This is a genomic window from Candidatus Woesearchaeota archaeon (assembly GCA_016214075.1).
Lineage (GTDB): Archaea > Nanobdellota > Nanobdellia > Woesearchaeales > DSVV01 > JACRPI01.
In genome coordinates, this window is the sequence record JACRPI010000003.1 from 1 (window position 1) to 57,671 (window position 57,671).

Genomic DNA, 57,671 nt, shown 5'->3' on the forward strand with positions numbered 1-57,671 from the left:
ATACAATAATTCTAGTTTCAAGAGACGCTTCGGAGACTACGTCCGAAGCGTCTCTTTCAGAGCGCAACACTCTGAAGTCGCTGCAAGAGTTATCCTTCACAACTTGAAAGCAATATTGTTAGAGATTTTCACCGGAGCCCCAACGACGGAAAGATTTATATAGAAACATTCTCAGAAAAGGAGAAGAAGAGAAAGTAAAATACTGATAAAAATATGAGAAGAAAAATAAAAAGAAGAACAAATCCAAAAAGAGGTGTTTGTCATCGTCAGCTTTGAAGGTCTTGGAAAAAATGTCGCGTCACTGATTTCTGCGGAAGCCGCACGCTTAGGGGAATCAGAAGAAAAATTGCAAGCACTTCGCGGTGATTCTGAGCGAGTAGAACATTTGATTCACGGACTAGAAGAACAACTTCATTTTCTCGCACGCATGGAAGCATACATGAATGGAAAAACACTCAACATTATCGGAGAGTTGAATAGGATCCAGGGTCTTTTAACCGCAAAAGAAGTCAACCTTCAAACCGCGCACAAAAATTTCAAAATGCAAGACAGAACAACAAGCGACGCTGAAGCGCACAAAAAGATGGAAGCAGAAATGCGAAAGACTGGAGAAATGATTCGCAGACTTGACGCGATCATCACTGAGATTAAAGCTGTCGAGAAACGAATAGTTAACGACGCGCAACGCGACATGAGCACACTCCGCATGATAGCAACAGAAGCAGAACGAGGAGTATAGAGGTGACACAGATGCAAAGATTGTTTTTTTCAAAGAAAGGATTTATTGGATTATGGGCAGATGTTTTCAAAGGATTTATCACGGGATTAATCTTTGGAATTATTCTCATGATATTGCTTGTTTTAGAAGTGATTCCTTTCCCGATTAGCTTTTGTGGGTAGGGATTCGTTCGCTATTTTTTTTCTTCCTTCTTTGTTATTTTTTCTCTCTTGACATATGAGTTTATTCTAAAACAATACCTCATTGCTGCGGCAATGGGTCCCCCTGACAATTGTTTATGCGGGTGCGTGTATTTTTTTTAGTGGCTATTTTTTATTGAGGAGAATAGTTCATTGAGAAAAACAAAAGAGAATAAAAATGAATAAAAAATTAAAAAAGAAAAAATCAAAAAAAATTACAACGCATTTCGCAATTGTTCTGCTTTGTCCAGAGAAAGACCGATCATCGTATCAATGTCTTCAACAGTCAACGCAGCATCGCCGCCTTTCTGCAACGAACAAATTGTTCCATCCGCAGTTGTCGTCACTGTTAGTCTCGCATCAACACACGCCATCTCTTCCTGCAATGGGTCAACAATATAATATTTTCCCACTTTCAGAACAGTGAACGGAATTGGCGTTTTACTCAACGGCAATTTTTCTCCTGTCTTTTCCTTGTAATTCACTTCAATGCCATCATAGCTTGGGAACACTGTATCTTGCAACGCCGCAATAGCCGCAAGACCTGCCGCGTCGAGCAAATTTCCTGCATCATTAATGGTACAAATGTCCATGGAGACTCCCCAGACTTTTTCTCCTTTTTTCAAGCAGAGTTTTTTGACATCCAACGCTTTACTTTCGCGCAATCCTCTGTCCACAACACGAGCAAGCTCAATCGCTTCAATGCTTGGCGGACCAGACTCAAAGCGCGGACTTGACAATGGAAGCAATTCTGCGTTGACCATGATAATCCCTTCATCTGGCGTGTCTGGAAATGGTTTTTCCACAGAAAGTTTTACTCCCGCAACAACCTGCGTCTCTCCAATTTTTACTGACGCAGAACCTTCCGCTGTATTGGAAATGCCGTAGGTGACTTCAACAGTTCGAATTTCGTCTGCTTTTCTGCCATCTAAACGGATTCCTGCATCTAACATCTTTAAGAGATGATCGCGTACTGGGTTTTTCTTATTCATTGCCTTCACCACTCACACTGTATTTTTCTTTCAACGCTCTTTTTTGAATTTCAATGATTTCTTTGCACGCTTCTTGCCCAATCTTTAAGGCTTCAACAAGCATGTCTTTTGTGATCTCTCCATCCATCTGGAGCAAAGAGATTTCCTGTGTTGAAGGAATATACGCGATTGGAATATCCGCAACTCCTTGCTCACATTCATACGCTTCTTCCAAATAATCAAGATCAACGACAGTTGTGCCATCAACAGTTCCGACAGAAACCGCGGAAACAAGATCCTTCATTGGAATGCCCGCGTCCGCAAGCGCAATAGACGCAGCACAAATTCCCGCGCAACGACTTCCTGCGTCTGTCTGTGGCAATTCAATGAAAACGTCAACGACCGCGTTTGGAAAGTCTTTGAGATCCACCACTGGAAGCAATGCTTTCTCTGTGACCATGGAAATTTCTTTCGCTCGTCTGTTTTGTCCTGGCTTTACTCTATTGCCCATTCCTGAGAATGGCATCATGTTGTAATTGCATCGCAAGATACCTGTACTTGGATCCTGCAAAAATTTTGGATGCAATTCTCGTGGACCATACACTGCTGCGTACGCAATTGTATTTCCAATCTTGAAATATCCAGAACCATCCGCGTTCTTAATCACACCTGCTTTTGCGACAATCGGTCGAATTTCCTTCAGACCGCGTCCATCTAATCGTTTTGTATATGCCATTATTTCACCTTGTAATTTGTATTGTTTTTAATTTGTTCTCACTCATTTTTTTTATTGTTGTTGCTCTTCGTCCATTGGACCTTCTGCATCCATTTGTTGTTCTCCTTCAAATGGTTGCTGTTCCTGCTGCGGGAATTTTCCGCATGTTTTTTCGAGGAACTCTGTAATTCTGTCAGTCAATCCAGAAACGTGCGATTCTTCTTCGATCTTTTTAATTGTTTCAATCGCAATCACTTCTTGCGCTGGTTCTCCTGAAATCCAAATGACTCCATTCTGTCCAACGATGATTTTACATCCTGTCGCGTTTTTGATCAAGCTGACCATGGAACCCTGCTTGCCAATAATTCTTGGCACTTTATTGCAGTTCACATAGATTAATCGTCCTCCGTAGAGTTTTCTTAATCCTGGTCCTTTTGTACTCAAATCCACGAGTTTTTGCGACGTGACATTCACAATCTTCGCAACAACGATGTCTCCAAGATTAAAGAATTGCGTCAAGTCCGCTCCTCTCGCGATAAAGTCGCTTGTCGCGTCTTTCATCGAAAGCATCGCGCTATACGCGCAATTGATTTCCATGCGCCAGCCACTCATCATCACGTCAATAACTTTTCCAATAATAACGTCATTGCGCTTTGGCGCGTATCTGCCACTTAATGAAATTATTTTTACTGCTCTTCCATCTACTGTCAACAAGCCAAGTCGGCCCGCAAGAATCATATCATCTTTCCTATACGCGCCTTGCGCAGGAAGATAATCCATTCCTTCTGCGATCTGTTCTCCTGGAACAACAACCGCTCGTTCTTCTACTAACAATTTTCCCATTGTGTATTCATCTCCGTATATTCCTTCTTTTTTTGAGTGTTATTCACAAAACAATTTATTTTCAAAATAATATTATCCCCAAAACAACTTATTTTCAAAAAACAACAACACAGGCGGCTGACGGCCATTTTGTTTCACAAAATGTCCTACGCGACACCCCGAGGGGCCATCCCCCGTCGCGTCAGCGCCATTGTTGTTTTTTGACGTTGTGTTGTTTTATGCTTATTTTGACTTTGCTTTCCTCTACGCTTTCTCGATCTTCAGTGTTTCCGCTTCCACTGATCCATGCGTCATGCTGTTGAGCTGGTCAAAAAGCTCTGTCTGCATGCCTGCTGGAATTTCTATTGTTGCTTTCCAACTGCCATCATTCATCCACTCTTCTTTTAGGATGTGCGACATTCCTTTGATCACGCTGTATGTTTTTCCCGCATACTGCCCTGGAATTCTCACAGACATTTCTTTTCTCTCGAACTTAATTGGCAAGATTGGCTGCAATTTTTTGACAATCTCATGAATCTGCTCCATCACTGGCTTGTGCTCGTCGATGTGAATTTTTGCTTCTGCAAACGCAAGCTCAATTCGCTGCGGCGGATGTGGCAAATGTGTTTTTGGATCAACACCATTTCTGTGCACATACGCAAGAATTTGTTTTCTCTTATCATCAATCTCATGCTGCTTATGCTCCGCAGTAACCTGTACTTCTCCTTTCTTGAGAATGATTTTCGCGATTTCCGCTGTGTCTTCTGTCCCGAAAATTTCCATCATGCGATGCTGCGACGCGACAATGCCTCGCTTTGCTTCTGTAAATATTTTCTGCGACGCAAGAACATCATTCATATCAACATTTTTTCCACTTTTGAACGCAAGCGCGCTATCGCAATCAACAAGGATTTCATATCTGTCTCCATGTGTTTTCAACCGCGCAATTACCGCTTTATCAACGTCAACCATTTTTTCACCTTCTTATTTCTTTTTTCCGTCTTTGAGTTCGCCAAACGCCTGACTTATTTTTTGTTTTGGCACTCGCGTAAACTGTTTTTTTGGACTTTTTATCATGACACAATCCACTCGATCAATACTGAAATTTTCTTTCAATACTGCCTGAAGTGTTTTTATCGCAAGTTTTAATCCTTGATCCACAGTCATATCGTCTTTGTATTCTTTGTGAAGAATTTCTTCTCCTTCCTGCTCTCCTTCGCCAATGACTGTTGCCTTGTATTCAAAGAAAATTCCTGTCGGATCTGTTTCATACAAATGCGCACCATCAATGTCAATTCCTCCAATGAGAAGAGAAACACCAAACGGTCTTAGACCGCCACTTTGCGTGCAGATTTGCTTGAGATCACAAACGTCTTTCACAATACTTTGTGTGTCAATAGGACTGTCAAATGTAACTTTGTGCTGCTGCGCTTTGAGCTGTGAACGTTCAATGAGGACACGCGCATCAGAAATAATTCCTGCCGCTGTCGCGCCAATATGCTCGTCAATCTGGAATATTTTCTGAACACTGTCCGCGACAACTAATGGATCGACGATACGCTTGTCCGTGACGAACAAGACGCCATCTGTGCAGATCATTCCAATTGCTGTTGAACCCTGCTTGACTGTTTTTTTCGCGTATTCAACTTGAAGGAGTCGTCCATCTGGGCTAAACATCGTGATTGCCCTATCGTATCCCATCATCTGATGATTCATTTGCTGTTGTTGTTGCATTTTGGCACCTCAATTTTTTTCTTTATTTTATGCTTTCTCGTTTAATTATTTGAATTATTTTGCCTTTATATTTTCATAAAGGATGAATTGTGTATGTGGTCTTTGCTTGTGCGTGTTTTGTGTTTATGCTTAGCGATTCTTTTTTATTTTTTTTCTTTACGCAATGTAGTCATTCGCTTTGTTCAGCATTCCTGACGCGCCAATACTTTTGACGATTACTTTTTGACTATCAATGTTTTTTATAAATATCAACGCCGCGCGAACTTTGTTCAACGATGTGTGGCTCACTCGCAAAATTCCTTTATTGCCATTATTCTTGACAAACAAAAGACCTGCGTCACTTATTCCATTAACACCGACATATTCCTTCATCGCGTCAAAGACCGCTTTCTTTATCATTGCCCATTGAAGCTCTTTTTCTGACAAGACTTCAAATGCAAGATACCGTTTGCGTTCTCGCAATGTTGGCAACAATGGTTTTATTCGTGCCATCACTTGTTTTGCCGTTTGGATACTCCAAGGCAACCTCATAATACAACATTCATTTGTTGAGAAAGAACATCTGTTCTTATTCGTTTTTCTCTCTCGCAATAGAAAAGATGCTAGAGAGATATATAAAGGTTTTGGTTGGAAATTTGGGGTTGAGAAATGATTGAAATGAGGAAGAAAGAAAGAAAAAATTAAAAAATTATTCTCCCCAAATATAGGTGGTGTCTAAGTATCCTTCGAAGTCGTAGTTGCTGGTGCATGACGGATCACTGTGACCAAGATAAAGGTCTTTTGTCGTGGTTACTAATGAACCACTTGTTGTTATGGAAGTACCTACCTCTGCACCATCAACAAATAGATAAAGCGTATTGTCTCTATAGACGGCAACGACCTCCTGCCATGTATCTGCTGTTACTGTACCACCTTTCACATATTTCATTGTTCCACCAACATTGATGTTAATCTTATACTTCCCTCCAGATGCACTCACAGAATATTGCGGAGAATAACAGGTACTTGTTGGTAATGTTACAATACTATGCTCTCCAGTTGTATCAGAAGTTGATGGCTTCACGAGTGTTTTAATGACAAACCAACTACCAACATCTGTTGGAAGTGTTGCTGCATCAAAGTAGACATAGTCTTTGCTTGATGTATCTGTCAAATCAATTATATAATTCTCACCATCAGAAGTATATGCTACATTTCCTACTGCATACGCTCCTGAACTCGTACTTCCATAATAATTTGTATATCCATCACTATCTGAATCTTTGGCAACCCAATCATGACTGTCAATGTCAAAATTAAGAATTTCATAACTGCTTAGCTCATTTGTAGTTGGATCGAATCCTATAGTTATCTCAACATAATTACTTAGTCCATCTTCATCATCGTCATCTGCATTTGCAAGACAAATTCCTGTATCTACATAACAGGACTCGCCTGTCCCACAATCGCTATCTGAAGAACAGCTAGATATACATGCACCTGCATCGCAGGTCATGCCGTAATACGCACAATCAGCATCATCATAGTCCACTGCATCTCCAATACAATAATACTCCCTCACGAAATAATCAGAGATACAATATTCTGTATAATATGTTGTTCCTGAAGATTTATCAATTGTTTGTCCATATGTGTAGTAATCTTTTTCACCATCAGTATTACTACAAAGAGGGTAATCAGTACTATCTGTTGGATCAGTACCAGCTTCTACTTCTACATCATCAGAAATCATGTCTCCATCAGTATCTGCATCTGTTGGATCTGTTCCTGCAGTATATTCTTCTACATTCGTGAGACCATCACTATCGTCATCATCTCCACTATCATCTGTTGTGTAATCTAAACCAAAATATCGTTCCCAAGCATCCGGCATTCCATCACTATCATCGTCTCTTGGTGAAGGAATACTCGTTGCATCCATAGGATCTGAACCTGCAGTTCCTTCTAAAACATCTGAATACCCATCTCCATCATCATCGAGATCTTCACTATCAACTGTATAATCACCATCTGTATCTGTTTCACAAACACTTGCTGATGAACATGCTTCTCCACTTGCACAATCTGCATATGTACTACATCCACCACTCAACGCAGCAAGCGCATCAGTCACTTGTTCGCTTACCAAAAGTAAGAGATCTTCCGCAACGGATAATTCAGTCTCCGCATCAGTTACTAACGCATCAAGAGCAGTTGTATCTTCTCCCGCAGCTGCCGCATCTACAACATCTGCTGTCACATCATCAAGGACACTACTAATATCTGCCAATGTTGTTCTTATATCACTCAACTCTGCGCGGATTCTGACAAGCGCTCTGCCATCAGCATCTGCTTCCGCAGCTCTTCCTTCCATTTTGAGATCTTGTAAATCATCAATAGTATCTTCAAGATCGGAGGAAAGTGAAATCAATATTCGCGCGAGGGATTCTTCATCAAATTCTTCTACTGCGCCACAATAATCCACATCATATTCTGACGCTCTGCTCACATAATATCCTGTGCCATACGCCGCGAGACCGCATTCATACGCTTCTGTATCGTCGCAAACAATGTCTCCGTCTCCAACACAGTCTGTTGCGAGTCCAGTAGATGTCGAAGGAATTGAACAAGTCTGCGCTGTTAAGAAAAATATTGCTAAAATAGATAGAATTGTTATTGTTATTTTATTACTCATGAAAAAACCACCTCAATGCTGGTTTTTCTGCACAGAGAAGTATATAAAGATTGCGAAAAGAAATTACCTCACTCTGCCGCTTTCGCAAGATGCGTGGAAGTCAGCGCAGCAGCAGGTGATAAAAGATCCGCGACATTCACTTTTACTCCATCATGCCCGCTATCTGCATAATAAGTGCTTCCATCTTCCGCAATATAGAACATCATAAACGCATTTACTTTTTGACTGCTCGTTATATCTGGTATCGCAACAGTAATTGTCGAAACATCTGTTGTTATTGTGAGTGTATCTGCACTAGAAAATCCATTCCACGCGACATTTCCAGCACCAAAAAGCAACGGACTTTCCGCAGTAGGATTATTGTTATTCCTATCGCTAAAACCAGTGCCTGGTATGTAAAAGCCCATACTTGAGAAACAACCACTCACCACTTTTTCATAATTCCAAAACTGCGGTCTTGTGGTGAGTGTTGTCGTGTATGATACAGTTGTCACATCTTTAACTTCATAGGGATCTGGATTAGGGAAACTCGTTGCATCTAATGAATCTGTTCCTTCTGCAGCTTCTTCCGCATCTGTATATCCATCATCGTCGTCGTCATCATCGCAGCCATTCGGCGTTCCATCGCCATCTGTATCTGTTGCGTCATCATACCCTGCGCAAACATCATCATCATCAATAACGCCATCTCCATCACTATCTGCTTCACATGCATCTGGAACAGTATCACTATCCGCATCTTCTGCATCATCAGAACCTTCACAAAGATCACAGCCATCTGGAACTAAATCAGAGTCGCTGTCTGCATTATCATCATATCCGCTACACACATCACAGCTGTCTGGAACAAGATCACTGTCTGCGTCGGAAGTATCATCTCCGCTACAGACATCGCAACTATCTGGAACAGTATCACTGTCCGCATCTACCATATCGTCATACCCTTCACAGACATCGCAACCATCCGGAATTGTGTCGCTATCTGCATCGTCAGCATCATTAGAACCTTCGCATACATCGCATCCATCAGGAATTAAATCAGTGTCGCTATCTGTGTTGTCGTCATATCCTTCACAGAGATCATCTTCGTCTGCAACACCATCACCATCGGTGTCTATTATTTTTTCCTCAACTTCTTCTATATCTTCTTCTAAACAATCAGCAACACCGCTTTCTCCTGCAACATCAACCGCATCATCCTCTCCCTCACAAAGATCACAGCCATCTGGAACTGTATCGCTGTCCGCGTCTTCCGCATCGTCATATCCTTCACAAACATCATCTTCATCGGCAACCCCATCGTCATCTTCGTCTGCAATTTCTTCTTCTGTTTCTTCTTCTGCGCCACAATCCGAAACATCGTACTCTGATGCGCGGCTGGTGTAAAATCCTGAAGCGGAAAGACCGCATTCATACGCTTTTGTGTCGTCACAAACAATATCTCCTTCATTTTCACATTCAGCTCCAAGAGCTGTCGTGGTACAAGTCTGCGCTGTTAAGAAAATGATTGCAAGAATGGAAAGTAAGAATATTATTGTTTTTTTCATAATGATTTTTTAGAGATTATACTATTTAAACATTGCGAAAAAGAAAAAATGAAAAAAGAATAAAAAATTATGGTGCAGCTTGCGCGAGATGATCCGCAGTTATTGCTTCTTCTGAAGTTAATATATCTGCTGGTGAATCAAGACCATCATGCTCTGCATCCGCATAATACGTGCTTCCATCATCTGCAATATAGAAGAGCATGTATGTGTCAACACGTGCAGAACTTGATAGTGTTGGAAGATACACATCGATAGTACTCACATCTGTTGTTATAGAAACTACATTCCCTGCAGTTCCTGCCCACAAAGTATTTGAACCAATTAACAGTGGCGTTGCTGAAGTTGGATTATTAGAGTTCATGTCCGTAAACGCTCCTGTTGATTCGGTAATAAAGCCCATTGCCTTAAACATCGTAGTCGCATCTCTGTATACAAACAATCTTGTGGAAGAGACTGTGTCTATTGATGCATCTGTTACATCTGTTGCTTCGTATGATGTATGCGACACTTCCGCTGTTGTTTCACAGTACATTTGATCTCCTGAAGCATCTTCTACAACGAGAACAACAGTATATGTACCGCCTGCACTATAACTATGCGTTGTGGTTATTTCTGAAACATCTGTAACGATAGATGTTGGTCCTTCTGTTGTTCCATCACCAAAGTCCCACTCATACGCAGTAATATCACCAGTACTTGCAGAGCCATCAAATGTAATGGTATCACCAACTGCACCAGCATATGTTCCTCCACAATCCGCTGCGAGTGTTGCTGCTGGTTCTTCTACTGTAATATCAATCGTACAGTCATCCGTGTTTCCTTCATCATCAGTAACAGTTAATATTACTGTATAGGATCCTGCATTAATATACCCATATGCAGTATCAGGAACAGTTGTTCCCATAGTACCATCACCAAAATCCCATGTATAGCTGACAATAGTCCCATCATCAGTACTTGAAGAACCATAAAAGTAAATGTTTTCCATTTCTTCAACTGTTGTCGCATCTGAACTGCACACTGCTTCCAGAGCTCCCGTTGTTGCACTTGTACAAACATTACTCACACAACTATATCCATCTTCACATTCAGTACCATCAGTACATTCTGTATAACACGCTGCTGCTGGTTCATCACAGAGATATGCTCCGCAATCTGAAGTACATCGTGTTGCTGGAACGCTTGCACTATCATCTGGATCTGAACCTGCTCGTAGTTCTATTCTATCTGTATATCCATCATCGTCATCGTCAGTATCACAACCATCAGGCGTGCCATCAGCATCATTATCTTCAGTATCGTTGTACCCTTCGCATACGTCATCGCTATCATACACACCATCACCATCTGTATCGGTGGTATCTACTGCACCGCAATATTCTGCATCGTTATCTGATGATCTGCTGACATAATATCCCGTGCCATACGCCGCAAGACCGCATTCATACGCTTCTGTATCATCGCAAACGATGTCTCCTTCTCCAACACAGTCTGCTGCTAATCCTGTAGATGTCCCAAAATTACAAGACTGCGCCGTCAAAAAAAATATTGCTAAAATAGATAGAATCGCTATTGTTATTTTATTACTCATGAAAAAACCACCTCAATGCTGTTTTTTGTAGGAAGGCGCATATATAAAGGCTACGGAATTTGCGTTTATTCATTTCGAATTAATTTTAGCCAGATTTATATATCTTTCTTATTTTATCGAAAGATATATAAATAACTGAGGTTATCCAATGAAAGATGAATAAAACAGAGCTTGTTTATAGAGAACTCCTGTATTGGAGTCTTGAAAAACAAACAAACGAGTTTACACAGGCAGCACTTGCAAAAAAACTTCATATTTCACTCAGTACTGTTAACAGCGCAGTTACGCTTCTCGAATCGATGGGCGCGCTTGAAATAAAGCAGAGGTCGTTCCATCTTCTTGACAGAAAAAAGATTCTTTATTACTGGGCAAGTATCCGAAATTTACAAAAAGACATCATTTATACTACTCGTGTCGAAAAATCAGTTATTGCAATAGAAAAGGCAATGCCTAATGACATCATATTTGGCGCATATACCGCATACAAATTTTTATACCACGATGTTCCTGCGGATTATTCTGAAGTATACGTTTATGGTGATGAATATCTGAAAAAACGCTTTCCTTTACAAAAAGGGGTTCCTAACTTGTTTGTCCTAAAAAAAGATCCTTTCATGGAATCCCATGGAAAAACGACAACAGTTGCACAGACGTTCGTTGATCTTTGGAATCTTAGAGACTGGTATGCAAAGGAATTTATAGTTGCAATGGAGAAACGACTTCATGGAATTTTGGAATAGTCTTCTTACAGAGAAAAGCTGGAAAATTCTTCAAGGAATGAAGAAAGAACCATACTCATTTATAGTCATTGGCGGGTGGGCTGCATATCTTTGGACCAAACAACATAAATCAAAAGACATAGACATTATCCTTCCAAACATTAAAGATCTTGATTTTCTCAAACAAAACTATGACCTTAAAAAAAATGATCATTTAAAAAAGTATGAAATTCAATTTGAGGAAATAGATTTGGACATTTATGTCCCTTATTATTCTCAGCTTACCCTTCCTGTCGAAGACATAAAAAGAGAGATAATAACCATTGAAGGAATACCTGTTGTTGCCGCTGAAATTCTCCTGATCCTTAAACAAGGAGCTGAAATTGACAGAAAAGACAGCATCAAAGGCCAAAAAGATAGGATTGATATTGTCACCCTTCTTTGTTTTGCTCCAATTGATTTTAAGAAATATATTTTTCTCTTAAAAAAATATAATCTTGAAGAATACCGAATCAGAGTCAAGCATATCCTTACTGGCTTTTCTGATATAAAATATCTCTCTCTTACCCATCAAGAGTTTGTAAAAATAAAAAAAGAACTGTTGAAGAAGCTATAGAGAATTTTGAAAAAATCACTTTCTGAGATACAGCATGTGATTTTTTCTCAAAATTCTCAATAGAACCGCTTTGAATTCGCACAAAAATTGAATTATTCAAAGCTCTCTATAATATTTTCCCCATTCAAATACTCAACACGGATCTTTATTCTGCTGCTTTTGCAAAAAATTGTTTAACCTTGCGAAAGAAAAACTTATTCTCCGTAAATATAGATGTTATCAATATATCCATGATATTGGTAATTATCACAAGCAGTATCATACCCAAGCACAAGAGAACCCGCTGTTGCAGAAGAACTTATTTCTCCTGAAACTGATTCCGACTCCTCTAATACTCCATCAATATACAACTGAACTTCATCTCCTGTATACACACCACGAACTTCCTGCCATGCACTTGTTACCTCTGAATCTGAACTGAGCGTATACTCTGTGCCTTCAATCATAATGCTAAACACATATTTTGAATCATAGGTCAAAATAGCATATAGTGGTTTTCCACAGGTGTCAGTTGTTTTTGTAAGCATATATGCATGTCTATCTCCAAAAGAGACCGCATTGATCTTTCCTTCAACCTGTACTATAAGCCAAGAACTTGGCTTCAAATAACTTGCATCTGTAAATATTACATCCCGCGGGTCAGAACTGCCAGAATAAAAGTCTAAATAATAGCCTGCGTCTTTCCCCGCATCATAACTATTCACGAGTTTTGTATTTTTTATCGCCCTAGAATCTCTTTCTCTGGAGCTTTCTTCTGTAATTGCTGTGATAGGGAAGATAGCATCTGCTGTTGCTGAAGAAGTATAATGCGTCATATCCTCTAATTTGAAAAGCTGAAGATCTTCAATTTCTTCATCTGTTTCTTTTACAGTGAGAATAAGATTACATACATCTGTATTTCCATTTGTGTCTGTTATTGTCAATGCTGGGAGGTATACTCCTTCAGAACGATACTCGTGCGTTTCTACTTCAACAGCACCCACTTCTAACATACTTGTGTCAGCAGTTCCATCATCCCAATCCCACTCATAAAAATCAATATCACCATTACTCGCAGAACCGTCAAATGTTGCATCAATTCCCACATAAACTTCTGCCGTAGTCACACCACAATCTACTTCAAGTCCTGCAACTGTTGGATCTGTCCCTGCTTCATACTCTTCCAAATTTGTTAAACCATCGCTGTCATAATCTCCTGAATCTGTTCCTGTATGATTTGGATTGAAACTATATGTTACTTCCCATCCATCCGGCAATCCATCGCCGTCTGTATCATCATCTAGAGGATCCGTACTATATGTTACTGCTTCATCATAATCAGAAAGCCCATCCCCATCGGTGTCTGTATTGGTTTCATCAGTTCCTAAATTTGCTTCTTGAGAATCTGTTAAACCATCACCATCTGTATCTGTTGTCGCAAACATCGGGAATGTCCTAAACTCTGTCACTCTCGGTATAGCAGACATCACTACTGGATAGTCAGCAGCATTTCTTGGATTTGTCTCATACACATTTATTTCATCATAATCGCTGTACGTATCTCCGTCGGTATCTCCTGTTGTTGGATCTGTTTCATACAAATATTCCTCGTAATTGGAGAGACCATCACCATCATAATCTTCGCTTGCGTCAGTCGCATCCAATGGATCAAAGCCAAACGCAATCTCAAAGAAATCAGGCATGCCATCTGCATCTCGATCTCTTGCTCCAGGAACATCTGTTGCGTTCAATGGATCAGAACCCGCACGGACTTCAAATCCGTCATCATATCCATCACCATCTGTATCTGCAAGGTTTGGATCTGTTCCTGCACCTACTTCCACACTATCAGAGAGATGATCATCGTCAGAATCTGCATCGTCTGGATCTGTGCCATATGTAATCTCTTCAAGATCTGTTAAACCATCACTGTCACCATCAGAACTTAATGAGCTTGAGCTATGTGTTGGCAAACCTGTCATGCTGCTTGGAGTATCTGTCGCATCCAACGCATCATAGTCTGCAACCACTTCTTCTCCATCTAATGCACCATCGCCATCTGTGTCTCTATCATAAGGATCGGTGCCATACGTATTTACTTCATCATAATCGGTTAGTCCATCTTCGTCAGTATCTGTTGTTGTGTCTGTTGCGCCGCAATATTCTATATCATACTCTGACGCTCTGCTGACGTAATAGCCATACCCTGAATATCCACACTCGTATGCTTCTGTGTCATCACACAAAATATCTCCGACGCTCGTACATTCCGCAGCTAACCCTGTTGTACACGTTTGCGCTGTTAAGAATATCACTGCTAAAACTGAAAGCATTGCAATAATTATTTTTTTGTTCATTGTAACCCTGTTCTTTTTTTGAAACTCGCGAGTATATAATAATTACGAAAACTAACTTGTAATGATCACATCTGCTTCACACATATCACTGTCTGAATCACTCTCTACAGAGAGCTGCATTTTATATGTTGAAGCACTCGTAAAGCTGTGCGTGTTCACTGAAGATGCACCATATTCTTCTGTTCCGTCCCCAAAACTCCATGTATATAGGGTAATATCTCCAGTACTCGCAGAACCATCAAATATTATTTCTTCACCCACTACTCCACCATACACTGTTGCACCACAATCAGCATAGACATATGTAAAAAAAGCACCAGGTGTTACTGCTGTTATTCCTGAAATGAATATAGATGGACTTTTTTTATAACTTGTTGATCCACCTAAGGAACTTGCTAATGCACTTGTCATCATACTCTGCGCAGTTATTCCTAAAGCACTCATTGTTCTTGCTCCCGATGATGCATCTACTACTTCTAAGACAGCCCTTCCACTTTTAGCCAGATCAGCACTTGCGACTAATGCCTCTCTCGACTCTAACTCCACCATAGTATGCGCTCCTAACTCTACTCCCGATATTATTGCTGTTTCACACACTCCTAAAGAAGGATTACAAAATTCATCTGTATCACACGCAATTCTTTCCGCCGCGACATATCCACTCTCATGACAATAATATTCAATAACACTTTCTCTGTCTGGCGCACAACGATCTGGCCAATCTGTAATATCAGTAAAATCATAATCAGATGCTCCGCTAATTGTTCCTGCTGTGTATGGATCATTTGCTTCATCTGTATCCACGCACCCTGTTGCTGGCGCTTCTTGACATGTATCAGTATACGGAGCGCACACTTCATCATCAGTGCAATCATCAGCAGACATGCATCGCGTTCCTTCTGTTTCTTGACAGATTCCTTCGCTACAAATCATCCCATCATCACACGCAACAAATTCCGCAGTAATGTAATCACTTTCTTCATCACAATAAAATTCCCACGAACCTGTTCCATCATCTGCACAAATGTCTTCTTCACCTTCTGCTTCTTCGCCATCTGCAAACGAAAGACCATAAATTTTACCGAGCACTGTTGGATCATTTGACACATCTGTATCTGCGCATGATGCTGTTGGCTCTGTATAACAGATATTGTACTCTGGGAGGCAAACTTCATCTTCTGCACACTCTGCGTTTGAAGAACAAGTGGTGACCGTAATCTCTTCTACGCATGTTCCTGCAATACAATATCCTTCTGAGCAATCGTCCTGTGATGCACATATCTGTTCTGCATTGCATTCCGAAGAATCAAACGCTGTTGCGCGAGTGACATAATATCCTACCCCATACGACGCGAGCTGACATTGGTATGCTTTGTCTTCATCACACACAATGTCTTCTTCACCAACACAGTCTGCTGCTAAACCTGTTGAAACTCCACCGTATGAACACGTTTGCGCTGTTAAGAAAAAAACAGTGAGTATTGAGAGGAGTACAATTATTACTTTATTCATTTTTCACCTATGAAACTGTTATAGTTACAGTTTCTGTATCTGTCACGCCATCATTATCCGTGACTGTTAATATGACCGTGTAACTTCCTGCTGAACTGTACGAATGTGTTGGTCCGGAACTTGTACTGCTATAACTATCGCCAAAGTCCCACGAATAACTGCTAATACTTCCGTCGCTATCTGTACTTCCTGTGCCACTAAAGGTGACTGTTTCATTCACAGAAACACTCGCATTCGAAGGGCTTACTGTAATATTTGCAACAGGCGCGGTATTTGTCACATAATCTTCTCTGTCAAATGTGATGTTGAAATATTCTTCATTATTATCTTCATCGCTTTCATTAATCACATCATCAACATCCACTTCCACAAGGAAAAGGACAAGATATGTTTGCGCTGCACTGTTTGCATTAAAATAATCTTCCGGATTGTACTCAATTTCTATTTCTACTTCTACTTCTCCTTCATCGTCTGGCTCAAGACCATCGCTGAACGTTGCCTTGACATCATCTACCTTTGTACTGTTATCTGTTTCATAACTACTGAGTTTTACCCTAAACGAATCGTTTGCAGTTATGTTTCCTTCATCATCATTCTTGAATGTAATAGTGAATGTCGCGTCATTGCCATCAATGCTCTCAAAGTCAAGATCTTCTACTGTCAAATCAGGACTTGTCGCTGGCTCAAGATCATTAATCGCTTCTTCTATCGCTTCAACTTCTGTTGTCTGCTCTTCGATGTATGCTTCAATTTCTGTTTTTGCCGCGTCAACAGTCAATCCGATATTCGCGATTTCCGCATTTGTTTCTACCGCATCAAGATCGTCTTCATACCCCGCAAGCGTGTCTTTATATGATTCTAACTCTGTCACGACATCGTCTAACGCATCAATGTCTTCCTGGATTGCGGCAATATCTTCATCACTCGCGTCTGCCACGTCCAAACTTGTTTGCAACGCGTCAATTTGATCGAGGAGTGTTTCGATTTGTGTGTTCAAGTCATCAATGGTGTCTTGAATTTCTTGCGTTGCAGAAGTATCAATCTCTTCTTCCTCTTCTGTACATGCATTCTCTGCGCAGACATACCCGTCTGGACAATGACTATCTTCTGTACAATCTACTGGTTTGCACGCGCTGTCTTCACACACTTCTTTTTCTGCGCAATCCGCGTCTGTTGAACAAGTTTCACAATCTTCTGGACAGACACCCCCTTCTTCTGATGGCTGACAAACAGTGTCCCCACAGATATCTTTCTTGAGTTCCAAATCTTTTTCTTTCATATCACAATCATCCAAACAATATGCTTTATCATCTTCCACTAACATACATTCTTTGAAGCATGCTCGCTTTTCTTCGAGATCATCAGCATTATCTCCGCCATTCTTACAGCTGGAGAGGAAAAGCAATGCCACAAGCATTACTGAAAATAAAAAGACATATTGTTTTTTCATGATTTCACCTTATACGCATGCACCATTATTGCATGCTGTTCCTGAGGGACAATTATAATTCTTTGATGTTGCAGTACCACCTGATGTGCACGTCCATTCTAACAAAGTCACATCATCACAATTACTTGTTCCAGTACCATCTTCCTCATAACAGTACACTGGCCATGAAGAAGTTGATGTTTCACATTCATCTGAGTTTTGTGTTCCAGTATTTGGTGCACTTGAAGAATATGAAAAAACTGTTCCTTGTGTACTGAGATCAATACTACCATCATCATCATAACATTCTGTATAATCGCTACTATCTGTTGGATCTGTCTGCGTATAATATTCAAATAAATCTCTATATCCATCACCATCAGTATCTGCTTTCAAATAACTTGTTTTGTACCCCAACGAACTATCTGTTTCATAGCCGTTCTTTATACCATCACTATCTGAGTCTGTTGTTTTACTGATTGATGCGATCTTCGAGAAGGTATCGCTTTTGATACTACTTGATCTTGCGGAAATTGCTTCACCTGAAACATCATCTACTGGAGCGGATATTCCACTCGCGATAAGCGTTAGAATACCAAGCACTGCAACAACACCGACAATTGCAACCAATAAGAGTTTTAGTTTTTCGTCTTCCATTTTTTCACCTTAACTTGATTCATCATCGTCATCATATCCACTGCAACTTGTATCTGTATAAGAAGAATCACCACTATAATCCCAACTTCCATCCCCATCATTGTCTTCACCATCAGAACATGCTGCGACATAACAACTATACGCACCAAATGTGGCATTGCACAACTCATACGCACTGCTGTCACAATAATCATCATTCAAACATTCAGGAGAATCTGCATCTAACGGATCACTGCCATAAGTAATAATCTCTTCATAGTCTGTGGAAAGATCTCCTTCTGTATCACTATCTTCAGGGTTTGTATCATTCTCATGCTCATCCGCATCACTGAGACCGTCATCATCAGAATCATCATCCAATGGATCAGAAGTATAAAGAACACCATACGATGTTTCTAAACCCATAACTTCTTCATAATCAGATAATCCATCATCATCTGTATCCACATCATTAGGATCTGTTCCGTATGTTATTTCTTCATCATCAGTTAATCCATCTCCATCTGTATCTGTAGTTGTATCTTCTTCTGTTTCCAAACAATCTGCGATGTCATTCGCATCATCATCAACAGTGTCATCTTCTTCATCACAAAGATCGCAGCCATCAGGAACTGTATCGCTGTCCGCATCTGCTGTATCATCATAATCTTCACAAACATCATCTCCGTCTGCAACGCCATCAGCATCCGCGTCGGCAACTTCCTCTTCTACAGTCACTTCGATTGTACACTCATCTGTATTTCCGTCCTCATCAGTAATTGTTAATATTGCATCGTAGGTTCCTGCTGTGTCATAAGAATAATCATAGGTGACAGAACCTGTATCCTCACTTCCATCACCATCTACATCCCAAGAATAGGTTAATGTTCCTGAACCACTGCTTGCTGAACCATCAAAAGAAATTTCATCCCCAAGCGTTGCAGTGTATGTTGTATCACCACAATCTGCTGTCGCAGTTGTCGCTTCTGACTCAGAGTCGCTGCACTCATCACAATATTGACCACCACAATCAACATCAGTTTCATCTCTGTCCATAATGCCATCTTCACAATAATCTCCTGTGTAGGAAACAGTAAATCCACTGGAACAACTCTGCAAGAAAAGAACTACTAATACTAGAATTGAAATAAAATATTTTGTTTTCACTGAAGCCACCTCATTTTGAAAATGATCACTATTTACGAATATCTCCCTCGTTCTGAAGAAAATAGTATATAAACATTACGAAAATAGCTTTTTTGTCCTTACAATGGCCTTCTTGTTAGATTAATTTTGCTGTTAAGAGAATAAATACAAATTCCTAAAAATTCGCTATCCCAATCGCAGCAGAGCTGCGGGGCACTAAAAAATGAATTTTTTGTGCATGAAAACTTCGTTTTCACAGTATTAGCGAATTTTCTTAACGGAATTTGTGTTATTACGCTCATGGGTATCGAATCCGTAGCAAGCTACGGGGTATTATTTCGAGCTATGCTCGTAATACTACGAACCTTCGGTTCGAAGTAAACCCATTCGGTAATAAAAAGGTTTGGGGATTCTCAAGCGCTGCAAGGCGATTAATGAGAATGGGTGAGCAAGAAAAGATTTTGTTTAGGATAATTGAAAATATTCCTTAAATGAAGTTTTATGCTCTACTTCAAAGCATGCGTTTATCTTTTCAACAGGATCTTTGCCAAAGATTTTAAGTGTACTAGATATTCTTTCTTCATACTCTTGCAGCGTTATTTCTTTTTTGTCATACTTCATTTTTGTTTCAAGCAAGTTCTTTTCAACAGCAAAGTATTTTGTTTTTGTTTCCACAGAAAGAAGATCGGACAACAGATATCCTCGCTCAGGCATTTCTATGTTCAATATATTATACGCTTCTTTGAGGAATGCATTCTTTATTTTATTTCGAATTTCTTTGCATATTTGTTTTTCTTTTTCCAGTTGTTCATCTGACGCTTCTTTTCCTAAAGGTTTTGCAACGACTTCCATGTATATTTTCGTTTTTGGCTCTGTTCCCGAAGGACGCACAGTGATTTTCATGGATTCTACATTTTCTACTGGATCTAATTCAAATACGAGAACGTTTCTTGACGCTGTGTCTGTCTCTGACAAATGTTTTCCGCCGTCCCATTTGTCAGTAAAACCTTTCACAAAAAATTCTCCAATTTTTTTTGGCTTTTTTGCTCTGAATTCATTTTGAATCATTGTAATCTTTTCAATCCCTGCTGCTCCCTGCATAATTAATGATGCCAAATAATTCTCCGCATACCCATACTCTTTGTAGATGTCATCAAGAAATTTGACGATTGTTTTGTTTTGCGGTTTTAGTTTTTCTGCAAGCTCCGCAAGCACTAACGCTGCTGCTGCTGCGTCTTTATCTCTGCAATATGTTCCCACAAGATACCCATGACTTTCTTCAAGCCCAAGTAGGAAGTTTTTTTCTTTTTCTTGTTTTTCTAATTGCGCAATTTCATTTCCCACATATTTGAACCCAACCAGAAGATCATTGATTATGCTGATTTCGTTTTTTTCGCACATTTTTGTGAGCAGTGAAGAAGTGACTGCTGTTTTCGCGACAATTTTATCTGCCGCGTTTTGTTCTTTTGCAACAAGCGCCGCAAGCAGAATTATTCCTATTTCATTTCCGTTGAGGTATTTCCATTTGCCATTGTGTTTTGCAGCGACGCCCAAACGATCCGCGTCAGGATCTGACGCGAAAATAATATCGCACAATGCCGCTTCTGGATTTGTATAGCACGTTTCAAAGGATTCCGGAACTTCTGGATTTGGAATGTTAAATTTGACATTTGTAAAAAAACCATCTGGTGTTTTTGTCGCATTGTCTTCAATGACACTAAACCCTGCTTCTGTTAGCGCTTTGAAAATACTTGTCGAACCGACGCCATGCAATGGGGTATACAAGATTTTGATACTCTTGTTGTTGATTTGTTTTGTTATTTGCGCCGCATTTCTGACTGCCGCAATATACGCGTCATCTATTTCTTTTCCTATCTTTCTTATCAGATTTGCATTTGCTTCGCGATTGATTGTTTCCACTGCGTTGACTGTCTCCGCAACAACCTGATCTTCAGGAGGAATTAATTGCGATCCGTCAGCGCCGTAGATTTTTTTTCCATTGTCTTCTTTAGGATTGTGGCTTGCGCTGATGACAATTCCCGCGACTGCGTTGAGATGAGGAACCGCAAACGACAGTTCTGGTGTTGTGCGAATATCTTCGAAGATATAAACAAGAAGTTCATTTGCAGTGTAGACTGCCGCCGCTGCTTCTGCAAAATCTTTTGAAGTCATTCCTTTAACTGGATTCGGGAGGTTTGGATTGTAGACAGTTGTTTCTGGATATTTTCTACAGTCATACGCAATAACAACGCCTCGCTCTTTTGCATCTGGATATTTTTTGAGAAGATAATTACTATGCCCTTGCGCAGATGCTTGGAGGGTCCACGTGTTTATTCTGTTTGTCCCAATTCCTACTGGTCCACGTCTTCCTCCTGTTCCAAAAGGGATCACTTGATAAAAACTGTCGAGGAGGAGTTCGAATTTTTTATTTTCTATTAAATAGAGAATTTGTTCTTTGTAGTCTTTGAATTCTTCTTTTGTCAGCCAGCGTTGGATATTTTTTATTGCCGCGATTTTGTAGAAATTAGAAACTTGGAGATGAGAAAATCCTTCTTCAATCTTTTGTAAAATATTCACTTCTTGCATATTCGCTCAACTGCTTTTGAATCGCCTTATCGCTTCTGAATCTCTAATCCTTTTTTTATTTTAATAATAAATATTTGAAGATACTTTTTCTTTATTAGTGCGTGTTCAGTGTGTTGGTGCGCGTTTTTTCTAAATAGATCAAATAATATCGTTCCACTTTGCCATCGCGTCTTCATAGCGCTCAAGAGTTCCCGTATCAAACCACTGTCCTGAAAATGGAAATCCAAACAGTTTTCCATCTGTCGCAATCTTCGGAAACACTTCTCTTTCAATTGAACTCGCGCCTTTTGGGACAAGATCCAACACAGATGGTTCAAGAATATATAATCCCGCGTTAATCAGATTGGACGGCGCAGTTCCCGCCGCAGGCTTTTCAATAAATTCCTGAATTTTACTGCCCATCAATTTCGCAACGCCATACTGACTCGGATCCGCGACTGTCGTCAACGCGAGTGTTGCCGCCGCGCCATTCTCTTTATGGAACAAATACATTTCATTGAGATCAATATTTTTTAATTCATCTGCATTGCACATCACGAACGTGTCTGTGAGATACTCTCGCGCGAGATTGAGCGGACCTGCTGTTCCGAGTGGATCTGTTTCTTCGACGTAGGTGATGTTCACACCAAATCGCTTTCCATTACCGAAATATTCCTTTATTTTTTCTCCTTTATATCCAATGGAAATAATAATGTCCGTAATTCCATGCTTCTTGAACAAATCTAATGTGTGCTGAAGGATGGGTTTGTCGTGAAGCGGAACAAGCGGTTTTGGAATTTCATTGGTGATTGGCTTTAATCGTGTCCCTTTTCCACCCGCAAGAATAAACGCTTTCTTTGGTCTTGTTTGATCCATTGCTTTCATTAATAATAATTCTACTGCGTGCGATCTGTTCTTTATTTTGAATCCATCGACTTGTTTGTCGACGCTTTCGAGAATACTTTGTTCTACTGTTAATGTTACTCGCTCTTTCATTGTATGCAAGAATTATGAAGGGTATATAAAAGTTATGAAAAAGTATGAGGATGTGTGATAATTGTGCTTATCCAAACAACGCATCCAATGTATCGGTGACTTTTGCCATCTGCGCTTCGACATACGGCCTCGCTAATTTACCAATGTTGATACTTTTTTCCGTATGACCTGTGAGAGTAAAGAAAGCGAGATACGACGCATCTGCGTCAACCTTGATGTCCATAGTCACATTTTTTCCCGCTACAATGAGCACCATTGTTTCCTGATCTGGAACCCACTCAATCTCATCATTTAATGAAAACGTTGCTGTTTCTCCCGCAGGGATTTTAATTGTTTCAATAGTTCCTTCCAAAACAGTTTCTTCTTTTATTGTTCCAACATAACGAATTTCTTTGATTGTGACGGGAATTGCACTTGGATTGGAAAGGACGCCTTCTCCTTCGATTGTGAACTGGAGATTTCTATTCATACCCACTTCTGTTATTTCAAAGTCCTGCATTTCGACGGAGTTTAACGCGTAGAGTTGGTAGATGGGGAAGAGAAGGACAAGAAATATGACGCTTGCAATAAGAATTATTTTTTTCATTGAAGAAATAAAATGTTATCAGAATAAAAATGTTTGTGATTTAAGTAAACGGTGAAGCACACAAAAACAACAACAATGGCACAGACGGTCTTGTCGCTTCGCTCCAAGCCCTACTTCGCAAACCACAACCCCTCACTTTGTAAGGGAACGTGGTTTGCTTCGTCTGGCCATGTTGTTTTTGTGTGAAACGCACAAGGTCGAACGTTCCTGTGAGACCTTGTGCGTTAAGACGCGAGCATTTGTCGAGCGTCTCTTTTTTTATAAGAAATATTCTTAACAAGGTATATTAAAAATATGATCCACTATCAGAAATAATTTCTCATAAAAAACTGTATGATGATCAGAACGATAAAGACGGTCACCAGACCAATCAAGCCAAGCCACAGCAATGGTTTATAGCCGACAGAAAGTTTTGGGATCGCGAATTTATTCACAATACCTTGCAAAATTAACATGAACGCAACAAGAATAAATAATGCGCTTAATCCGAAATTCACCAGAAGCGCGACATAAAGATTGGATAGAAGAATGTAATTGGTGTGTATCGTCGCATATTCTGGCACAATTTCTCCACGCGCAAGCTCCGCGCGCTCTAACCCGCTGAGTTGATCAGACGCAGTTTGTGTAAATTGGATATGCGACGCAGCAAAAAGATTACTGAGATACACTGTCGCAATAATCAAAAAAATTCCCAGTGTTATTTGTGTGACTCCAATGATTCTTCGTAAATCCGCCATGTTCCCCTCTTTTGTCATTGCATTAGGATAAAACCACTATAAATACGTTTGGATTTGTCGTGTCGAAAACTATATAAGCATCTTTTTGTTACATCACAAACAAGGTCATATATATGCAATACAACAGAACAGGATTGCCCCGTTTTGAAAAAGTACCAGAAGAACCGCCGCATTATTCTATGTATTTCTGGATGGCACTTGTTGCAATTCTTTTTGCACTATGGTTTTTTGCTTGAGAATTATTTTCTTAATAATGCCGCGATATCTGATCCATAGTGTGTTGCAATCTCCTCTTGCGTACAATCACCCAATTCATGCGGAAAGACAAGCCATTGATCTGTTTTATGAATAAAATGATCGGGTTTTCTCTTGGATTTATTTCTCTCTGGTTTGTAATACACTGTCGCAACACGAATATTGTCAGGGAATTGATCACCAGTTGCTCCTTCAAACATCAGAAAAAATTGATCTATACTTCTTCCCGAATCCCAAACATCATCAACAACTAAGACATTGTCGTCTTTTCTTGTCACTCCTGCAAGCGAATCAAGTCCTTGCACTGCAACACGAGCACGAGGCTTATCAGCGCCATCTTTATATCCTCTTGTAATAACAGGAATATAATCCGCACGAACACCAAGCACTTTCAGCGCTTCATGAACATACAATCCAATAGGAGATCCACCACGCCACAATCCAATAATTCGGTTTGGCTGATAGCCCGCATCATATAATTGCCGCGCAACTGCAACAGCATCTCTACGTAAAGAATCAGGAGTAATAAAGAGTTTTTGTACTTCTTCTGCCATACATAAGGAAGGAGATTTGCCTATTTATTGTTTTCGCTAATTTTTTTAATAAAACATTTAAAGCGCGCAAAAACCACTTTTTAAAGGGATAACTGATGCGACTGTACGAAAAACTGGGCTACGACAATGACGCGATTCGCGAGATTCTTTTAACACTCGCAGAAGGCGCACAACACGTAAGCGCGCTCTTTCATCCTGAAAACAGAAAATACGCAGGCACTATAAACAGTACCGGCGACCTTCAAGTGCAGATGGATGTTGCTGCTGATAATTTATTCTTTGATCTGTTCAAACAAAAAAACAATGTGCGCAGTTTTGCGTCAGAAGAACGCGAAGAAATCACGCGTTTGAATGAACACGCGCCGTACTCTATCAGCATTGACCCGCTTGATGGCTCTTCTCTTGTTGATGTCAATCTTTCTGTCGGCACTATTCTTGGTATTTGGGAAGGAGAACTCCTTACTGGGAAACTTGTCGCAGCAGCATACATTGTTTACGGACCAACGACACTTTTAGTTTATAGCACTGGAAACGGCGTCCATGAATTTATGCTCCAAGGAAATGAGTTTATGCTTGTGCAGGAACATCTTCGCATGAAAGAAAAAGGAACTCTTTATAGTGTCGGTGGCTTGCGAACACAATGGCTTCCTGCGCACCGCGCGTATATTGAATCTCTTGAACAAGAAGGCTACAAATTGCGTTACAGCGGTGGATTAGTTCCTGATTTTCATCAAATCCTTCTCAAAAAAGGAGGCGTGTTTACGTACCCTGCACTCGTTGACAGCCCAGGCGGAAAACTTCGTGTGCTCTTTGAACTTTATCCTTTCGCATTTATCGCAGAACAAGCAGGAGGAAGCGCGACCAATGGGCTTCAACGCATTTTAGAAATTCCCGTTACTAAAGTTCATCAAAAAGATGGCATTTACATTGGCAGCACCCTTGAAGTGGAAAAAGCCGCGCGATTTTTGCGTGGCGTCCATACAGCGCAAGGACATTCATCACTAAAAACTGGGAAAACTACTGATCAGCATTGCGAGGGGAAAACTATGACAACTGAATGCACAGAGAAGAAATGTTCTGATCGAAAAGTATACGTTCCCGCAGATGTTCCTGCTGGAATGGTGCAACGATACATCGATAACTATTTGACTATTACTAAAAATACAGGACGATTATTTTTGTTTGCTGGTGATCAGAAAATAGAACATCTTAACGATGATTTTTTTGGGCCCTTCGAAGAAGGAACTATTCCTCTCGATGACGCTGATCCTGAACATCTTTTTAGAATTGCTTCTTCTGCAAAAAAACACATCGGTGTTTTTGCCAGCCAATATGGATTAATCGCGAAATATGGACGATCTTATATTGATGTTCCTTACTTAGTCAAGATGAATTCTAAATCTCATCTTGTCAAAACAAAACAAGCAGAACCCGTGAGTAGCGCGCTTGTTTCTTTCAAAGATGTTCTTTATTTGAAGAAGAACAGTGGCTTGAACATTGTTGGATTGGGATACACCATTTATGTCGGCAGCGCTCGCGAAGATGAAATGTTCGCAGAAGCTGGACGATTGATTGCCGCTGCGCACAGACATGGGATGCTTGTGGTATTGTGGATTTATCCTCGTGGAGCAGCTGTTCCTGATGAAAAAGATCCGCACATTATTGCTGGCGCTGCTGGTGTTGCATGCTGCTTAGGAGCGGATTTTGTCAAGGTGAACTACTGCAAGAAAGAAGGCGTTCTTAGTGAAGAAGCGTTCAAAGAAGCAGTGCTTGCTGCCGGAAGAACTGGATTAATTACCTCTGGTGGTGGAAGTACTGATGTTCGCAAATTCTTGAACACATTACACAAACAGATTCATGTGAGTGGCGCTTCTGGAAACGCGACAGGCAGAAACATTCATCAGAAAGATTTGGCTTCTGCATTGAAAATGTGCGCTGCTGTTGCCGCGATTACATACGGCAATAAAGACGTTGATTTCGCGATGAAGGTTTATGAAGGAAAAGAGCAGTTTTAGGTGAAAACATGAAAATTTTTGTAGATACAGCAGACGTTGCGGAAATTAAACGGTTGAATGATTTAGGTATTATTGATGGCGTCACGACCAATCCTTCTCTTGTTTTGAAAGTGGGGAAGAATTTCAAAGACGTTGTTTCTGATATTTGCCAGATTGTTGATGGACCAGTGAGCGCAGAAGTAATCGCAACGGATTTTGACGGCATGATTAAAGAAGGACAAGAATTAGTGAAGATTCACAAGAATGTTGTGGTCAAAGTGCCGATGACTCCTGCTGGTGTCAAAGCAATCGCATGGTTTTCCCGTCATGGCATTAAAACAAATTGCACCCTCGTGTTTAGCGCAAACCAAGCATTATTGTGCGCAAAAGCAGGAGCAACCTATGTCAGCCCATTTATTGGCAGACTTGATGACATTGGTCAAACAGGGATGGATTTGATTGTGGAAATAAAACAGTTGTATGAAAATTATGGATTCGCAACACAAATTCTTGCCGCTTCCATTAGGCATCCTATTCATGTCAAGGAAAGCGCACTTGCTGGCGCTCATGTCGCAACGTGTCCACCACAAATTATTGATCAGCTGTTTAAGCATGCGCTTACTGATTCTGGATTGCAGAAATTCTTGGATGACTGGAAAAAGATTCCTGAGGAATTGAGAAGGATTGTTTGAGGATTTTATTATGATCCGCATCGGCATCAACGGTTTTGGCAGAATTGGACGGCTTGCATTACGCATTTGTCAGCTGCCAGAATACAAAGAGAAGATTAAAGTTGTTGCGATTAATAGCCGAGCAGACATCGAAAGTCATGCACTGTTATTTCAATATGACTCTACTTATGGGAAATTTTCTGGCACTGTTGGTGTGGAACATGATCATCTTCAAGTAAATGGAGAAAAGGTCACTGTTTTTCGTGAAGATGATCCTGCAAATATTCCCTGGAACTCTGTCGATGTTGATATTGTACTGGAATGCACTGGCAAATTTGTCAAAAAAGAACAAGCTGCTGCGCATTTGGAGAATGAAGTAAAAAAAGTCATTATTTCTTCCCCTGGCAAAGGTTGTGGAACTTATGTCATGGGCGTCAATCATGATAAATATTTAGAAACAAAAGAAGATGTGTTATCGTGCGCATCTTGCACAACAAATTGTCTTGCACCTGTTGCCGCTGTTTTGGAGAAAGAATTTGGAATTGAAAAAGGTTTCATGACGACGGTGCACGCTATCACCAATGACCAGAACATTATTGACAACTCGCATAAAAAAGATTTACGACGGGCACGAACTGCTTCTGTGAATATTATTCCCACAACGACCGGCGCAGCTGAAGCAGTCGGGAAAGTTATACCTTCCCTTGCGGGGAAATTAACAGGGATTGCACTGCGCGTTCCTGTGCCAACTGTTTCTGTTGTTGATTTAGTTTGCACATTGGGTAGAAAAGTGACCAAAGAAGAAGTGAATGAAACGTTTGTTGCTTCTGCAAACCAATATCTTGGCGTGACGGTGAAGCCGCTTGTTTCTTCTGATTTTATTGGCAATCATCATTCCGCGATTGTGGATTTGTTAAGCACTGATGTGATCGGAGAGAATATGGTCAAAGTCATTGCATGGTATGACAATGAATATGGCTATGCCTGTCGCTTGATTGATTTGGCTGTGTTTGTTGGGGAGAATCTCTAATGATAATTTTGACACTTTGGTGAGTTATTCAAAATTTTCATTAGAGCCGCTTTGAATTCGACGCAAAGATTGAATTATTCAAAGCTCCCTAAACAAATCGTTTTATTTCTGGAAGATCTTCTATCGTCTTGATAGTTCTTCCGCTTCTTGACTTGGTTCTTGTTTTTCGTTTTTTGTTTTGTTTTCCATTTTTATTTCCTCCGTTGATATTGCTCTATCCTCATTTCCGCTATTTCTTCCAGTTTTCTCTGCGTTTCTCCTGTAACAGGAATCTGTCTCCATGTTTGCCTGAGAGTTTCGCTAAAAAGCTCTGCATTACAAAGATTCATTGGAATTTTATCAGATTCGAACAAGACTGTTGCGTTTATCAGCAAATCAGGGATTTCAACTGCGAAAGGATTCTCTGCTGGCCCACAATAAGAATCATTGACTCCTAAAATATCACTAAGAGACTTGTACTGATAGAGTGCAAACTTTGGTGCAACGAATCTTACATTATAATATGTGTCTACATCCATTTCTGCAAGTCTTTGTACATCATCTCTTCTTTCTTCAGGAATTGGAAATGGAACCCTTTGCCAATTCTTTCTCATTGCACGACTAAAGGCACAGCTATCTCCATACCCTGAACTTCCTTGCCTGAGAAGATACCTCACTCCATCTCCAAATCCCTTCTCTACCTCTAGCGCTGCCATCATTACTTCGATCTCGCTTTCGTTCAATCTCTTCTTTCCTAAAACAATCTTGCAATACTTTTCATATTGGTACTCTGCTCTATCTATATAATCAAATTTTTCATCTGCTGACATGTTCACCAACTCCATTTGTTTTTTCTTATTTTCTAGCGCTATAGCTATTTCTCTTCTTGATTTTTTTAGAGATTCTTTTCACTCTATTTTTTTTTAAATATCTTTACTCTTTTCAGAAAAAATTAATGACGATGCTCTTTGTAGAGAAATCTCAAACGTTCAAAAAGCGTTGGTTGAGAATAGAGTAATGAAAAATAATAGAATAAGAGAGGAGAGATGAAACTATTTGAAATGAATATAACCAGCACCGTATGATGCTTTTCCTTCAGAGATTTGTCCCATAATCATAGAGAAAATGAACTACCTATTTAAACCCTTTGACACATTTGAATTGAAAAAAAGAAAAAATTAACACATACTACATTTATGTGCTTTTTTCTTTGCTGATTTTTTTGTTGCTTTCTTTTTTGTTTTCTTTTTTGCTGCCATAATATCACCTTGATTCTTTTTTGATTTACTGGTATTTAATTGTTGTGGAAGTTGGTTTTTATTAGACTAGAAGTATTTGGGTTAGAATTTTTTTATTTCTCATAATGACCCCACGCAATGCTTCGCGTCGCGTGGGTCCCCCTGACAATAAAAAATCCCAACAGGAGCAGAGCTCCGGGGTATTTTTTAAGCCTTGAAATCGAGTATCGATAACCAAAGCAGAGCTTCGGGGCATCAAACCCATTTCAAGCAATGAAAGGACTTACTGGTGCGTGTTTTGTATTTGCACTTTAAATTAGACTCGTATCTGCAATAACTGCGGTTGTTCGTTATCTTGCTCTTCACTCTTCGCTTCAACAAACGCCCGCAAGTCATACGTCGCTGTCTCTTTGATCGTCACTTCTACTTCTTCTCCTAAACTATATCGTCCTTTGAGGAGGATTGGCTTGTAGGCATAATTTCTCGCGACCATCGTATTGCTTTTTCCATACTCATCCACAAGCGCTTTTCCTACCCAACCTTTCCACACCGCATTTTGTTCTCTACTTATTCTTTCCGCAACATCCATCAACACTTTTGATCGTTCTTTTATTGTGTTCGTTGGAACTTGCTTCATTCCTGCTGCTTTTGTGCCTGGTCTTGCCGCAAATCTCGAGCGGTTAACGACATTTGGTTTTGTTTCTTCAAGAATTTTTATTGTTTCCTGAAATTCCGCTTCTGTCTCTCCTGGGAAGCCGACAATAATATCTGTCGCAATCGTTATTTCAGGATACACTTTTTTGAATTTAGTTATACACTCTTTATACTGCTCCACTGTGTATGGCCGTTTCATATCTTTCAAGACTTTGTTACTGCCTGATTGAATAGGGATGTGCAAAAATTTGTAGATTTTCGGATGCTGATAAACTGCAATTAAGCGATCAAGATGCCGATAGACATGATTTGGAGACGTCATTCCCACTCGAATCATGAAGTCTCCTTCTATTCTTATTAGAGCATCAATGAGTTCTGGAAGTTCGATTCTTTTGTTTTTCTGGTCTGCTTTCCAGTCCAATCCATACGCGCCTGTGTCTTGGCCTGTGAGATATATTTCTTTCGCGCCTTCCGCGACAGAACGCTTTACTTCATCGACAATCTCTTGGATACTATATGATTGGATGTTTCCTTTGATTAATTTGACAGAACAATAGGTGCAAACAGATGTGCAGCCATTTCCCACGGGAACGATATTGATGATGGGATTAAGGCGGACTTTGGGAAGATTGATCTTTGTTGTTTTGTTTTTTTCCAGCGCGTCAATGACATCGCCTTCGATCACTGCTTCCACTACTTCCACAATTTTATGGATGTTATGGGTATTGAGGAGCGAGAGAGATGGATTTTCGCTTCTTAGTGTTGCTTTTGTGCTTTCCAGAATACAACCAGCGGCAATAATCTTCGCAGTGTACTGCTTTGTTGTTTCTTTGAGCGTGCTCAGCGCCTGATGATCCCCTTTGACTGTGCACAAGTTCAGGATAATAATATCTGCTCCGTATGGATCTTTTGTGATTTCATAGCCTGCTGCTTCTAATAAGCCAGCCATTACTTCTCCTTCATGAAAGTTGTTGGAACAGCCGAAGGAGAGGAGGTGAATCTTTTCCATTCCTTGAAAAAATAAGGGAATAATTATAAAGTTTGCTGCGGGAATTGTAAAAAGAAAAAAAAGAAAAAAAGAAACTAATCGTATGAATAATATATTGGTCGTCCTCTAACATAACTTCCTGTAGAATATGTCCATAGTTCTGTACCATCATCTGCATCTAACGCGAATACAGTTCCTGATTCTCCACCTACATACAAGACGCTCCCAAGCGAACCAACACTCTTTACCACATATGGATCTCCATTCACGTCCTCTCCTGCATTATATGCCCATACTTCACTCCCATCAGCAGCATCTACTGCATAAACATAACCATCATCAGAGCCAAAGTAAACATAACTTGTTGCAGAAGCTTCTAAGGCTTCGCTCTGAACTAAATCGCCAGTCTCATATTCCCACAAAACAGTTCCACCGCTTGTTTCCACAGCGAAAACAGAATTTGATGCACTCACATAAAGCACGTCATTATATATTGTAAGTCCATATACACGCGCATTTGTTACTCTTGTGCTCCATAACACAGTGCTATCTGTATCAAGAGCATGGACATACCCCTCATCATCTCCTATGTAAATAGCATCTCCTGCTACTGGACCAACAAGAAGATCGCTTGTATCAGTTGCCTCCACATCATACGTCCAAAGAGTATCAGGATAGTCATCATCTGACGTTAGTATATCTCCCCCTTCAATAATGTTTGTCATATCAAGCGCATAAATTGTCCCACTTTTTCCAGCAGCATAAATCGTATCACCTAATATTGCGGGTTTATTAAAATCCTCATCTGAACTTACATCATACTGCCAATAAATTTCTGCATTGTTTATATCAATGGCAATAATCCTATCAGATGTGGAACCTACATAAGTATAATATTCATCTACTTCAGGCTGATCGTCTTCAAAATAGCTTAATCCACCAGAATCATAGACATACGTTCCTGCTGTATCGGTTCCAAGAGAACTAAAATCATCTATATTATACGCATGGAGACCCACTGCCTGAGTGATATAAAGAACATCGCTAACGACTTCACCATGATACTCTGAAGCAGCAGTTGCGCTTATTGTTTCAACAAGAGATCCATCTTCTGCATTAAGGACATAAACATTTCCATCTTGTGATCCTGCAATAACTATTTCAGAGACAGAAGTGTCACAACCATCCGGCGTCCCATCGCCATCTGCATCATCTGTATCATCATACCCTGGACAAACATCACTTGCATCAGGAACTCCATCTGCATCTGAATCTAATACACACGCACCACTAATACAGCGATATCCTGCGCCAACCTTTATTGCACAATCGACGTAATTATAAAAACCATGAGTTGAATCAGGACAAAATCCTTCCAAAAGGTATCCTGCTTTTCTTCCGCTTGTCACACAGGAATCTGTTTTATCCGCATATACTGCACCTGTTGTTTTCCATGTTCCTCCAGAAATTGTTCCTTGTGTGGTATATACTAATCCTCCTGCTCCCACGGGTCCATCTGTATCAGTACACAGTGGATCTCCTACTGCTTGACCTGTAAGATTATTTGATCCTCCAGTCATTAATAGTGAAAGAACTCCAACAATTGCAACAACAAGAACTGCACCCACAATATATTTTTCCATATGCGTTTTACTCATGATACACACCTCTCTTTGATAAGAATACACTTCTCTTACTATTTTTCTATATAAACCTATCCATATTATAGTTCATGAAAATCGCAACAATAATCTTTATATACCTTGAGTTCTAAAAAAGATCGTTCTCGTGAGAACCAAAACATAGTGTTGAAATCGCAGTGAAATAAGAGGTGAAGGATATGACTTTAGAACTTGGTGGTAATATTCAATTAACTGGATTTAGAGAGCTTGATCCGGCAACATTAGTGATTGTCAAAAAAATAGTGGGTAATTTTGTCAAAGACATGAGCGCACACAACAGCGGCTTTCGTGGCTTGAACATGACCCTTAAAACAGTTCATGAACGAGAAAAATCAGAGAAATACGAAATTCACGCGCACTTAAAGATAGATAATGTCTATACCGCATATGTTGTTGAACGAAATCTTCTTGTGGGATTGGATAGTGTCTTGAAGAAAGTGGAAAAAGAAGCACGTCCGAGGGTTTGATTTTTTTATTCTTTTATTATTTTCTGTTTATAGGTCGGATTTATTTTTAATAATAATAGATTGCGTAGTCATACAAGGTCTTTGCTTAGCGATTGATTTTCTTTCATGGTGCGTGTTTTGTGATAGGTACACATATATAGTGGAGAGATAAGTTAAAAATTATGCTCAGTGATTATCTTGTGAACAACAAAATTCACATTTCTGTCAAACCAAACGCAAAAAAGACTGAAATTCTTTCTTATGATGCTGCTGCTCACATCGTCAAAATCGCTGTCGCCGCTCCTGCTGATAAAGACAAAGCAAACAAAGAACTCCTTAAGTTTGTTTCTCGACAACTTAAGAAAAAAGTTGCGTTTGTTTCTGGATTGCGAAGTAAGGAGAAAATATTGAAAATAATGGAATAAGAATTTCAACCCAACTCAGTCACGACGTACCGCAAATCTTTTTCTTCTGTTGGATAATACGTTATATGTAGATAGTTGGAGTCATCCACCACAAGATCTCCTTGATATAACGCAAATCCGCCAAGGTCATAGGTATTCTGTTGCCACGTGGCATCCTCAACATACTGCAGATTTACTGCTTTGTCCAGCAATCCATTATAATACCACAAAGACAGTTTTCCCTCTGCATTCGCCTGTATGCTTGTCCATAATCCCATACTTCCTGAATCATCAATGATCATTGTTTGCCATATCCCTCTTTCCTCATGCGCATACTTCACCAGATCGTATCCATTTTCAAAATAGACGATGTGCGGATTATCATCGCTGTCTAGCATCATTGAAGGATTTGCTCCTACATCTCCTTTTTCATCGACAATTTCTGTTTCCCATTGCTGTACTTCTGCATCATATTTCATGTACAACAGATTGTCATTTTCATAATCATAAAACGCAATGCGCGGCTGGTTGTTGCTATCTAACGCAATTGTTGGATTTACAGCAGTCGTGTATGCGTCTTCTATTATCCAGAGATTCCATTGTGAACCATCGTAATTCGCGTACTTGAGTTGCTTATTCTTTGTGTCTGTATAGATAATGTGTGGAAGATCATTTGTGTCCAGCGCAATCGCGGATTCTCTGCCGACGTTTCCTGTATCGATTGTTTGCACATACCAACCATCCGCTGTTTCATACGCGTATTTCAACGCGTCATTTGTTTCATCAAAATAACTGATGTACGCATTTCCTCGTTTGTCTAAGACAAGAGAAGAATCTCTTCCCACATCGCCTTGCGTATCCACGCCATAGATTGTCTGCGCTGTCTCTTGTGTTGTTTTTTGTATTGTTACTATTGCGCCGGTCGTTGTTTTTTTATAGCTTATAGTCAGTTTATTTTTTTCTTCCGCATAGGTGAACAGTGTTCCTTTATTTGTGTAAAAAGAACGTGTTTGATCTGTCGTGTACCAGCCACTGCCCTGCGCTTTTCCTAAATCCGTCAAGAGATTGTTACTTATTTCTATTTGGTTGTTATAGAGATCATCGTAAACTATTTCGATACTCAGCGCAGGATTTGTCCCATGACCAATGTATTTGCTCGCTGCTAACGCGCCATCCGCATATTCTGAAAACAAAAACCCTTCAACAATTTGTGTTCCTGTGTTTGTGTTGACGAGTTCTAGTGTTGCTTTGTCGTAGAGTTCAATTGTTGCTCCATCGCTGCTACCAATGCTGGTGAAGGAAATTTGGTTTGTCGCTTCATTGATTGTCAGAAAGATTGTCGTATCGCCAATAGTAAACGCTGTTGCACTTCCATCTGTGTACTGAAGATTATTCGCCTCTTTTTCATACGAACTGTCTTCCATACTGATTTGATTTTTTTCTGTGTTTATACTTTTGATCTTGAAAAGATGCGCGTTCTGCCGCGCAATGACAAGAAATTGCGCACCAACACAATCTTCGACACTTGTTGTTCCTGCACACGCTTCACTTTCTAAGTATATTCTGTCATCCGGATTTCCATTCTGCTCTTTTCCGTAATATACTGCTTCTGTCTGCGATTGTCCACTCGCACTGCCATCTCCTGCAATAGGGATGGAAATTAATTTTCCATCACTATTTTTCCATTTTATTGTGCCACTTGTTGCTTTTGCAGAAATGGAAAAAATATCTGTTTGCGCTGTCGCTACTGCGGCGCCTGTGAGAGAAAAATAAATTGACTCTTCTGTGTTGTGCGTTGTTATTCCTTCCGCGTCTTGAATGAGCAAAATAACCCCCATACTTACACAAGCAACCAATGCAGTGAAGAGGAGCGGATAAAGTTGTTTCATGGATTTTTCTGCGTCATTCTTCTATATAAAACTTCGTCCGAAAGGTTTATATAAAACTAAATATGAGAAAAGAATTATTATGGCAAAGAAAAAAGCAGAGAAAAAGATAAACTCCAAATACAAGAGCTACATCAAAGATTCTTATACTAAAAAATTATACAAAAATGTTGTTGAGGAATATACTGGCATCGCGAGGATTTATAATGACAAATGGAAAACATATCTTGCTTCTACTGAAAAAGCAATTCTTGATCAACTCAAATTGAAAGGCAAGGAAACAATTCTTGACGCAGGCTGCGGCACTGGAAGTCTTATTGCCGGAATCCGACAGAAGTTCAAGCATCGTGGGAATATTTTAGGATTTGACATTACGCCCGCTATGCTTGATCTTGCGGAATATCATCTTTCCAAAGATAGATTTAACAAAACACTTTCTCTTGAACTTGCGCACTGCGAAAATTTTAGCGCGAAGAACGCAAGCGTTGATGTGGTGATTTCTTCTTCAGTGTTACATCATTTACCCCATCCTGATCACGCGCTTGCGGAATTTCGCCGCGTGTTGAAGAAGAATGGAAGATTGTTGATACTTGACATTTGCACTGATTATCCGACGACATTTATCTTTGATAGATTTGCACGATTGTTTCATAAGGCACATCATAAAGCATACAGCGCAGCAGAAGTAGAAGAGATGCTCAAGAAGCATAAGTTTACTGTTACTGCGTTTAAGACGTGGAAAGCGACTCCAACACTCGGTGTGTTTTTGTTCGAAGCGAAGAAGAAGTAGGTTGGACAGACTTTTTTCTAGATTTTCTGTTTCTTACTCTATAACATGCAAGAACACATGCGATCTCATTATAAGTTATTGTTTGATTCGGAATTCGGTCTTTTATTATTTTCAGCGTGTCAACACTATTATGGATATAAAAGAGAGTCTCCAAAACACGTTCTTTTGTTAGAATTTGATAAATCGAGATATTATTTGAAGCAATACCTTTTACTGCATGTTCCCAAACCGTGTTTTCTTTGATGCTACGCAATTCTGCTACTTGTTGAATTGTATTTCCTCTCTTAAGAAATTGCACACTCTTTTGATAACTAAACTGTTCTTGACTCCTTCTTATTTTCTTTTGAAAATTTGTTGTTTTCTTAGTTACCGTCGGGGGGGGGGGGGGCGAAAAAATTATTTTTTGGTGTAATTTTTAATTTCAACGGAAATAAGATGTTAAACGTGCGCACAACTTTTCTTCTGTATTTGTATGTATTAGCGTGAGAAACATGAGCTATCCATCCTTCTAAAGACTCGATTACTTTTTCTCTACCTATTTTCCCTTTTGCATACATTTTTTTGAGTGCTTTTAGCTTTCTCTTAAATTTCCAAACATTCTTTTTTCTAACAAGCGTATGATGAAAAAAGATACGGAAACCAAGAAAAGTGATACCATTATTTAATGTGAGAATTTTTGATTTTGTCGGATGAAGTTCCAATTGCAATGTTGTTTTCAGAAAGAAATCAATTTTTTCTTTCCATAATTCTAAAATATTTCTCTTTTCGTCTAAAATCACAAAATCATCCACGTAACGAATGTACCATTTTGCTTTCAAATCGTGTTTTACAAATTGGTCTAATTCGTTTAAGTAAATATTCGCAAAAAATTGTGATGTGAGGTTTCCTAACGGCATTCCTTTGCCTATCTCTGTTGTATGATGGTTTTCCAGAATTATAGCAATAAGCCACAACAAATCCTTATCAAAGATTCTCTTCTCAAGGAGAGAAAGGAGAATCTTGTGATCAACAGCATCAAAATACTTTTTTATGTCTGCTTTCAAAATATAACAGGTTCTGCTGTTATTTTTTGAGACAATTCGTTTGAAATAATGTAAACGCTGTATTGCTTTCAGTGTCCCTTTTCCTACCCTATTCGCATAGGAATCATAAATAAACTGTTTATCGAATATTGGTTCAATGATATTGCAAATTGCGTGATGCACTATTCTGTCACGAAAATCTGATTTACTAATCTTTCGTGTCTTTGGATCTCTCAGGATAAATGTTTCCAATGGCTTTGGTCTGTAGCAATGAAGCAATAATTCATTGCGTAATGTAATCAGATTTGTATCTATATTTTGTTCAAAATCAAGAACATACGTTTTTAGCGTCTTTCCTTTTCTGGCTTTTTGAAATGCTTCTTTCAAGTTATCAAGGTCGCAAACTTTGTCATACAATACTGGCATAGAAAAAATAAAAGTCCCAGCTTTAAGAACTTGACTATTCCGACGAGGAAGCGGCCATTGTTGTTGAGGTTGTTGTTGCCATTCAAGCCATTGTTATCATTGTTGCCAGCAAAGAGCACACGCCCCTGAGTAGCCCTCTTGCGGAAATGATCACCACCACTTCATTGCTGTCGTGGTTGAATTTTATAAGAGCAAGCTCCCGTAGCAAGAGGACGTGTAGTCTAAAGCCCTTGTTGCAAAACCATCACGGGTTTTGTTTTATAGCTGAGACATAAAATAAAAGAAAGAAGAGGTATAAAAAATGTTTGAAAAATTATTTTCTCAAATCGTACGTGCGACCGTTGTAGGTGATAGTTTCTGCACCACTTTCCAAACTAGTCAAAAAATCACGAGGCAATGCTACATTCACCATACCTTCGAGAGGTGATTTTTTCGCGTCTGCGCTTCGCGCAACGTGCGCCTCCGGCGCTACCCCGACGAGGAAGCGGCCATTGCCGTTGAGGCTGTAGTTGCCAACCAAGCCATAGTAATCATTGTTGCCAGCAAAGAGCACACGCCCCTGAGCCTCGTCCGCATTAATAGCATTGAAGAGATGCCAATTTCCATAGCTTGTGTATCGCTGAGCGATTTTGTCAACAAAAGCGTTTGCTTCTGCAACTCCGCCTGCACGAACAATCACAAGCGCATTATCACGCAAACTTTCTACTGGAAAATGTCCAGAAGCTACGCTTTTTGCCATTTCATAATCCATAACAACTGCATAACGTCGTGGCAAATCAGTAATGCCCTTTCTAAAATCGGCAAAAGAATAGACTGGAATTTCTGTTTGATCAGCCAACTTTCCTTTTAAGAGGTCTTTTACTTCACTTTCTGCAAGATGTGCTGCGTATTGTTTTGTCAGCCTTCGTTGATATGCTGTTTCAATTCGTTCTGGTGTTAAAATTCCTCCACCGTGAACTTCAATCATGACTTTATTTCCTTGTTCTGTTGTTCCGACATCCTCTTCTGAAGCGCAAGTGTACCATGTACTCCAAACAGGGTTAGTAAATGGAGCTTTTCTCCTAAGAACTAAAATTTCTGGCATTGATTTAACAAAATTACCTGTTTCAGAAGCACGTGCTTGTGCTGCTCTTAACGCAGTTGGTAGAGAATCATCATAAAATGAATCTGCTGCGTGCTCATCATTGATTGTTACTCGTTCTTGTTTCGCCATTTGTGTCATCACCTTAATTGTTTAATATTGGTACTAAAATCGTGTTATTTATATAGTTTTCGCTTAATTTACTACTTGAAAGTTAATTATTAAAACAGTAAAATATATATACTTGTAAATCCACGCATATCTTGGTGATTACTTATTCAAATTGTTTTTAGTAAGCATGCCTTAGAAAAAATGGATGGATATGGTCTTGATATTGAAGAAGTTGAAACTGCGCTTAAACAAGGAATGAAATGGAAGGAGCATGATACAGAAAAATGGCATGCAAACATGGCAGGAACTGAGTGTGTTTTTGTCAAAGAGGAAGATACCTTATTTGTCATAACTGTTTACAAAAATATGGGTGAAAAACTATGAAATGCGTGATGTGCGGAAAAGGAACATTAGAAGAAAAGATTGTTGAACACAAAGAATTTGGTGTTTCCCTTGGCAAATTTAAGGCACAAGCTTGTTCTTCTTGTGGAGAAGCTTTCTTTGATAGTGACACTGCAAAAAAAATACAAGTGAAATCAAAAGAACTGGGTTTATTTGGACTTGCGAAAAAGACAAAGGTTGCACAAGTAGGAAATAGTCTTGCAGTCAGAATCCCCAAAGAGATTGCTGCATTTCTTAACCTTCAAAAAGAAAAAGAAGTCCGTATTGTTCCAAAAAACACCCATGAAATTACGATTGAAGTTTGATTACTCTCTTTCTTTCTTCATCCAACTATCAATACTCCACTTCATTTGTTCTCTCAATGAAAGCGCAAGCGTTGCCATAAATAAACCAAAGTCTCTGACCGTGATTTCGTTGTAGCCTAACGCAACTATTATGCCTGCGAGATGCAACGCGCAGAGAAAAGAAACTGTTCTCGACCAAAAACCGATCAATAACAGAAATCCAAGCACTGCTTCGATTACTCCCTGAATGTACATAAATAAAGTGAGATTTATTGGAATGAATTGCGCTGCCAAGGGTGGAACATATGCAAGCCACGCATTGACATGAAAAAATTTGTCAATCCCGAAGATGAGGAAAACGACAGCAACTCCTGTTCTCAGCAGGATTGGCGCAAGCCATTGGTATTGCTGTGCTTTCGCTTCTATTTTTTGAAATATCATTTTTCTACACCTCTTTTTTTCTTCTTTCCCAATTGATGAGAAAAATAGTTGTGAAATTAATAAATATCTCCCCTGTGATCTATAGCTTCTAAATATACAATTTTTTCTTGTTCATTTAGAGAAAAAATAAGACGGAACTTTCTAATAAGACGAGTAGAACGTTTTCCGTGTAATGCTCCTGCTAACTCTCCACCTACAGCAACAGGATCTTCCTTTAGATGCTGGATTTTTTTATCTAACGCTGCAAAAAGCTGTGCATTATGCCTATGTGGTTTGAGAAAACGAAGAAAAGTGTCTGTACGCTTGATCATCCATGACATTATAACTCACTAAGTAAATCGTGTGCTGACGTGACTTGTCTTACTTTGCCTTTTCGAATATCTTCCGCACTCTCCGCAAGCTGCTTCATTGTTTCAGGGTTACTGAGAATTTCAATAGTCGCCGAAAGTGATTCAAGCTCCTGCTTTGTGACCATATTGCGCTCTATCTTCTTTAATTCTTCATACACATCTGTTATAGATATTGCTTCTGACATATTCCCCGTTAGGGAGAACTTCTATTTATAGTTTTAGTCATAAAAAGAGGTTTTGGACAAGTTGACTACATTCAAGCAAAAATTAAGAAAAAATGCAAAAATGTACTTTTCGATTATTCTATTCCACAACCACATTTCCTGTCATGCTTGGATGATAGCTGCAGTAATAATCATACAACCCTTTTTTCGTGAAGGTATAAGTCCATGATTCTCCCTGGCTGATTGTTCTGGAATTTAATCCTTCCCCATCCACTGTATGCGGCGCGCTATCATAATTTGTCCAGACTACTGTTGTTCCTTCTTTAATCCTGATTTCCTGATCGTCAAATTTGTAGTTCCGCATCGCAACCGCCACTATTTCCGCTTCAGCAGTTTCTTCTGTGTCACTTTGTTCTTCACTGTCTTTTTCTTCATCATTTCCAACGGAAACTGAGACATCACTGTCACCGACATTGACAACCACTGTTTCTTCCACACCCGCGCCTTCTTCTCCAAGCACTGGCTGTGTTGCGACAACTTCTGTTTCCGCTGCTTTTTCTCCACAACTTACTAAGAAAAATACCATACACAATAATACTACCATTATACTTGTTTTTTTACTTATCATATTTATCATATTATCACCAAAAAGAGTAAAAACGTTGTTCTTTTTTAATGTTTGGAAAAATATAAATAATATGCAATGTAAAAGGGTTTAATGACCCTCAATAATCCTTTTAACCCCTGGCTTACGTTTTCCCTTCTCTTTTTAGGTGTCTGGCTTCTTATTTTTCTAGCGAAGCCCACAGTCAGAAGAGAAATGTTCTGGGTCAGCTTATTTACTATGCCCTTTGGCTTCACAGAGCCGCTTTTTGTTCCAGAATATTGGAGTCCACCATCACTTTTCGATCTTGCCGCAAGAACAGGATTTGACATCGAAAGCTTGATTTTTTGCTTCGCGATTGGAGGGATTGGCGCTGTTTTATATGAGGCTCTCTTTAGAGTAAAACACAAGAAACTCCCTGAAAAAGAAAAACACTGCAAACGACATCACTTTCATCTTCTTGCGCTTACGTCGCCACTATTCGTGTTCATTCCTCTTCTTTTATGGACAGAAATCAACTCTATTTACGCCGCGTGCATCGCAATGTTTGTCGGCGGCATCGCCGCGATGCTCTGCAGACCTGACTTAACGAGAAAGATACTAATTGGCGCGCTCTTATTTCTTAGTCTTTATTTTATTTTCTTCCTTACGTTCATACTAGCCTATCCGGGGATTGTTCAGGAAGTCTGGAATCTTTCAGCGCTCTCTGGAATTCTCTTTCTTGGAATTCCCATCGAGGAACTATTATTCGGCTTTACTTTCGGCATGCTCTGGAGCAGCGCCTATGAACACGCGCTGTGGTACACGGTTGTGAAAAAATGAAAACACCCCGCTTGAGAAAAATCGCGGTGATCGGCGCAGGAATTGCCGGACTCACCTGCGCGTACGAACTCCAAAAAGCGGGTTTTGCGGTCACTGTTTATGAGAAAGAAAATATTGTTGGCGGAAGAATGTCCACAAGAACAAAAAAGGACATGCCCTTTGACATTGGCGCAAATCATCTCGCGAATGTCTATACCGAAATGAGAAAATACTGCAACGAACTCGGCGTTCTCTGGCAGAAGATGTCTTTTCTGCAATACGGCATCGCCCGTGATGGCAACATTCTTCCATTGACCGCAGGAGTGAGCTGGGTTTCAAAGGTGCTGCTTTCTCTCCAATTTCTCCGCTGTGGAAAGGGAATTGATTTCTTTGATCTTTCCACCGCTAGAGCATATGACCATGAAAACGCATATGATTTCATGAAACGAAAAACAGGAAAAGAGATTGCTGATTATTATGTTGATCCTTTCGCGTCAACATATCAATTTCATAGAGCAAAAGAAATAAGCGTCAGCGCCTTACTTGGAGTTATGCAGTCTATAAAATACCATAAAAAAGATTGGGATCTTCATAACACAAAAGGCGGAATGAGCGCATTGCCCAACGCGCTAGCAAAACAACTCCACGTAAGAACAGCTACTCCTGTCACACACATTCACGCGAGGAAAAAAAGCGTCGAACTTGTGACAAATGGAAAAACAGCATCTTTTGAAAAAGCGGTTTTGGCAACCACAGCAGGCATCACCAAAAAGATATACAAAAACCCGACGAGGGAACAACAAAAGGTGCTTGATGGAACACCATACTCTTCCACAATCAGCGTCGCTTTCCGCGTCCCCTCAAAAAAAATGCGGCAGTTTTCTGTTGTCTGGGTTCCATATAAAGAAAGCAGCGCAATATCTGGATTTACCAATGAAAAAATGAAAGGAGAAGAACTCATCCATAAAGACAAAAGCATGCTCTCTGTCTGGCTTCATGAAGATTTCGCGAAAAAGATTCTTGACAAACCAGATAAAGAGATATTCTCTCTTGTCCGAAAAGAATTTCTTAAGATTTGTTCCTGGCTCGACGAGGATGATCTGGAAGGGTATGATTTGCATCGCTGGCCAGAAGCAATGCCCAAATTTTCGCAGGAACATATTCGATCTGTTAGCGAATTTCTGAAAAAAGGGCAAGGAGAAAACAACATTTATTTTTGCGGCGATTATCTCAACAGTCCATGGACAGAAGGAGCGCTTCGCTGCGGTCAACGGGTTGCTCAACAAATCATTGCTTCTTACAAACCCACGCAATAATTTTCTCATCATCAGGAACATTTCTTGAGTCAAAAAACTTGTCTCCAGTAAGGTCCATATACAGATTCATTCCTGTCGCAACGGTGCCATAGACTCCCGCATATCCGCTTGACGCATTGCACCAGAAGAAGTTTGTAAACGGTGTCTTTGCTTTCAGGCGACCAAGACCCATTTGCTCTGGCGTCATGTTGGAGCCGTACGCATTGCCGCGAATCGCCTGACAGAAATCTTCATGCGTCACTGGTGTGCCCACTACTTTTACCGCAATATGCTTACGCAAATCTGGAACATAATATTTTTCCACTAAATCCAGCATCCTCTCCGCAACTGCCATCTTTGCCTGAAGATATTCTTTATAGCTGTTCTTCTGCATATTTTTGAAAACATCATATCCTGTGACTGTCGCGATTTCCATGACATGACTTCCTTTTGGCGCAGTTCCTGCTTTTTCTGTATGCAATGTCGGCGTTGAAATAAAAAACCACTGCTTCTCAAAATTGTGCTCTTCCAACTGCTCTTTCCACATCTTGTTCATATCCCACTGCAGAAGATGCCATGTATTATATTTTCCAAACCCATATTTGAGAAGATCAATATCTTTAAGACCTAAATAAATCATTACTCCTGATGGAGAATATTCATAATCAAGTTTTTTGATGTATTGCTTTGGAAATTTATCCCTGCCAATGATGTAGGACGCTGCCTGAGGATCCATATTACAAATGAACTGTGTAGCGGTAAACGTCTTGCCGTCTTTTGTTTCGAGGCTTGTTACTTTATTTTCTTCTGTATTTATTTTATCCACTTCTGTTTCATAAAAAATATGGCAACCCTCATGCTCTGTGATGAATGACGCAAGCCGTTCTGTCAAATACTTGAAATGTTTTGTTGGATAATACGCTCCATTGTTATAGCCGCAAAATAACGCAATATACGCGAAGATGGACAATCGCTCCGGCGGAAGCATGAAATCTCCCGCGTTCGCGCAGAGAACCGCCTGCGCTTCTTTGCTGAGACCGCACTCATCAAAAACATCTTGAAGTGTTTTTTTTCGATATTTCAGTATTGTCAAACATTTTGGAAAGCTTTTGACGTACTCCCACCAGCCGCTCTTCTGTTTTGGAAGAAATGCTATCTCTTTTCGAATCGTGGTGAGTATCTTGCAGAACTTGTTTACTTTTTTTCCTTCTCCTGGATACGCCGCTTCAATATGCCGCTCAAGCTTGTCAAAGCCGTATGGAATCATAACACTTTTCTCATCGGGCAGAACAACGCGGTCATAGCCTTCTGGATTGAACAATTCAAAAGTGATATCCTTTTCTAATCCTATCTGTTTGAGGAATTCGTAAATTCTCTCTCCTGGCGCGCATCCCCAGATATAATGGATTTGCGCGCAGAAATGAAAATCACCCATCTTAAAGGTGTGCGCATACCCTCCTGGAACGTCGTGCGCCTCGACCATACAAATCTTTTTTCCCGCGTGCGCTAATAGGGCACCTACAGTCAACGCAGAAATTCCTGTTCCAATAATGATAAAATCATATTTCTTTCTTTGTTTGTATATCGCATCCTGCTCTTGACGCTGTTCTTTTGATAACGCACCTGTACTATGCTTCTTCATTTGTTTTCAGATAAAGAAGAACTATTTCAATGTTTCTGTGTTGGTTAGCAAAAGGTTTAAATAAGATGATAAGCAATAATCGTCACTAGTAGAGCACTATACTATGACCTCCTTACACCATATTAAACAAGACATAGAAGACATGAAAAGACTGAGCGACATCGCTACTGCTTTTTTTATGGGCGGTTTTTCGTATTACATTAAAAAAAGTGGACTCAAGAAATGTGTTTCTGTCCGTTGCCGGATTCGCTGTTTCATCAAAAGAAAATGCAATTGTCCTCCTGAAAAGCATTCACTCCCTCTCCATTTCAGAGAAGTGATTGAAAATCTTGGGCCAACATTCATCAAATTTGGCCAGTTACTCAGCTTACGTCCAGATGTTATCCCTGAAGAATACTGCGCTGAACTTCGGAAATTACAGGAAGATGTTCCTGGATTTTCATTCAACGAAGTACAGAAAATTATTGAAGCTGAATTTGGCAAACCTGTTCAATCACTTTTTTCTTCCTTTGATAAAAAACCTATTGCTGCCGCATCCATCGCGCAAGTTCATATTGCCCAGCTAAAAAATGGAAAAAAGGTTGCGGTAAAAGTGCTCAGACCTGACGTTCGAACCACTATTGAACAAGACATTAGAATCATGGAAAAAGTTGCCGCTCTTTTTGAAACGCACATTCCAGAAACACGACCATTCCGACCGAAGCGGTTTGTTCAGGAATTTAAAGATTGGACCATGAAGGAACTTGATTTCCGCAATGAAGGCCGCATTATGGATGAGATGCGGACTGTCTTCAAAAATGAAACGCTTCTCAAAATACCTGAAGTCCACTGGGAATTGACATCGAAAAAAATAGTCACCATGGAATTTATTGACGGTACACACATTAGTGATGCCAAAGGATTACAAAAACTCCACATAAACAAAAAAGAACTTGCTATAAATGGCATCACCATTATTGTCGCGCAAACACTTGTTCATGGCATTTTTCATGGTGATCCTCATCCCGGCAACATTCTTGCTCTCCAAGGAAACAGATTTGGTTTTCTTGATTTTGGCATTGTGGGGAGAGTGACTGAACGACAGCGGCGAAAACTTTCTCTTTATCTCATCCACTTGTTAGAGCGTGATTTTGAGAGAGCCATGGTGCACATCCTTGATCTCGCGGAGACAACAGAAGAATCAGATATTGAAGGATTTAAAAGAGCGTTCATGGACATCCTTGCTGCATGCTACGGCTCTGTGGGAAACAGCAGTTTGAGCGACGCATTTTTTCGCGCAGTTATCGCGGGCGTGCCTTACAAAATTTACTTTCCTTCAGATTTAGTATTACTCTCTAAAGCGTTTGTTACTTCTGAATCTGTTGGAAGAAACCTTTACCCTCAATTTAACATTCTTACTGACGCACGGGAGTCTGTAGAAAAGACGCTGAAACAACAACTTCACCCTGTTAAAACCGTCAAAAATTTATTGAGAAATTCTCTTGATTATGGAGAGATTGTTGAAGATCTTCCGCTTCATACGGCGCGAGTTCTAAAACTCATCGAAAAAGGAAGCATCGCTGTCACCATAGATAAAAAAGAGTTTAGTGGATATATGAACGAATTTCATAAAGCAAACAACATACGCGTTGTTGGAACTATTATCGCGGCACTTGTCATCGCAAGCGCTATTACAAGCTTTCTTCAAGAAGGACAACAGCATATGTTGTCGCTTCCTATGATCGAGCTGTATCTGGCACTAGGACTTGGTATATGGCTTGTGCATTATATGAAAAACAACAAGAAATAAATAGAGAACAATTATAGAAGAAGCATGAGCAAAAATCTTACTTCAGTTCAATCTCTTTATCATCTCGGTCACGCGACCTGGTATGATCCTTTTCGAATACTATGGACAAGGATTGTTGAACACACCCTTGAGAAGGATTTTCTTGAAGCACTTCAAATGAATATTACTTCCAAAACAAAGATTGTAGAGATTGGCTGCGGCACTGGAATTAATATTGGTAGAATTTTGTCTTTGCAGAAACCATTTCCCTCGTATCTCGGCATTGATTTCTCTCCTGATATGCTCGCTGTCGCGCAACAGAAATTTGGACGTCAAGAGCATATTTCTTTTCTTGAAGGAGACGCGCGTACTGTTGTGCTCCCCAAAACCATTGACCTTATGATTTGCACGTGGGTGCTTTCCCACATTCCTGAACCTTCTGCTGTTGTCAACAGAGGTTACAAAAATTTAGCCAAAGATGGCACAATACTTCTTGTTTTTCTCACAAAACCCGTATGGTATATTGCATTCTGGTTTCTTCCCCTTGCAACACACCTCTTTCGCTCTACTTTTGTTTCTGCCGAAGAAATTGAAAAAATGAATGGTAAAAAGGAAATAAAGAAATACGCGTGCGGACTTGCAACATTTGTTGTGATTAAAAAGATATGAGTTCTTCTTTACTTCGATATCTTTAACATATAATACGTTGCAACATACAGAAAAAAAAGATGTTCTGGGAAAACAATAAGATGAAACAATACTGGATAACCGTACAACAAATAACGGATTTGGAGTAATGTGACTGTGACTATTGTGATGACCGCAGCCTGCTTTGGAATAGAGAGCTTTGTTACGAAAAGACCTGCAAGACATGCCCACAGCGTTCCATACAGAATTTTATTTGTGAAATACCATAATGGCACTTCAAGCATCTGGCTACTTTGATGCACCAGCCAATCGAAAAACGTGAATATAAGAATTGCACAAAAAAGAAAAAAAGAGCGCCGTATGTGGCGCTTTATTCGCGCTTTCATGTTTATTGTGGTTTTAATCCGAGCATTTCTTTCAATGCGCAATAACAGAAAAAGCTTTCTACCAACGCAATCCAACCCACGATTGCAATGACCCAATTCAGCCACACCATATTATACTGCGGTGCCCATGGTCCTAGCCACCAAAACGCTAACGCAAAGCGTAACACGCGATCCACTGTTCCTAGATTTTGTTTCATGATAAAACACCTCTTTTGTTCTCTTTTGTCACTGTGTGTATATTAAAGTTGCTGTTTTTCCTTCACAAAACATAAAAACAATGAGTCTCTTCTTTTCTCTATGAAACAATTTTTACAAAAATTATTTGGAAAAGAAACAACATGCGCAACAGGAACATGCACCACTGCTGCTCCTAAAGAGGAGAATAGAACACTTGATCTTTCTCCTGAAGACTTTTCCAAAGAACTAAAAAAACAAGACATTATTCTTATCGATGTCCGACGACCTGAAGAATTCAACGAAGGACACATCAAAAACGCAAAACTTCTTCCTGTACAGGAGCTCTCTGAAGAGAAAATGGATGAACTTGGCGTGAAGAAAAATGATGACATTCTTCTGTATTGCAGATCTGGTGGCAGAAGCGGACACGCACTGCATATGCTGCAAGCAGCAGGATACAACCATGTTCGACATCTTGATGGCGGTATTTTAGCGTGGCAGGAAAAGAAGTTGCCGCTGGAAAAATAATTTGAGGAGAGACATGGCTATTTCCTATACTCCAGAAGATCTTCATGACCATCATGGCATTGCGGCAATCATTACTAATGAAAATGGTGAAATTCTCATGCAGGAACATGTTAAATTTGGTTTCTGGACTATTCCTGTTGGTAAGACAAAAGAGAATCAATGTGTTGAGGATTCGCTTCGGGAAGAACTTCGCGAAGAATGTAACATCTCGATTACTTCCTTCAAAGAGATTGCGACACAAGATTTTCTTTATATGCGATATGGCAAAAATGTTGTTGTCAAAGGACACCTCTTCGCAATTCTTGCTTTTTCTGGGACTCTTCAAAATAAAGAACCGCATAAACATAAAACGCAGTGCTTTATGCCTCTTGAAAAAATAAAAAAACTTCCTTTGGTCTCTGATTTTACCTTGCTTTACCTCAATACGTTAGGAATCTCCCGTCCAAAAAGCCTATAAAGTTAAAAAGGATTGCTTCTTTTCTTCCTTTATGGAGACAAAAAAAAACATCGACATTATGGCTCCTGCGGGGTCCTACGAGTCGCTCATGGCAGCACTGCACGCAGGCGCGACTTCTGTTTATTTTGGTATTGAACAACTCAACATGCGCGCGCGAGCGACAAATAACTTTCACTTTGAGGATCTTCCAAAAATCGCCGCGCTCTGTAAAAAACAGCACGTCAAAACATATCTCACCGTGAACACTATCCTTTATGATCACGACATTGTTCTCATGAAAAAGATTTGTGACGCCGCAAAAGTAGCAGGGATTGATGCGATCATCGCGAGTGATTTTGCTGTGCTTCAATACGCACAACAGATTGGGCAGCCAGTCCATATTTCCACGCAGATGAACATCTCAAATATAGAAGCTGTTCGCTTTTTCGCGCAACACGCTGATGTTCTTGTGCTTGCGCGAGAACTGACACTTTTACAAATAAAAGAAATTTCTGAACAGATTCAGGAACAAAAGATTAAAGGTCCTTCTGGAGCATTAGTCCAAATTGAGGTATTTGTCCATGGAGCCCTTTGCGTCGCAATTTCCGGCAAATGCTACATGAGCCTTGCAACCTACAACGCTTCCGCGAACAGAGGAGCATGCCTCCAAAACTGCCGACGATCCTACAAACTTACTGACGATGAAACAGGAGAGGAACTTGTTGTGGACAACAAATACATCATGTCTCCAAAAGATCTCTGCACTATTGGCTTTATTGACAAGCTTATTGAAGCAGGCGTTTCTATCATGAAAATTGAAGGCAGAGGAAAAGCACCCGAATATGTCGCAACCGTTACCGCTGCCTATAAAGAAGCAGTTGATAGCTATTTCGCTGGAACATACACTCCTGAAAAGATTGAAGCATGGACTAAAAAACTTGAAGAAGTGTATAACAGAGGGTTCTGGCACGGCGGCTATTATCTGGGCAAAAAACTTGGAGAGTGGAGCGGCACTTATGGCTCTTGCGCAACAAAAGAAAAGAAATATCTTGGCACCGCGAAAAATTATTATCCAAAAGCTGAGATTGCTCACTTTATGCTCGAAGCAGGAGAACTGAAGACAGGCGATGAAGTAATCATTACTGGACAAACAACTGGAGTGCTTCAGACCATAATAAACGAACTTTATGTTCAGGACAAACGGGCAATTATTGGAAAGAAAGGAGAAGAGATAACCTTTTCTGTTCCTCAAAAGATTCGGAAAAACGACAAGCTCTTTGTCGTCATCGATAAAACAGCAGGGAAAAATGCCTAAAATAATTCATTACAGAGACAGATGCATTGGATGCAATTCTTGTGTTGAGCATGCTCCTCAGTATTGGACCATTTCAAAAGCTGATGGGAAGTCTTGTCTTCTTGGCTCGGAAAAGAAAAAGGACTGTTTTGTTCGCACTATTAGCACTGTTGAAGTTGAGGCGAACAAACGCGCTGCGCAGGATTGTCCTGTGCATATTATTCACGTTATTGAGGATTGATAGAATGGACGCTGAACTTTGCACGTATAGAACTGAAATAGATCTCCTTGACTATCAATTACTCGATACTTTTTCCAAACAGATGGAACTCGGTGAAGAAGCACGAACTCTTCTTGGAAAACGAATGAAAACTGTTGAACGTGTTGCCCAGTACAAACAAGAACATGGACTGCCCTTCTTTGACTCTGTCAGAGAAAAAGAGATTCTTGCATCACGATGCAAATATGGAGCAGAACTCGGACTTTCTCCTGCATTTGTGACTGACTTGTTTCAGCGCATTCTTGAAGAATCGCATTGTATTTACAGAAACAAAGAAATATAAACCCATTCTGGTTCCAATCTCTTATGGAACAAAAGAATTTGGGTATTTTCCTGATTATCGTGGGCATTGCGCTCGCGGGGTTGTTTTATAAAATCAAACTCGATGAAGAAGTCACTATTCAAACTATCACCGCGCTTCGCGAGGATCCAACAGATTGTTTCCTCGAAGATGGCACCTGTCTTCATCAACAACAAAGCAAGATCTTTGTGATTGGCGAAGCGTTCTCGTTGTTGCTTTTTTCAATAGGGGTTTATCTTTTGTTCTTCGACAAAACAAAGCAAATTCTCGCATTACAAGCGGAGCAAAATCTTCAAATTGCCGGCGCATTACAGAAAGCGGAAGTGGAAAAGAAAAAGGATGAGAAATTTAGCGCTTTTCTTGCTGGATTTTCTGAGGATGAAAGAAAGATTCTTACTGCGATAAAAGAACAGGAAGGGATTTTGCAATCTACATTACGATTTAGAGCGGGATTAACCAAAACTGATGTTTCTTTGATCTTGAAAAAATTTGAAGAGAAAGGGATTATTAGCAAGAAACCAGAAGGGAATACGAATAAGGTTTATTTGAGGAAGGTTTTTTGAAAGCCTTTGCTTTCTTGAAACTGTAAAAAAATGCGTTCTAAACAGTTTTAAACATTCTTTAGCTAAAAGAAGGCTAAATCAAGCTTCCCTAAACGCTTTCTTTGCAGGAAATATATTAATAAAAGAGCGCTTTTCTATGCGAATAGGTGATTGATTATGACAAAAATTCATTTGAACATTGAAGGCGTACACTGCAAAAGCTGCAAAATGGTTATTGAGGATAATTTGCAGGAACTTGGCGCAAAAGAGATTCATGTGACTGTTGATGAGAAGAAAAAAACTGGAACAGTGACATGCGAGTATGATGGAGATTCCATCAACATTGTCAACTCGATTAAAAAAGAAGGATATAAGGTGCTGAAATAATATTGTATATAGTCGCTGAACAGTTTGTTGACATTTTTTTAAAATACTAAATAAAAAAGATTTAGGGATTCAAAAGCAGCAAGGCGATTCAAAAAAGAGCATGGCGAATAAATAAACAATAAGAAGTGATAAAAATGCAAATAACAAAAAAGACGATTTACAGCCCAGACATTACCTGCGGCAGCTGTGTCAAAGTACTCAGCAAAATGTTTGAGAATACAAAAGGAATAGAAAAATTTTCTATCTCTGTTACGTCCAGCGCTATTGATTTAGAATATGATGCTTCTGCGCTTTCAGAAGAACAGCTTCTTCGACTCATTCACAACAAAGGATACCGCGCGTCATTCTCTGTCTTCGGCAGAAAAACATTTTCTGACCGCTACAAAGACTTTGTTCAAAACAAAGAAAAATACGCAATGGAATATACCATGCTTCGCTATTCAGGACTTTCACTTTTGCTGCTTCTTTTGCTCCAAGCGATTGTCTGGAAAACCATCTTTGGCGGGGATGTAACACTCCTCACGACAAAAGCATTGTGGATACTTTATCTTGACATCACGGTTGTCGCTCTTGGCGCAGCACTCTGGCATTTCCACGCCTACAAAACAGAAGTTCCCTGCATGGTGGGCATGATGATCGGCATGACCTTAGGAATGCAGTCCAGCATGCTTCTCGGCACGATTATCGGGGCAACGAATGGTATCTTTATTGGCTCTGTTGTCGGGGTTCTTGTTGGCGTTGTTCTCGGCGCATTCAACGGCAAATGCTGTGGCATCATGGGCATCATGGAAGGAATGATGGCAGGAGTTATGGGTGGAACAATGGGTCCTATGATCGCGGTGATGATGCAGTTTGATCGTTTACTTTGGTTTATGCCGCTTTTCATGCTCGTGAACCTCTTTATTTTATGGGGGCTTTCGTACATGCTTTACGAAGAAGTTGTTGAAGAAAATCCAACAGTAGAAAAACAACCACTTGACTTCATGACATTTTTTTCCTTTTGTCTCGTCAGCGTTATTTTATTTGTCTTTATCATATTTTTTATTTAGGGGTGAAACAATGGAACTACAAACAATTATGAAAAATATCGGGACTGTCCTGCTCGTTCTTATTGCAGGAGTCGCGTTTGGCTTTTTTCTCAGTGGGAGAAGCATTTCGTTTTCAGGAGATTCTGGAGAAGAAACAGAAACTAGGCCTGACTCCGGTGAATATCAAGAATTCACGCTCTCTTTAGGCGCATATAACTATGATCCTGAAACAATCACTGTTGAAGCAGGAAAACCTGTTCGCATTACAGCAGACTTGAATTCACTCACGGGCTGCTTTCGAACATTTTTGATTCCAGACCTTGGCATCAAGAAACAATTTAAAGCAGGAGATGACACATTGGAGTTTACTCCAACAGAAAAAGGGAGCTACAGTTTCAGATGCTCTATGGGCATGGGAAGAGGCACACTGATCGTCCAATGAAAACACCACAGCTCTTTGGGAAAAAACAGTATGGCATTATTGCAGCAGTTACATTACTGTATGTTACCATAACTGTGCTTGTGAGCAAGTTTTATGTGACTGCGCAATACATTCCTTATTTTGTTGATACTATTAACTGGATTCAGTTGCTGCTCTCTGTTGCATTGACACTCACAATAGGAATACTGCTTGGGTTAAATGCTGCTTTCCTTTATTTGGTTTATCAAGAATATAAACGTAACAAAACTTGCAGTACTTCAGGACTTGGCACGACCGCAAGCGTGACAAGTATCGGCGCAGTGGGCGGCGTCGCGACAGGCGTTTGCAGCGCATGTGTCGCAAGCATTTTTCCCGCGCTCTTTGGATTATTTGGCATTACGTTAAGCTGGGGAGCACTTCCATTTCAAGGACTTGAAATACAACTTGGAATTGTCGCTCTTCTTACCGCAAATGGATATTATTTACGAAAAAAACTAGTGAAAGGTGGAATTTATGACTAATGAAAACAAAAAAGTACAACTGAGTATTTCTGGCATGCACTGCGCAAGCTGCGCGACAATATTGACGAAAGCACTGACCAAAGTGTCCGGCGTTACAGAGGCAACTGTCAATTATTCTACTGAACGCGCTGTTGTTTCTTATGATCCACAGCAGACTGGTGTTCCTGCTTTTATCAACGCAATTAAAGGAAAAGGATATACCGCAACTGTTTTTGACAGCGCAAAAGGAAAAGACAAAGAAGAACACCGACGGAAAAAAGAGATCGCTGAAACAAAACAACTCTTTTTTATTGGACTACTTTTTTCTCTCCCCGCGTTTCTCATCACGTCTGTGTTTCCAAGCGTTGGAATAGAAATTCCCTTCGCGGAATACATTGCATGGATTCTTGCATCTCCAGTCCAGTTTTATGTGGGATGGCAATTTTATCGAGGAACATGGCATTCTCTTCGAAATGGAAGCGCTTCCATGGACACCCTTATTGCCATCGGAACAAGCGCAGCGTATTTTTACAGCATCTATGTTGTCTTGTTCCAGCCAGAACTTGGACAATATTTTGAAGTCGGCGCAATCTTGATTACCTTTGTCATGCTCGGTAAATACCTTGAAGCGCTCGCGAAAGGAAAAACCAGCGCAGCTATTAAAAAACTCATGGGCTTACAGCCGAAAACAGCGCTTGTTGTTCGCAACGGAAAACAAGAAGAAATTCCTATTGACAGCGTTGTTGTTGGTGACATTGTCATTGTGAAACCTGGGCAGAAAATCCCTGTTGATGGGACTATTGTCGATGGACACTCTTCTGTTGATGAGAGCATGATTACGGGAGAAAGCATCCCTGTTGAAAAGAAAAAAGGAGATCCTGTCATTGGCGCAACGATCAACAAAACGGGAAGCTTCCGCTTTAAAGCAACAAAAGTTGGCGCGAATACAACACTTTCGCAGATTGTCCAACTCATTGAAGACGCGCAGGCAAAAAAAGCACCTATTCAACGGTTTGCTGATGCGGTGAGTGCATACTTTGTTCCAATAGTTATCGGAATTGCAATTCTGACATTTATTACCTGGTACTTCGGTGCTGGTGAAACGTTCTCTTTTAGTCTTCTCACTGCTGTCGCTGTTCTTGTTATCGCATGTCCGTGCGCACTTGGTCTCGCAACACCAACCGCAATCATGGTGGGAACAGGCAAAGGGGCAGAAAAAGGGGTTTTGATTAAAGGCGGGGACGCGCTTGAAGCGGCGCACAAAGTTCGCTCTGTTATTTTTGATAAGACAGGAACCATCACTCATGGAGAACCTGTCGTGACAGATATTGTTTCAACAGGATCTTTATCTGAGAAGCAGCTTCTTCAACTTGCCGCAAGCATTGAACAGCATTCTGAACATCCGCTCGCAGAAGCAATTGTCGCAGACGCGCAAAAGAAGGCGCTTCCTCTTTTGAAATCAACTAATTTTTCCGCTATTCCCGGACATGGCGTTACCGCGACGCTTGGTAAAAAATTGTTTTATTTTGGAAACAGTAGACTGATGCAGAAACAGCACATCCATACAACATCTGTTGCTGAAAAACTGATCGCGCTTGAAGAACAAGGAAAAACCGTTATGCTTCTTGCTGACGGAAAAACAGTTCTTGGTCTTGTCGCTGTCGCAGACACTATCAAAGAAACCGCGAAAAAAGCAGTTGAGAAACTCCAACGCATGGGTGTTTCTGTGTATTTAATTACTGGAGATAATCAACGAACCGCGCAAGGTATTGCAAAGCAAGCAGGAATTACTAATGTTTTTGCTGAAGTACTGCCTGACCAAAAAGCCGCATATGTCAAGAAATTGCAGAAAAAAGGAAGTGTTGCGATGGTTGGCGATGGTATCAACGACGCGCCCGCGATCGCGCAAGCAGACATTGGCATTGCGATGGGTTCTGGCACAGACGTTGCGATGGAAACTGGAAATGTTGTTCTCATGAGAAATGACCCTCTTGATGTCGCAAAAGCGATTCGCTTGAGTAAAATCACCATGGCAAAAATCAAACAGAATATGTTCTGGGCATTGTTTTACAATGTTCTGGGTATTCCGATTGCCGCAGGGATTTTGTATCCATTCACTGGCTGGTTGTTGAGTCCAATGATCGCAGGTGGCGCAATGGCATTAAGCAGTGTCAGCGTTGTAGGGAATTCATTGTTGCTCAAGATGAAGAAGTTATAATATTGTTATTTTGAATCGCCCTGTTGCTCATTCACATGTTCATGCTATAGAGAATTTTGAAAAAATCACTTTTTGGTATACATATGGTGATTTTTTCTCAAAATTCTCAATAGAACCGCTTTGAATTCGGAGAAAAATTGAATTATTCAAAGCTCTCTATACTTTTTAATAAATAGATGAATTGTGTCAATTCTTTCGCCAATTGGAAGCGAGATCAAGTACGACACTCACTGCGTTCGGTCGTACGCTTAACATAATTTATTTATACTTTTGCTTACAAATGATTTTTTATGAGCGTGTGAAAATGAAAAAGATAAAAGAAATAATAAAACTACATGTGATTATTTTCTGTCTTGCTTTTCTGCTTAACATTCTTTGGGAATATCTTCACGCACCACTCTATGTGACCACAATGGTCCATGATTTCTATGGATTCCTGTACATGGCTGCTGCAGATGGATTGCTTGTTCTGCTCATTTATTGGATTGTTTGTTTGCAGGCACGAACTTTCTTTTGGCTTTCTGATTGGAAGAAACAGCTTGTTTTGATTATTGTTTCAGGTATATTTCTTAGCTTTTTTATTGAAATCAAAAATATGTACTTTACCTCTGTGTGGAGTTATACTGCTGCAATGCCTGTTCTGCCTATTCTTCATGTAGGTATAAGTCCTGTTCTTCAGATGGTCGTGACGCCTCTTCTGGTCTTCTCTCTTGCGCAACGTTTTTATACTAGTAAATCTTGAATAAGGATATGATCAACAAAGAACTGGCTGATTACATTAAACGGCAGTTTGAACACGGACATGATAGCGCAACTATTCGGGAACATCTTCTCAAGCACGGCTACACAGAAACAATCGCTGATGAAGCGCTTCATGACGTGCATCCTCCTGAAAAACCACACATTAAAGGTCTGAAATATCTTCCTTTCTCTGGTAAAAAAATGACTATTGCGTTTCTTGCGCTTTTCGCGCTGGGCGGCATTGGCTTTGCACTCATGAACCTGCTTGGCTCAGGAGATCTTGCAGGCGCCGCAACTGAACCAACTGACTTTCCTGATGAGATTGGACAGGAAATTACACAGGAGCAACCTGAAGAAGAACAACCTGCTGAGGAAATTTCTGAAGAACCTGTTCTTCCTGAAGAAGAGATCATAGAAGAAGTTCCCGAAGAGGAACCTGTTGAAGAAACAACAGAAGAAGTTGTTGAAGAAGAACCTGCAACTGAGGAAGAAGAAGAGGTTGCCGTCTCTGGCTGTACCGGCGACAGCAGTTGTGATACTGGCTATGTCTGCTATGAACAAGGATGCTCTGT

The 57,671-nt window shown here is 40.1% G+C and carries 62 protein-coding genes (1 of these 62 running past the window's edge); 29 read left to right on the forward strand and 33 right to left on the reverse strand.

Annotated elements, in window-relative coordinates; translation table 11 throughout:
* Positions 1–253: 253 nt before the first annotated feature.
* Together HZC31_00410 and HZC31_00415 are read left to right on the forward strand one after the other, a co-directional pair.
* Positions 254–739 carry a hypothetical protein gene (locus tag HZC31_00410; GenBank protein MBI5001826.1) on the forward strand — a complete coding sequence of 162 codons (486 nt, stop codon included), beginning with the start codon at positions 254–256 and terminating at the stop codon, positions 737–739.
* A gap of 11 nt (positions 740–750) precedes the next feature.
* Complete coding sequence (locus HZC31_00415; protein ID MBI5001827.1) at positions 751–900, forward strand: hypothetical protein; 150 nt, start codon at positions 751–753, stop codon at positions 898–900.
* Between the two features lie 233 nt (positions 901–1,133).
* Here the strand turns inward: HZC31_00415 and HZC31_00420 are convergent, their stop codons facing one another.
* The 9 genes from HZC31_00420 to HZC31_00460 form a co-directional block, all read right to left on the reverse strand.
* Positions 1,134–1,910 (reverse strand): exosome complex protein Rrp42, encoded by a 777-nt coding sequence (locus HZC31_00420; protein ID MBI5001828.1) that lies wholly within the window; start codon positions 1,908–1,910, stop codon positions 1,134–1,136.
* On the reverse strand, positions 1,903–2,625 hold the full coding sequence (locus HZC31_00425; GenBank protein ID MBI5001829.1) for an exosome complex exonuclease Rrp41: 723 nt from the start codon (positions 2,623–2,625) through the stop codon (positions 1,903–1,905). Before HZC31_00425 ends, HZC31_00420 begins: the two co-directional genes overlap by 8 nt.
* 51 nt (positions 2,626–2,676) lie before the next feature.
* On the reverse strand, positions 2,677–3,447 hold the full coding sequence (locus HZC31_00430; GenBank protein ID MBI5001830.1) for an RNA-binding protein: 771 nt from the start codon (positions 3,445–3,447) through the stop codon (positions 2,677–2,679).
* Between the two features lie 243 nt (positions 3,448–3,690).
* Positions 3,691–4,398, reverse strand: coding sequence for a ribosome assembly factor SBDS (locus HZC31_00435; protein MBI5001831.1), 708 nt, complete (start codon positions 4,396–4,398; stop codon positions 3,691–3,693).
* A gap of 12 nt (positions 4,399–4,410) precedes the next feature.
* Positions 4,411–5,160, reverse strand: coding sequence for an archaeal proteasome endopeptidase complex subunit alpha (psmA, locus tag HZC31_00440; protein MBI5001832.1), 750 nt, complete (start codon positions 5,158–5,160; stop codon positions 4,411–4,413).
* Positions 5,161–5,316: 156 nt separating this feature from the next.
* Positions 5,317–5,691: a ribonuclease P gene (locus HZC31_00445; protein MBI5001833.1), complete on the reverse strand. Its 375-nt coding sequence runs from the start codon at positions 5,689–5,691 to the stop codon at positions 5,317–5,319.
* 157 nt (positions 5,692–5,848) lie between these two features.
* On the reverse strand, positions 5,849–7,834 hold the full coding sequence (locus tag HZC31_00450; GenBank protein MBI5001834.1) for a LamG domain-containing protein: 1,986 nt from the start codon (positions 7,832–7,834) through the stop codon (positions 5,849–5,851).
* A 68-nt stretch (positions 7,835–7,902) separates the two neighbouring features.
* Entirely contained in the window at positions 7,903–9,381 is a 1,479-nt protein-coding gene (locus HZC31_00455) for a hypothetical protein (protein ID MBI5001835.1), read from the reverse strand.
* A 67-nt stretch (positions 9,382–9,448) separates the two neighbouring features.
* Entirely contained in the window at positions 9,449–10,972 is a 1,524-nt protein-coding gene (locus HZC31_00460) for a PKD domain-containing protein (GenBank protein MBI5001836.1), read from the reverse strand.
* Positions 10,973–11,127: 155 nt separating this feature from the next.
* On the opposite strand from HZC31_00460, the gene HZC31_00465 reads away from it, so the two are divergent.
* Both HZC31_00465 and HZC31_00470 read left to right on the forward strand, forming a co-directional pair.
* Positions 11,128–11,712 carry an HTH domain-containing protein gene (locus HZC31_00465; protein MBI5001837.1) on the forward strand — a complete coding sequence of 195 codons (585 nt, stop codon included), beginning with the start codon at positions 11,128–11,130 and terminating at the stop codon, positions 11,710–11,712.
* Entirely contained in the window at positions 11,696–12,307 is a 612-nt protein-coding gene (locus tag HZC31_00470; protein MBI5001838.1) for a hypothetical protein, read from the forward strand. The genes HZC31_00465 and HZC31_00470 overlap by 17 nt, the downstream gene beginning before the upstream one ends.
* Before the next feature lie 194 nt (positions 12,308–12,501).
* Here HZC31_00470 and HZC31_00475 read toward each other — a convergent pair whose 3' ends face one another.
* The 10 genes from HZC31_00475 to HZC31_00520 all read right to left on the reverse strand — a co-directional run bounded on the left by HZC31_00475 (position 12,502) and on the right by HZC31_00520 (position 25,059).
* Positions 12,502–14,643, reverse strand: a complete 2,142-nt coding sequence (locus HZC31_00475) for a hypothetical protein (GenBank protein ID MBI5001839.1) — start codon at positions 14,641–14,643, stop codon at positions 12,502–12,504.
* Positions 14,644–14,694: 51 nt separating this feature from the next.
* Positions 14,695–16,155 (reverse strand): PKD domain-containing protein, encoded by a 1,461-nt coding sequence (locus HZC31_00480; GenBank protein MBI5001840.1) that lies wholly within the window; start codon positions 16,153–16,155, stop codon positions 14,695–14,697.
* 7 nt (positions 16,156–16,162) lie between these two features.
* Complete coding sequence (locus HZC31_00485) at positions 16,163–17,605, reverse strand: PKD domain-containing protein (GenBank protein ID MBI5001841.1); 1,443 nt, start codon at positions 17,603–17,605, stop codon at positions 16,163–16,165.
* A 9-nt stretch (positions 17,606–17,614) separates the two neighbouring features.
* Positions 17,615–18,241, reverse strand: coding sequence for a hypothetical protein (locus HZC31_00490; GenBank protein MBI5001842.1), 627 nt, complete (start codon positions 18,239–18,241; stop codon positions 17,615–17,617).
* A gap of 9 nt (positions 18,242–18,250) precedes the next feature.
* Positions 18,251–19,387 (reverse strand): PKD domain-containing protein, encoded by a 1,137-nt coding sequence (locus HZC31_00495; protein MBI5001843.1) that lies wholly within the window; start codon positions 19,385–19,387, stop codon positions 18,251–18,253.
* A gap of 444 nt (positions 19,388–19,831) precedes the next feature.
* A complete protein-coding gene (locus tag HZC31_00500; GenBank protein MBI5001844.1) occupies positions 19,832–21,952 on the reverse strand; it encodes a phospho-sugar mutase in 2,121 nt (706 codons plus the stop codon).
* A gap of 138 nt (positions 21,953–22,090) precedes the next feature.
* Positions 22,091–22,927 (reverse strand): nucleotidyltransferase family protein, encoded by an 837-nt coding sequence (locus tag HZC31_00505; protein ID MBI5001845.1) that lies wholly within the window; start codon positions 22,925–22,927, stop codon positions 22,091–22,093.
* 67 nt (positions 22,928–22,994) lie between these two features.
* A complete protein-coding gene (locus HZC31_00510) occupies positions 22,995–23,513 on the reverse strand; it encodes a hypothetical protein (protein ID MBI5001846.1) in 519 nt (172 codons plus the stop codon).
* A 305-nt stretch (positions 23,514–23,818) separates the two neighbouring features.
* Complete coding sequence (locus tag HZC31_00515; protein ID MBI5001847.1) at positions 23,819–24,268, reverse strand: hypothetical protein; 450 nt, start codon at positions 24,266–24,268, stop codon at positions 23,819–23,821.
* A gap of 221 nt (positions 24,269–24,489) precedes the next feature.
* On the reverse strand, positions 24,490–25,059 hold the full coding sequence (locus tag HZC31_00520) for a hypoxanthine phosphoribosyltransferase (protein ID MBI5001848.1): 570 nt from the start codon (positions 25,057–25,059) through the stop codon (positions 24,490–24,492).
* Between the two features lie 95 nt (positions 25,060–25,154).
* Here HZC31_00520 and HZC31_00525 point away from each other — a divergent pair, with 95 nt between their 5' ends.
* The 3 genes from HZC31_00525 to gap are packed head-to-tail and all read left to right on the forward strand — an operon-like array spanning position 25,155 to position 28,754.
* Positions 25,155–27,074 carry a hypothetical protein gene (locus HZC31_00525; GenBank protein MBI5001849.1) on the forward strand — a complete coding sequence of 640 codons (1,920 nt, stop codon included), beginning with the start codon at positions 25,155–25,157 and terminating at the stop codon, positions 27,072–27,074.
* 8 nt (positions 27,075–27,082) lie between these two features.
* On the forward strand, positions 27,083–27,745 hold the full coding sequence (gene fsa, locus HZC31_00530; GenBank protein MBI5001850.1) for a fructose-6-phosphate aldolase: 663 nt from the start codon (positions 27,083–27,085) through the stop codon (positions 27,743–27,745).
* A 7-nt stretch (positions 27,746–27,752) separates the two neighbouring features.
* Positions 27,753–28,754 carry a type I glyceraldehyde-3-phosphate dehydrogenase gene (gap, locus tag HZC31_00535; GenBank protein ID MBI5001851.1) on the forward strand — a complete coding sequence of 334 codons (1,002 nt, stop codon included), beginning with the start codon at positions 27,753–27,755 and terminating at the stop codon, positions 28,752–28,754.
* 191 nt (positions 28,755–28,945) lie between these two features.
* Here gap and HZC31_00540 read toward each other — a convergent pair whose 3' ends face one another.
* The 3 genes from HZC31_00540 to HZC31_00550 all read right to left on the reverse strand — a co-directional run bounded on the left by HZC31_00540 (position 28,946) and on the right by HZC31_00550 (position 33,271).
* Positions 28,946–29,563 (reverse strand): hypothetical protein, encoded by a 618-nt coding sequence (locus tag HZC31_00540; protein MBI5001852.1) that lies wholly within the window; start codon positions 29,561–29,563, stop codon positions 28,946–28,948.
* A 724-nt stretch (positions 29,564–30,287) separates the two neighbouring features.
* Positions 30,288–31,634, reverse strand: a complete 1,347-nt coding sequence (locus tag HZC31_00545) for a tRNA (N(6)-L-threonylcarbamoyladenosine(37)-C(2))-methylthiotransferase (protein ID MBI5001853.1) — start codon at positions 31,632–31,634, stop codon at positions 30,288–30,290.
* A 74-nt stretch (positions 31,635–31,708) separates the two neighbouring features.
* On the reverse strand, positions 31,709–33,271 hold the full coding sequence (locus HZC31_00550; protein ID MBI5001854.1) for a PQQ-binding-like beta-propeller repeat protein: 1,563 nt from the start codon (positions 33,269–33,271) through the stop codon (positions 31,709–31,711).
* Positions 33,272–33,453: 182 nt separating this feature from the next.
* On the opposite strand from HZC31_00550, the gene HZC31_00555 reads away from it, so the two are divergent.
* The gene (locus tag HZC31_00555; protein MBI5001855.1) at positions 33,454–33,762 is read left to right on the forward strand and encodes a hypothetical protein; all 309 of its coding nucleotides are present in this window, start codon (positions 33,454–33,456) and stop codon (positions 33,760–33,762) included.
* Between the two features lie 161 nt (positions 33,763–33,923).
* Entirely contained in the window at positions 33,924–34,166 is a 243-nt protein-coding gene (locus HZC31_00560) for a YggU family protein (GenBank protein ID MBI5001856.1), read from the forward strand.
* Positions 34,167–34,171: 5 nt separating this feature from the next.
* Here HZC31_00560 and HZC31_00565 read toward each other — a convergent pair whose 3' ends face one another.
* Positions 34,172–36,034, reverse strand: a complete 1,863-nt coding sequence (locus HZC31_00565) for a hypothetical protein (protein MBI5001857.1) — start codon at positions 36,032–36,034, stop codon at positions 34,172–34,174.
* A gap of 79 nt (positions 36,035–36,113) precedes the next feature.
* On the opposite strand from HZC31_00565, the gene HZC31_00570 reads away from it, so the two are divergent.
* Positions 36,114–36,821 (forward strand): class I SAM-dependent methyltransferase, encoded by a 708-nt coding sequence (locus HZC31_00570; GenBank protein MBI5001858.1) that lies wholly within the window; start codon positions 36,114–36,116, stop codon positions 36,819–36,821.
* Here HZC31_00570 and HZC31_00575 read toward each other — a convergent pair.
* The 3 genes from HZC31_00575 to HZC31_00585 all read right to left on the reverse strand — a co-directional run bounded on the left by HZC31_00575 (position 36,760) and on the right by HZC31_00585 (position 39,482).
* Positions 36,760–37,119, reverse strand: a complete 360-nt coding sequence (locus HZC31_00575) for a helix-turn-helix domain-containing protein (GenBank protein MBI5001859.1) — start codon at positions 37,117–37,119, stop codon at positions 36,760–36,762. The two genes, HZC31_00570 and HZC31_00575, sit on opposite strands and share 62 nt — an antisense overlap.
* A gap of 64 nt (positions 37,120–37,183) precedes the next feature.
* The gene (locus HZC31_00580; GenBank protein ID MBI5001860.1) at positions 37,184–38,269 is read right to left on the reverse strand and encodes a hypothetical protein; all 1,086 of its coding nucleotides are present in this window, start codon (positions 38,267–38,269) and stop codon (positions 37,184–37,186) included.
* Positions 38,270–38,582: 313 nt separating this feature from the next.
* Positions 38,583–39,482, reverse strand: coding sequence for a hypothetical protein (locus tag HZC31_00585; protein ID MBI5001861.1), 900 nt, complete (start codon positions 39,480–39,482; stop codon positions 38,583–38,585).
* Between the two features lie 180 nt (positions 39,483–39,662).
* Here HZC31_00585 and HZC31_00590 point away from each other — a divergent pair, with 180 nt between their 5' ends.
* Complete coding sequence (locus HZC31_00590) at positions 39,663–39,845, forward strand: DUF4258 domain-containing protein (protein MBI5001862.1); 183 nt, start codon at positions 39,663–39,665, stop codon at positions 39,843–39,845.
* Complete coding sequence (locus HZC31_00595) at positions 39,842–40,168, forward strand: hypothetical protein (protein MBI5001863.1); 327 nt, start codon at positions 39,842–39,844, stop codon at positions 40,166–40,168. The genes HZC31_00590 and HZC31_00595 overlap by 4 nt, the downstream gene beginning before the upstream one ends.
* Here the strand turns inward: HZC31_00595 and HZC31_00600 are convergent, their stop codons facing one another.
* The 4 genes from HZC31_00600 to HZC31_00615 all read right to left on the reverse strand — a co-directional run bounded on the left by HZC31_00600 (position 40,169) and on the right by HZC31_00615 (position 41,688).
* Positions 40,169–40,588 (reverse strand): DoxX family membrane protein, encoded by a 420-nt coding sequence (locus HZC31_00600; protein ID MBI5001864.1) that lies wholly within the window; start codon positions 40,586–40,588, stop codon positions 40,169–40,171.
* 56 nt (positions 40,589–40,644) lie between these two features.
* The gene (locus HZC31_00605) at positions 40,645–40,899 is read right to left on the reverse strand and encodes a hypothetical protein (GenBank protein MBI5001865.1); all 255 of its coding nucleotides are present in this window, start codon (positions 40,897–40,899) and stop codon (positions 40,645–40,647) included.
* 8 nt (positions 40,900–40,907) lie between these two features.
* Positions 40,908–41,123, reverse strand: a complete 216-nt coding sequence (locus tag HZC31_00610; protein MBI5001866.1) for a hypothetical protein — start codon at positions 41,121–41,123, stop codon at positions 40,908–40,910.
* Positions 41,124–41,241: 118 nt separating this feature from the next.
* Positions 41,242–41,688, reverse strand: a complete 447-nt coding sequence (locus HZC31_00615; protein MBI5001867.1) for a cupredoxin family copper-binding protein — start codon at positions 41,686–41,688, stop codon at positions 41,242–41,244.
* Positions 41,689–41,820: 132 nt separating this feature from the next.
* Between HZC31_00615 and HZC31_00620 the strand changes: the two genes are divergently transcribed.
* Positions 41,821–42,528, forward strand: coding sequence for a hypothetical protein (locus HZC31_00620; protein ID MBI5001868.1), 708 nt, complete (start codon positions 41,821–41,823; stop codon positions 42,526–42,528).
* Positions 42,525–43,823, forward strand: a complete 1,299-nt coding sequence (locus tag HZC31_00625) for an FAD-dependent oxidoreductase (protein MBI5001869.1) — start codon at positions 42,525–42,527, stop codon at positions 43,821–43,823. The genes HZC31_00620 and HZC31_00625 overlap by 4 nt, the downstream gene beginning before the upstream one ends.
* Here HZC31_00625 and HZC31_00630 read toward each other — a convergent pair.
* The gene (locus tag HZC31_00630; protein ID MBI5001870.1) at positions 43,795–45,444 is read right to left on the reverse strand and encodes an NAD(P)/FAD-dependent oxidoreductase; all 1,650 of its coding nucleotides are present in this window, start codon (positions 45,442–45,444) and stop codon (positions 43,795–43,797) included. The genes HZC31_00625 and HZC31_00630 overlap by 29 nt on opposite strands.
* Positions 45,445–45,547: 103 nt before the next feature.
* Here HZC31_00630 and HZC31_00635 point away from each other — a divergent pair, with 103 nt between their 5' ends.
* Both HZC31_00635 and HZC31_00640 read left to right on the forward strand, forming a co-directional pair.
* Entirely contained in the window at positions 45,548–47,233 is a 1,686-nt protein-coding gene (locus HZC31_00635; GenBank protein ID MBI5001871.1) for a hypothetical protein, read from the forward strand.
* Positions 47,234–47,257: 24 nt separating this feature from the next.
* The gene (locus tag HZC31_00640) at positions 47,258–47,881 is read left to right on the forward strand and encodes a class I SAM-dependent methyltransferase (protein ID MBI5001872.1); all 624 of its coding nucleotides are present in this window, start codon (positions 47,258–47,260) and stop codon (positions 47,879–47,881) included.
* 8 nt (positions 47,882–47,889) lie between these two features.
* On the opposite strand, the gene HZC31_00645 is transcribed toward HZC31_00640, so the two are convergent.
* Together HZC31_00645 and HZC31_00650 are read right to left on the reverse strand one after the other, a co-directional pair.
* Positions 47,890–48,162 (reverse strand): hypothetical protein, encoded by a 273-nt coding sequence (locus HZC31_00645; GenBank protein MBI5001873.1) that lies wholly within the window; start codon positions 48,160–48,162, stop codon positions 47,890–47,892.
* 86 nt (positions 48,163–48,248) lie between these two features.
* Positions 48,249–48,443 (reverse strand): DUF2892 domain-containing protein, encoded by a 195-nt coding sequence (locus HZC31_00650; protein ID MBI5001874.1) that lies wholly within the window; start codon positions 48,441–48,443, stop codon positions 48,249–48,251.
* A 100-nt stretch (positions 48,444–48,543) separates the two neighbouring features.
* Here HZC31_00650 and HZC31_00655 point away from each other — a divergent pair, with 100 nt between their 5' ends.
* From HZC31_00655 to HZC31_00715, 13 genes are all read left to right on the forward strand, one after another.
* Complete coding sequence (locus HZC31_00655) at positions 48,544–48,951, forward strand: rhodanese-like domain-containing protein (GenBank protein ID MBI5001875.1); 408 nt, start codon at positions 48,544–48,546, stop codon at positions 48,949–48,951.
* A 13-nt stretch (positions 48,952–48,964) separates the two neighbouring features.
* Positions 48,965–49,408, forward strand: a complete 444-nt coding sequence (locus HZC31_00660; protein MBI5001876.1) for an NUDIX hydrolase — start codon at positions 48,965–48,967, stop codon at positions 49,406–49,408.
* A gap of 31 nt (positions 49,409–49,439) precedes the next feature.
* Positions 49,440–50,702: a U32 family peptidase gene (locus HZC31_00665; GenBank protein ID MBI5001877.1), complete on the forward strand. Its 1,263-nt coding sequence runs from the start codon at positions 49,440–49,442 to the stop codon at positions 50,700–50,702.
* The gene (locus tag HZC31_00670; protein MBI5001878.1) at positions 50,695–50,922 is read left to right on the forward strand and encodes a ferredoxin; all 228 of its coding nucleotides are present in this window, start codon (positions 50,695–50,697) and stop codon (positions 50,920–50,922) included. The genes HZC31_00665 and HZC31_00670 overlap by 8 nt, the downstream gene beginning before the upstream one ends.
* A gap of 4 nt (positions 50,923–50,926) precedes the next feature.
* Complete coding sequence (locus HZC31_00675) at positions 50,927–51,244, forward strand: chorismate mutase (protein ID MBI5001879.1); 318 nt, start codon at positions 50,927–50,929, stop codon at positions 51,242–51,244.
* A 23-nt stretch (positions 51,245–51,267) separates the two neighbouring features.
* Positions 51,268–51,825, forward strand: a complete 558-nt coding sequence (locus HZC31_00680; protein MBI5001880.1) for a MarR family transcriptional regulator — start codon at positions 51,268–51,270, stop codon at positions 51,823–51,825.
* Between the two features lie 156 nt (positions 51,826–51,981).
* The gene (locus HZC31_00685; GenBank protein ID MBI5001881.1) at positions 51,982–52,191 is read left to right on the forward strand and encodes a heavy-metal-associated domain-containing protein; all 210 of its coding nucleotides are present in this window, start codon (positions 51,982–51,984) and stop codon (positions 52,189–52,191) included.
* Positions 52,192–52,325: 134 nt separating this feature from the next.
* Positions 52,326–53,240, forward strand: coding sequence for a heavy-metal-associated domain-containing protein (locus tag HZC31_00690; GenBank protein ID MBI5001882.1), 915 nt, complete (start codon positions 52,326–52,328; stop codon positions 53,238–53,240).
* Positions 53,241–53,250: 10 nt separating this feature from the next.
* Positions 53,251–53,661, forward strand: coding sequence for a cupredoxin domain-containing protein (locus HZC31_00695; GenBank protein MBI5001883.1), 411 nt, complete (start codon positions 53,251–53,253; stop codon positions 53,659–53,661).
* On the forward strand, positions 53,658–54,161 hold the full coding sequence (locus tag HZC31_00700; protein MBI5001884.1) for a hypothetical protein: 504 nt from the start codon (positions 53,658–53,660) through the stop codon (positions 54,159–54,161). Before HZC31_00695 ends, HZC31_00700 begins: the two co-directional genes overlap by 4 nt.
* Positions 54,154–56,358: a copper-translocating P-type ATPase gene (locus HZC31_00705; GenBank protein ID MBI5001885.1), complete on the forward strand. Its 2,205-nt coding sequence runs from the start codon at positions 54,154–54,156 to the stop codon at positions 56,356–56,358. The genes HZC31_00700 and HZC31_00705 overlap by 8 nt, the downstream gene beginning before the upstream one ends.
* Before the next feature lie 304 nt (positions 56,359–56,662).
* Positions 56,663–57,100: a hypothetical protein gene (locus tag HZC31_00710; GenBank protein ID MBI5001886.1), complete on the forward strand. Its 438-nt coding sequence runs from the start codon at positions 56,663–56,665 to the stop codon at positions 57,098–57,100.
* 8 nt (positions 57,101–57,108) lie between these two features.
* On the forward strand, positions 57,109–57,671 hold the 5' portion of the coding sequence (locus tag HZC31_00715) for a hypothetical protein (protein MBI5001887.1). Its footprint extends 439 nt past the window's final position; the window shows 563 of its 1,002 coding nt (coding positions 1–563); the start codon lies at positions 57,109–57,111; its stop codon lies off the right edge, out of view.

What these genes read in the sequence shown, in the direction of transcription:
- HZC31_00695 (MBI5001883.1), top strand. Translation starts at nt 53,251, where the DNA reads ATGGAACTACAAACAATTATGAAAAATATCGGGACTGTCCTGCTCGTT.
- HZC31_00445 (MBI5001833.1), bottom strand. Translation starts at nt 5,691, where the DNA reads ATGAGGTTGCCTTGGAGTATCCAAACGGCAAAACAAGTGATGGCACGA.
- HZC31_00685 (MBI5001881.1), top strand. Translation starts at nt 51,982, where the DNA reads ATGACAAAAATTCATTTGAACATTGAAGGCGTACACTGCAAAAGCTGC.
- HZC31_00630 (MBI5001870.1), bottom strand. Translation starts at nt 45,444, where the DNA reads ATGAAGAAGCATAGTACAGGTGCGTTATCAAAAGAACAGCGTCAAGAG.
- HZC31_00680 (MBI5001880.1), top strand. Translation starts at nt 51,268, where the DNA reads ATGGAACAAAAGAATTTGGGTATTTTCCTGATTATCGTGGGCATTGCG.
- HZC31_00480 (MBI5001840.1), bottom strand. Translation starts at nt 16,155, where the DNA reads ATGAATAAAGTAATAATTGTACTCCTCTCAATACTCACTGTTTTTTTC.
- HZC31_00700 (MBI5001884.1), top strand. Translation starts at nt 53,658, where the DNA reads ATGAAAACACCACAGCTCTTTGGGAAAAAACAGTATGGCATTATTGCA.
- HZC31_00615 (MBI5001867.1), bottom strand. Translation starts at nt 41,688, where the DNA reads ATGGTATTTTTCTTAGTAAGTTGTGGAGAAAAAGCAGCGGAAACAGAA.
- HZC31_00505 (MBI5001845.1), bottom strand. Translation starts at nt 22,927, where the DNA reads ATGAAAGAGCGAGTAACATTAACAGTAGAACAAAGTATTCTCGAAAGC.
- HZC31_00465 (MBI5001837.1), top strand. Translation starts at nt 11,128, where the DNA reads ATGAATAAAACAGAGCTTGTTTATAGAGAACTCCTGTATTGGAGTCTT.
- HZC31_00475 (MBI5001839.1), bottom strand. Translation starts at nt 14,643, where the DNA reads ATGAACAAAAAAATAATTATTGCAATGCTTTCAGTTTTAGCAGTGATA.
- HZC31_00620 (MBI5001868.1), top strand. Translation starts at nt 41,821, where the DNA reads ATGACCCTCAATAATCCTTTTAACCCCTGGCTTACGTTTTCCCTTCTC.
- HZC31_00555 (MBI5001855.1), top strand. Translation starts at nt 33,454, where the DNA reads ATGACTTTAGAACTTGGTGGTAATATTCAATTAACTGGATTTAGAGAG.
- HZC31_00550 (MBI5001854.1), bottom strand. Translation starts at nt 33,271, where the DNA reads ATGAGTAAAACGCATATGGAAAAATATATTGTGGGTGCAGTTCTTGTT.
- fsa (MBI5001850.1), top strand. Translation starts at nt 27,083, where the DNA reads ATGAAAATTTTTGTAGATACAGCAGACGTTGCGGAAATTAAACGGTTG.
- HZC31_00420 (MBI5001828.1), bottom strand. Translation starts at nt 1,910, where the DNA reads ATGAATAAGAAAAACCCAGTACGCGATCATCTCTTAAAGATGTTAGAT.
- HZC31_00425 (MBI5001829.1), bottom strand. Translation starts at nt 2,625, where the DNA reads ATGGCATATACAAAACGATTAGATGGACGCGGTCTGAAGGAAATTCGA.
- HZC31_00565 (MBI5001857.1), bottom strand. Translation starts at nt 36,034, where the DNA reads ATGAAACAACTTTATCCGCTCCTCTTCACTGCATTGGTTGCTTGTGTA.
- HZC31_00710 (MBI5001886.1), top strand. Translation starts at nt 56,663, where the DNA reads ATGAAAAAGATAAAAGAAATAATAAAACTACATGTGATTATTTTCTGT.
- HZC31_00415 (MBI5001827.1), top strand. Translation starts at nt 751, where the DNA reads ATGCAAAGATTGTTTTTTTCAAAGAAAGGATTTATTGGATTATGGGCA.
- HZC31_00665 (MBI5001877.1), top strand. Translation starts at nt 49,440, where the DNA reads ATGGAGACAAAAAAAAACATCGACATTATGGCTCCTGCGGGGTCCTAC.
- HZC31_00540 (MBI5001852.1), bottom strand. Translation starts at nt 29,563, where the DNA reads ATGTCAGCAGATGAAAAATTTGATTATATAGATAGAGCAGAGTACCAA.
- HZC31_00485 (MBI5001841.1), bottom strand. Translation starts at nt 17,605, where the DNA reads ATGAAAAAACAATATGTCTTTTTATTTTCAGTAATGCTTGTGGCATTG.
- HZC31_00650 (MBI5001874.1), bottom strand. Translation starts at nt 48,443, where the DNA reads ATGAAACAAAATCTAGGAACAGTGGATCGCGTGTTACGCTTTGCGTTA.
- HZC31_00625 (MBI5001869.1), top strand. Translation starts at nt 42,525, where the DNA reads ATGAAAACACCCCGCTTGAGAAAAATCGCGGTGATCGGCGCAGGAATT.
- HZC31_00690 (MBI5001882.1), top strand. Translation starts at nt 52,326, where the DNA reads ATGCAAATAACAAAAAAGACGATTTACAGCCCAGACATTACCTGCGGC.
- HZC31_00585 (MBI5001861.1), bottom strand. Translation starts at nt 39,482, where the DNA reads ATGGCGAAACAAGAACGAGTAACAATCAATGATGAGCACGCAGCAGAT.
- HZC31_00450 (MBI5001834.1), bottom strand. Translation starts at nt 7,834, where the DNA reads ATGAGTAATAAAATAACAATAACAATTCTATCTATTTTAGCAATATTT.
- HZC31_00430 (MBI5001830.1), bottom strand. Translation starts at nt 3,447, where the DNA reads ATGGGAAAATTGTTAGTAGAAGAACGAGCGGTTGTTGTTCCAGGAGAA.
- HZC31_00580 (MBI5001860.1), bottom strand. Translation starts at nt 38,269, where the DNA reads ATGCCAGTATTGTATGACAAAGTTTGCGACCTTGATAACTTGAAAGAA.
- HZC31_00470 (MBI5001838.1), top strand. Translation starts at nt 11,696, where the DNA reads ATGGAATTTTGGAATAGTCTTCTTACAGAGAAAAGCTGGAAAATTCTT.
- HZC31_00435 (MBI5001831.1), bottom strand. Translation starts at nt 4,398, where the DNA reads ATGGTTGACGTTGATAAAGCGGTAATTGCGCGGTTGAAAACACATGGA.
- HZC31_00675 (MBI5001879.1), top strand. Translation starts at nt 50,927, where the DNA reads ATGGACGCTGAACTTTGCACGTATAGAACTGAAATAGATCTCCTTGAC.
- HZC31_00455 (MBI5001835.1), bottom strand. Translation starts at nt 9,381, where the DNA reads ATGAAAAAAACAATAATATTCTTACTTTCCATTCTTGCAATCATTTTC.
- HZC31_00515 (MBI5001847.1), bottom strand. Translation starts at nt 24,268, where the DNA reads ATGACAAAAGAGGGGAACATGGCGGATTTACGAAGAATCATTGGAGTC.
- HZC31_00610 (MBI5001866.1), bottom strand. Translation starts at nt 41,123, where the DNA reads ATGTCAGAAGCAATATCTATAACAGATGTGTATGAAGAATTAAAGAAG.
- HZC31_00560 (MBI5001856.1), top strand. Translation starts at nt 33,924, where the DNA reads ATGCTCAGTGATTATCTTGTGAACAACAAAATTCACATTTCTGTCAAA.
- HZC31_00605 (MBI5001865.1), bottom strand. Translation starts at nt 40,899, where the DNA reads ATGATCAAGCGTACAGACACTTTTCTTCGTTTTCTCAAACCACATAGG.
- HZC31_00510 (MBI5001846.1), bottom strand. Translation starts at nt 23,513, where the DNA reads ATGAAAAAAATAATTCTTATTGCAAGCGTCATATTTCTTGTCCTTCTC.
- HZC31_00525 (MBI5001849.1), top strand. Translation starts at nt 25,155, where the DNA reads ATGCGACTGTACGAAAAACTGGGCTACGACAATGACGCGATTCGCGAG.
- HZC31_00600 (MBI5001864.1), bottom strand. Translation starts at nt 40,588, where the DNA reads ATGATATTTCAAAAAATAGAAGCGAAAGCACAGCAATACCAATGGCTT.
- HZC31_00460 (MBI5001836.1), bottom strand. Translation starts at nt 10,972, where the DNA reads ATGAGTAATAAAATAACAATAGCGATTCTATCTATTTTAGCAATATTT.
- HZC31_00705 (MBI5001885.1), top strand. Translation starts at nt 54,154, where the DNA reads ATGACTAATGAAAACAAAAAAGTACAACTGAGTATTTCTGGCATGCAC.
- HZC31_00500 (MBI5001844.1), bottom strand. Translation starts at nt 21,952, where the DNA reads ATGCAAGAAGTGAATATTTTACAAAAGATTGAAGAAGGATTTTCTCAT.
- HZC31_00640 (MBI5001872.1), top strand. Translation starts at nt 47,258, where the DNA reads ATGAGCAAAAATCTTACTTCAGTTCAATCTCTTTATCATCTCGGTCAC.
- HZC31_00590 (MBI5001862.1), top strand. Translation starts at nt 39,663, where the DNA reads ATGGATGGATATGGTCTTGATATTGAAGAAGTTGAAACTGCGCTTAAA.
- HZC31_00595 (MBI5001863.1), top strand. Translation starts at nt 39,842, where the DNA reads ATGAAATGCGTGATGTGCGGAAAAGGAACATTAGAAGAAAAGATTGTT.
- HZC31_00490 (MBI5001842.1), bottom strand. Translation starts at nt 18,241, where the DNA reads ATGGAAGACGAAAAACTAAAACTCTTATTGGTTGCAATTGTCGGTGTT.
- HZC31_00655 (MBI5001875.1), top strand. Translation starts at nt 48,544, where the DNA reads ATGAAACAATTTTTACAAAAATTATTTGGAAAAGAAACAACATGCGCA.
- HZC31_00520 (MBI5001848.1), bottom strand. Translation starts at nt 25,059, where the DNA reads ATGGCAGAAGAAGTACAAAAACTCTTTATTACTCCTGATTCTTTACGT.
- HZC31_00670 (MBI5001878.1), top strand. Translation starts at nt 50,695, where the DNA reads ATGCCTAAAATAATTCATTACAGAGACAGATGCATTGGATGCAATTCT.
- HZC31_00635 (MBI5001871.1), top strand. Translation starts at nt 45,548, where the DNA reads ATGACCTCCTTACACCATATTAAACAAGACATAGAAGACATGAAAAGA.
- HZC31_00660 (MBI5001876.1), top strand. Translation starts at nt 48,965, where the DNA reads ATGGCTATTTCCTATACTCCAGAAGATCTTCATGACCATCATGGCATT.
- HZC31_00570 (MBI5001858.1), top strand. Translation starts at nt 36,114, where the DNA reads ATGGCAAAGAAAAAAGCAGAGAAAAAGATAAACTCCAAATACAAGAGC.
- HZC31_00545 (MBI5001853.1), bottom strand. Translation starts at nt 31,634, where the DNA reads ATGGAAAAGATTCACCTCCTCTCCTTCGGCTGTTCCAACAACTTTCAT.
- psmA (MBI5001832.1), bottom strand. Translation starts at nt 5,160, where the DNA reads ATGCAACAACAACAGCAAATGAATCATCAGATGATGGGATACGATAGG.